This is a genomic window from Mammaliicoccus sp. A-M4 (genome assembly GCF_022386955.1).
Lineage (GTDB): Bacteria > Bacillota > Bacilli > Staphylococcales > Staphylococcaceae > Mammaliicoccus > Mammaliicoccus lentus.
This window is the reverse complement of the sequence record NZ_JAJNHH010000006.1, coordinates 1-57,671: the sequence shown is the minus strand read 5'-3', so window position 1 is coordinate 57,671 and position 57,671 is coordinate 1. Positions and strand designations below refer to the sequence as shown.

The 57,671-nt window shown below is 32.0% G+C and carries 52 protein-coding genes (1 of these 52 running past the window's edge); 33 read left to right on the top strand and 19 right to left on the bottom strand.

Translation table 11 applies throughout. The features are described 5' to 3' along the window. Window positions 1-262 carry the 5' portion of a thioredoxin family protein gene (locus LQ682_RS06755; RefSeq protein ID WP_016999490.1) on the bottom strand. Its footprint begins 50 nt before the window's first position, so the window shows 262 of its 312 coding nt (coding positions 1-262); it begins with the start codon at window positions 260-262; the stop codon falls past the left edge of the window. A 68-nt stretch (window positions 263-330) separates the two neighbouring features. On the opposite strand from LQ682_RS06755, the gene LQ682_RS06750 reads away from it, so the two are divergent. Together LQ682_RS06750 and LQ682_RS06745 are read left to right on the top strand one after the other, a co-directional pair. Continuing rightward, a complete protein-coding gene (locus tag LQ682_RS06750) occupies window positions 331-528 on the top strand; it encodes a DUF6440 family protein (protein ID WP_103268692.1) in 198 nt (65 codons plus the stop codon). Window positions 529-963: 435 nt separating this feature from the next. Next, the gene (locus tag LQ682_RS06745) at window positions 964-2,466 is read left to right on the top strand and encodes a carboxylesterase/lipase family protein (RefSeq protein ID WP_239706269.1); all 1,503 of its coding nucleotides are present in this window, start codon (window positions 964-966) and stop codon (window positions 2,464-2,466) included. 125 nt (window positions 2,467-2,591) lie between these two features. Here the strand turns inward: LQ682_RS06745 and LQ682_RS06740 are convergent, their stop codons facing one another. From LQ682_RS06740 to LQ682_RS06710, 7 genes are all read right to left on the bottom strand, one after another. Continuing rightward, the gene (locus tag LQ682_RS06740; RefSeq protein ID WP_103268694.1) at window positions 2,592-3,008 is read right to left on the bottom strand and encodes a DUF2188 domain-containing protein; all 417 of its coding nucleotides are present in this window, start codon (window positions 3,006-3,008) and stop codon (window positions 2,592-2,594) included. 87 nt (window positions 3,009-3,095) lie between these two features. Further along, window positions 3,096-3,683 (bottom strand): undecaprenyl-diphosphatase, encoded by a 588-nt coding sequence (locus tag LQ682_RS06735; protein ID WP_239706291.1) that lies wholly within the window; start codon window positions 3,681-3,683, stop codon window positions 3,096-3,098. A 223-nt stretch (window positions 3,684-3,906) separates the two neighbouring features. Further along, window positions 3,907-5,262, bottom strand: coding sequence for a magnesium transporter (gene mgtE / locus LQ682_RS06730; RefSeq protein WP_064211242.1), 1,356 nt, complete (start codon window positions 5,260-5,262; stop codon window positions 3,907-3,909). A 112-nt stretch (window positions 5,263-5,374) separates the two neighbouring features. Beyond that, window positions 5,375-6,220, bottom strand: coding sequence for an NmrA/HSCARG family protein (locus tag LQ682_RS06725; protein ID WP_103268697.1), 846 nt, complete (start codon window positions 6,218-6,220; stop codon window positions 5,375-5,377). Window positions 6,221-6,327: 107 nt separating this feature from the next. After that, complete coding sequence (locus LQ682_RS06720) at window positions 6,328-6,885, bottom strand: TetR/AcrR family transcriptional regulator (RefSeq protein WP_275591502.1); 558 nt, start codon at window positions 6,883-6,885, stop codon at window positions 6,328-6,330. Window positions 6,886-7,114: 229 nt separating this feature from the next. Next, window positions 7,115-7,903, bottom strand: coding sequence for a trypsin-like serine peptidase (locus tag LQ682_RS06715; protein ID WP_103268698.1), 789 nt, complete (start codon window positions 7,901-7,903; stop codon window positions 7,115-7,117). Window positions 7,904-7,995: 92 nt separating this feature from the next. Then, window positions 7,996-8,982: a YeiH family protein gene (locus LQ682_RS06710; RefSeq protein ID WP_239724054.1), complete on the bottom strand. Its 987-nt coding sequence runs from the start codon at window positions 8,980-8,982 to the stop codon at window positions 7,996-7,998. A gap of 97 nt (window positions 8,983-9,079) precedes the next feature. Here LQ682_RS06710 and LQ682_RS06705 point away from each other — a divergent pair, with 97 nt between their 5' ends. After that, window positions 9,080-9,922 (top strand): LysR family transcriptional regulator, encoded by an 843-nt coding sequence (locus LQ682_RS06705; protein WP_239724051.1) that lies wholly within the window; start codon window positions 9,080-9,082, stop codon window positions 9,920-9,922. Window positions 9,923-9,966: 44 nt separating this feature from the next. Here LQ682_RS06705 and LQ682_RS06700 read toward each other — a convergent pair whose 3' ends face one another. Next, window positions 9,967-10,719, bottom strand: a complete 753-nt coding sequence (locus LQ682_RS06700; RefSeq protein WP_016999501.1) for an IclR family transcriptional regulator — start codon at window positions 10,717-10,719, stop codon at window positions 9,967-9,969. 158 nt (window positions 10,720-10,877) lie between these two features. Here LQ682_RS06700 and LQ682_RS06695 point away from each other — a divergent pair, with 158 nt between their 5' ends. From LQ682_RS06695 to LQ682_RS06660, 8 genes are read left to right on the top strand one after another with little or no spacing between them, the layout of a single operon-like run. Further along, on the top strand, window positions 10,878-11,516 hold the full coding sequence (locus tag LQ682_RS06695; protein ID WP_103268701.1) for a bifunctional 2-keto-4-hydroxyglutarate aldolase/2-keto-3-deoxy-6-phosphogluconate aldolase: 639 nt from the start codon (window positions 10,878-10,880) through the stop codon (window positions 11,514-11,516). A gap of 9 nt (window positions 11,517-11,525) precedes the next feature. Further along, window positions 11,526-12,470 (top strand): sugar kinase, encoded by a 945-nt coding sequence (locus LQ682_RS06690; protein WP_037539266.1) that lies wholly within the window; start codon window positions 11,526-11,528, stop codon window positions 12,468-12,470. A 14-nt stretch (window positions 12,471-12,484) separates the two neighbouring features. Beyond that, complete coding sequence (locus LQ682_RS06685; RefSeq protein ID WP_231051415.1) at window positions 12,485-13,501, top strand: zinc-binding alcohol dehydrogenase family protein; 1,017 nt, start codon at window positions 12,485-12,487, stop codon at window positions 13,499-13,501. A gap of 18 nt (window positions 13,502-13,519) precedes the next feature. Then, window positions 13,520-14,602, top strand: coding sequence for a mannonate dehydratase (uxuA, locus tag LQ682_RS06680; protein WP_103268703.1), 1,083 nt, complete (start codon window positions 13,520-13,522; stop codon window positions 14,600-14,602). Then, window positions 14,595-15,428 carry an SDR family oxidoreductase gene (locus LQ682_RS06675; RefSeq protein ID WP_218729807.1) on the top strand — a complete coding sequence of 278 codons (834 nt, stop codon included), beginning with the start codon at window positions 14,595-14,597 and terminating at the stop codon, window positions 15,426-15,428. The genes uxuA and LQ682_RS06675 overlap by 8 nt, the downstream gene beginning before the upstream one ends. Window positions 15,429-15,444: 16 nt before the next feature. Continuing rightward, window positions 15,445-16,692: an MFS transporter gene (locus LQ682_RS06670; RefSeq protein ID WP_103268705.1), complete on the top strand. Its 1,248-nt coding sequence runs from the start codon at window positions 15,445-15,447 to the stop codon at window positions 16,690-16,692. A 26-nt stretch (window positions 16,693-16,718) separates the two neighbouring features. After that, window positions 16,719-18,218 carry a tagaturonate epimerase family protein gene (locus LQ682_RS06665; RefSeq protein WP_218729808.1) on the top strand — a complete coding sequence of 500 codons (1,500 nt, stop codon included), beginning with the start codon at window positions 16,719-16,721 and terminating at the stop codon, window positions 18,216-18,218. A 21-nt stretch (window positions 18,219-18,239) separates the two neighbouring features. Beyond that, on the top strand, window positions 18,240-19,244 hold the full coding sequence (locus LQ682_RS06660) for a zinc-binding alcohol dehydrogenase family protein (RefSeq protein ID WP_239724049.1): 1,005 nt from the start codon (window positions 18,240-18,242) through the stop codon (window positions 19,242-19,244). Window positions 19,245-19,379: 135 nt separating this feature from the next. Here LQ682_RS06660 and allD read toward each other — a convergent pair whose 3' ends face one another. Continuing rightward, window positions 19,380-20,396, bottom strand: a complete 1,017-nt coding sequence (gene allD / locus LQ682_RS06655) for an ureidoglycolate dehydrogenase (protein ID WP_016999326.1) — start codon at window positions 20,394-20,396, stop codon at window positions 19,380-19,382. Window positions 20,397-20,662: 266 nt separating this feature from the next. Then, entirely contained in the window at window positions 20,663-20,845 is a 183-nt protein-coding gene (locus LQ682_RS06650) for a VraH family peptide resistance protein (protein ID WP_103268709.1), read from the bottom strand. 186 nt (window positions 20,846-21,031) lie between these two features. On the opposite strand from LQ682_RS06650, the gene LQ682_RS06645 reads away from it, so the two are divergent. From LQ682_RS06645 to LQ682_RS06625, 5 genes are all read left to right on the top strand, one after another. Further along, on the top strand, window positions 21,032-22,120 hold the full coding sequence (locus tag LQ682_RS06645) for a GntR family transcriptional regulator (protein ID WP_064204208.1): 1,089 nt from the start codon (window positions 21,032-21,034) through the stop codon (window positions 22,118-22,120). A 127-nt stretch (window positions 22,121-22,247) separates the two neighbouring features. Beyond that, entirely contained in the window at window positions 22,248-23,849 is a 1,602-nt protein-coding gene (locus LQ682_RS06640; protein WP_218729809.1) for a xylulokinase, read from the top strand. 10 nt (window positions 23,850-23,859) lie between these two features. Further along, window positions 23,860-24,552 (top strand): L-ribulose-5-phosphate 4-epimerase, encoded by a 693-nt coding sequence (locus LQ682_RS06635; RefSeq protein WP_016999330.1) that lies wholly within the window; start codon window positions 23,860-23,862, stop codon window positions 24,550-24,552. 20 nt (window positions 24,553-24,572) lie between these two features. Further along, window positions 24,573-25,994, top strand: a complete 1,422-nt coding sequence (gene araA / locus LQ682_RS06630; RefSeq protein WP_256933713.1) for an L-arabinose isomerase — start codon at window positions 24,573-24,575, stop codon at window positions 25,992-25,994. A 48-nt stretch (window positions 25,995-26,042) separates the two neighbouring features. After that, window positions 26,043-27,413 carry a sugar porter family MFS transporter gene (locus tag LQ682_RS06625; protein ID WP_239724047.1) on the top strand — a complete coding sequence of 457 codons (1,371 nt, stop codon included), beginning with the start codon at window positions 26,043-26,045 and terminating at the stop codon, window positions 27,411-27,413. A 242-nt stretch (window positions 27,414-27,655) separates the two neighbouring features. Here the strand turns inward: LQ682_RS06625 and LQ682_RS06620 are convergent, their stop codons facing one another. Then, window positions 27,656-27,889 (bottom strand): DUF3923 family protein, encoded by a 234-nt coding sequence (locus LQ682_RS06620; protein WP_064211238.1) that lies wholly within the window; start codon window positions 27,887-27,889, stop codon window positions 27,656-27,658. Window positions 27,890-28,021: 132 nt separating this feature from the next. Between LQ682_RS06620 and LQ682_RS06615 the strand changes: the two genes are divergently transcribed. Further along, on the top strand, window positions 28,022-28,897 hold the full coding sequence (locus tag LQ682_RS06615; protein WP_103268712.1) for a helix-turn-helix transcriptional regulator: 876 nt from the start codon (window positions 28,022-28,024) through the stop codon (window positions 28,895-28,897). Window positions 28,898-29,059: 162 nt separating this feature from the next. Next, on the top strand, window positions 29,060-30,484 hold the full coding sequence (gene aldA / locus LQ682_RS06610) for an aldehyde dehydrogenase (protein ID WP_103268713.1): 1,425 nt from the start codon (window positions 29,060-29,062) through the stop codon (window positions 30,482-30,484). Window positions 30,485-30,572: 88 nt separating this feature from the next. Here aldA and LQ682_RS06605 read toward each other — a convergent pair whose 3' ends face one another. Further along, window positions 30,573-31,421, bottom strand: a complete 849-nt coding sequence (locus LQ682_RS06605) for a CPBP family intramembrane glutamic endopeptidase (RefSeq protein ID WP_239724045.1) — start codon at window positions 31,419-31,421, stop codon at window positions 30,573-30,575. A gap of 156 nt (window positions 31,422-31,577) precedes the next feature. On the opposite strand from LQ682_RS06605, the gene LQ682_RS06600 reads away from it, so the two are divergent. Next, window positions 31,578-32,588 (top strand): aldose epimerase family protein, encoded by a 1,011-nt coding sequence (locus LQ682_RS06600; protein WP_239724043.1) that lies wholly within the window; start codon window positions 31,578-31,580, stop codon window positions 32,586-32,588. A 74-nt stretch (window positions 32,589-32,662) separates the two neighbouring features. Here LQ682_RS06600 and LQ682_RS06595 read toward each other — a convergent pair whose 3' ends face one another. The 4 genes from LQ682_RS06595 to LQ682_RS06580 all read right to left on the bottom strand — a co-directional run bounded on the left by LQ682_RS06595 (window position 32,663) and on the right by LQ682_RS06580 (window position 39,408). After that, entirely contained in the window at window positions 32,663-33,883 is a 1,221-nt protein-coding gene (locus LQ682_RS06595) for a metal-dependent hydrolase family protein (protein WP_016999338.1), read from the bottom strand. Window positions 33,884-33,902: 19 nt separating this feature from the next. Beyond that, window positions 33,903-35,069, bottom strand: a complete 1,167-nt coding sequence (locus tag LQ682_RS06590; protein WP_239705302.1) for a hypothetical protein — start codon at window positions 35,067-35,069, stop codon at window positions 33,903-33,905. 314 nt (window positions 35,070-35,383) lie between these two features. Next, a complete protein-coding gene (locus tag LQ682_RS06585; RefSeq protein ID WP_103268717.1) occupies window positions 35,384-36,745 on the bottom strand; it encodes an amino acid permease in 1,362 nt (453 codons plus the stop codon). 668 nt (window positions 36,746-37,413) lie between these two features. Further along, window positions 37,414-39,408 carry a catalase gene (locus LQ682_RS06580; RefSeq protein WP_239724041.1) on the bottom strand — a complete coding sequence of 665 codons (1,995 nt, stop codon included), beginning with the start codon at window positions 39,406-39,408 and terminating at the stop codon, window positions 37,414-37,416. A gap of 189 nt (window positions 39,409-39,597) precedes the next feature. Between LQ682_RS06580 and LQ682_RS06575 the strand changes: the two genes are divergently transcribed. From LQ682_RS06575 to nagE, 12 genes are all read left to right on the top strand, one after another. Beyond that, the gene (locus LQ682_RS06575) at window positions 39,598-39,912 is read left to right on the top strand and encodes a PTS sugar transporter subunit IIB (RefSeq protein WP_016999342.1); all 315 of its coding nucleotides are present in this window, start codon (window positions 39,598-39,600) and stop codon (window positions 39,910-39,912) included. Window positions 39,913-39,921: 9 nt separating this feature from the next. Continuing rightward, complete coding sequence (celB, locus tag LQ682_RS06570) at window positions 39,922-41,202, top strand: PTS cellobiose transporter subunit IIC (protein WP_064211230.1); 1,281 nt, start codon at window positions 39,922-39,924, stop codon at window positions 41,200-41,202. Window positions 41,203-41,219: 17 nt separating this feature from the next. Next, entirely contained in the window at window positions 41,220-41,534 is a 315-nt protein-coding gene (locus tag LQ682_RS06565) for a PTS sugar transporter subunit IIA (RefSeq protein ID WP_103268718.1), read from the top strand. After that, on the top strand, window positions 41,531-42,913 hold the full coding sequence (locus tag LQ682_RS06560) for a glycoside hydrolase family 1 protein (protein WP_239705300.1): 1,383 nt from the start codon (window positions 41,531-41,533) through the stop codon (window positions 42,911-42,913). Before LQ682_RS06565 ends, LQ682_RS06560 begins: the two co-directional genes overlap by 4 nt. Window positions 42,914-42,950: 37 nt before the next feature. Then, window positions 42,951-44,828 (top strand): BglG family transcription antiterminator, encoded by a 1,878-nt coding sequence (locus LQ682_RS06555; RefSeq protein ID WP_218707830.1) that lies wholly within the window; start codon window positions 42,951-42,953, stop codon window positions 44,826-44,828. 173 nt (window positions 44,829-45,001) lie between these two features. Beyond that, window positions 45,002-45,637: a TetR/AcrR family transcriptional regulator gene (locus LQ682_RS06550; protein WP_016999347.1), complete on the top strand. Its 636-nt coding sequence runs from the start codon at window positions 45,002-45,004 to the stop codon at window positions 45,635-45,637. A gap of 6 nt (window positions 45,638-45,643) precedes the next feature. Then, complete coding sequence (locus LQ682_RS06545; protein WP_218729821.1) at window positions 45,644-46,540, top strand: ABC transporter ATP-binding protein; 897 nt, start codon at window positions 45,644-45,646, stop codon at window positions 46,538-46,540. 2 nt (window positions 46,541-46,542) lie between these two features. Continuing rightward, complete coding sequence (locus tag LQ682_RS06540; RefSeq protein WP_218729820.1) at window positions 46,543-48,135, top strand: ABC transporter permease; 1,593 nt, start codon at window positions 46,543-46,545, stop codon at window positions 48,133-48,135. A gap of 14 nt (window positions 48,136-48,149) precedes the next feature. After that, window positions 48,150-48,737 (top strand): hypothetical protein, encoded by a 588-nt coding sequence (locus LQ682_RS06535; protein WP_016999350.1) that lies wholly within the window; start codon window positions 48,150-48,152, stop codon window positions 48,735-48,737. A 69-nt stretch (window positions 48,738-48,806) separates the two neighbouring features. Further along, the gene (locus LQ682_RS06530) at window positions 48,807-49,160 is read left to right on the top strand and encodes a zinc ribbon domain-containing protein YjdM (RefSeq protein WP_016999351.1); all 354 of its coding nucleotides are present in this window, start codon (window positions 48,807-48,809) and stop codon (window positions 49,158-49,160) included. A 213-nt stretch (window positions 49,161-49,373) separates the two neighbouring features. Then, a complete protein-coding gene (locus LQ682_RS06525; protein ID WP_064211226.1) occupies window positions 49,374-50,756 on the top strand; it encodes an MDR family MFS transporter in 1,383 nt (460 codons plus the stop codon). A 298-nt stretch (window positions 50,757-51,054) separates the two neighbouring features. Next, entirely contained in the window at window positions 51,055-52,542 is a 1,488-nt protein-coding gene (gene nagE, locus LQ682_RS06520) for an N-acetylglucosamine-specific PTS transporter subunit IIBC (protein ID WP_016999353.1), read from the top strand. A gap of 52 nt (window positions 52,543-52,594) precedes the next feature. On the opposite strand, the gene LQ682_RS06515 is transcribed toward nagE, so the two are convergent. After that, window positions 52,595-53,548: a 2-hydroxyacid dehydrogenase family protein gene (locus tag LQ682_RS06515; protein WP_016999354.1), complete on the bottom strand. Its 954-nt coding sequence runs from the start codon at window positions 53,546-53,548 to the stop codon at window positions 52,595-52,597. A gap of 46 nt (window positions 53,549-53,594) precedes the next feature. Then, window positions 53,595-54,356: a MurR/RpiR family transcriptional regulator gene (locus tag LQ682_RS06510; protein WP_016999355.1), complete on the bottom strand. Its 762-nt coding sequence runs from the start codon at window positions 54,354-54,356 to the stop codon at window positions 53,595-53,597. A 151-nt stretch (window positions 54,357-54,507) separates the two neighbouring features. Here LQ682_RS06510 and LQ682_RS06505 point away from each other — a divergent pair, with 151 nt between their 5' ends. After that, window positions 54,508-56,082 carry an alpha-glucoside-specific PTS transporter subunit IIBC gene (locus LQ682_RS06505; protein ID WP_016999356.1) on the top strand — a complete coding sequence of 525 codons (1,575 nt, stop codon included), beginning with the start codon at window positions 54,508-54,510 and terminating at the stop codon, window positions 56,080-56,082. Between the two features lie 21 nt (window positions 56,083-56,103). Continuing rightward, window positions 56,104-57,429, top strand: coding sequence for a 6-phospho-alpha-glucosidase (locus LQ682_RS06500; protein ID WP_147640964.1), 1,326 nt, complete (start codon window positions 56,104-56,106; stop codon window positions 57,427-57,429). Window positions 57,430-57,671 lie beyond the last annotated feature (242 nt).

Below are 57,671 nucleotides of genomic sequence, written 5' to 3'. Positions count from 1 at the left end.
TACGTGCTTGTCTATGAACTTCTTTTTCGTTATAAAAAAGCATAACAACAGGAGACGTGAACAAATTCAATTGTCCTACTGCTTCTGGTACGTCATTTGCCACAATTTCATAAGCGGGTATATTATATTCATTTACTATATCTTGAACGATAGGGTGGTCTGCTTTACATACAGAGCAGTTTTCACTTGATACATAAATTAATACAAAATCATTCGAATGAATGATAGTGTTGAATTCATCGAAATTTTGAATGATTTCCATATTATCACCTTCTGATTTGATTATAATAACAAGTATTGTAACATGATATATGATAAGGAGTGGAAAATATGTTTGGTAAAACAAATAATCCCAAAAAGGATAAAAGATTTTACATAAAATCTAATGAAAATTTAGGTACGTTAGGTAAAGTAATTGTGTTAGTTGACAGTGAAACAGGCGTGAATTATTTACAGTTTGCTAACGCAGGAAACTCAATTACACCATTGTTAGATGAAAACAGAAAAGTGATCGTTGATAAAGTTTAAAATATATCATAAATTGGCACCTTTATATTGGCTATATTGAAACTATAACAGGTCTCATATATGAAGAAAGGAGATCAAATATGTTTATAGCATTTATAATATTAATTATTTTGACCTTCTTGATGCTTCTATATTCCTTAGCGATTCTTATGGGAAAAGATAGCGATGTGTACTCGATGTTATCTAAAGAAGAGAAAAATCTTTCTGAAAAAAAGAAGATGATTATTTATTTTGTTAGTGTCGCATTGTTATTTGGATGCTTGTTATATTTCTTTTATTTTTTCACTTAAATAATTGAGTGATGATTGTTTTAAAGGTTCCAAAAATTGAATGAATATAAAAAAAGAGCGACTTAATGGTAACTATTAAAAAGTGGGTAATCCTATAATAATAGGTAGATTAGGAATGTTATTATATGATTCGGAAGTGATATGTTTGAATAATAATCTTTTAATTAATACTAAATATGGCAAGGTACAAGGATTTCAAGAAAATAATATAAATAAATGGTATGGTATTCCTTTCGCTAAACCACCGATTCACGAATTGAGATTTAAAAGAGCTCAATCCCCTGAACCTTGGCAAGGAACTAAAGAGTGTACAAAGATGGGTAATCGTCCATATCAATTTACTGATGAAAAAATTTTGAAAAAGATGGGTCTAGCCAATGAAAATATACGTTCAAGTGAAGATTGTTTAAATTTAAATATATGGGCGCCTAAAAGTACTAAAAAAGCGCCAGTTTTTGTATGGATTTATGGTGGAGGTAATCATATTGGAGAAGCATCTTCACCAGCTTATTCATTAGAAAGTTTTGCTGAACAAGGTGTTATTGGTGTTTCATTTAACTATCGTCTTGGTCCTCTAGGATTTTACAATTTTTCGAAATTAGATAGTAGTTTTGATTCAAACTGTGCGGTGTCGGATATGATATTGGCGATGCAGTGGATTAAAAATAACATTGAAAACTTTGGTGGAGATTCTAATAATATAACTATTGCAGGTGAGTCTGCCGGAGGTACAGCTGTTTATTCATTACTAGCAGCACCTAAAGCTAAAGGAACTTTTCAGAAAGCTATAGCAATGAGCGGACTATCTGGTAATATTACAACTCAAAAAACGCATGATTTAAATAATGAAATATTCTTTGATAAATTAGGATTAGATTCGCAAGATATTTATAAATTAAAGGAAATGCCAGTTGAAAATATGATTAATCCATCCAAAGCTGTGTTTGAAGAAAGTTGCTCTGTAAATCCAGGTATTTTTGTGACAGGTCCAGTCATAGATGATTTAATACCTAAAAAACCATGGGATGCTTTGAATGAAGGTATAAATAAAGATGTTAAATGTATGTTTGGTACATGTCGTGATGAGGGGACACTTTTTTATTCTATGCACGCAATCCCTAAAAGTTGGAGCGAAGTAAGTACGATGTTATCTAGGAATAATCGATTAGATAAATATCCATATTTTAAAGAATTGTATGGGAATCAATCTGAGAAAAAAGCAATGTTTGAAATAGGGAGAGACCGTTTGTTTTGGGCGAACACAATTAAATGTGCTATAGCTCAAAGCAATTACAATGATGTTTATATGTATCGTTTTGATTATTCAAATCCTCTAAAAGAAATGATTGGTCTAGGTGCACATCACGGCGCAGATGTAAGTCCAGCTTTAAATACACAAATTAGTAATAAAAATCGTATTCTTAATACTGTTAAGAACAGAGGTTTAAAAAAAGTTAGAAATGTATTACATGGTTCATTTGTAAACTTTGCAATTAGTGGTAACCCTAATGGAGGATTACCTTTAAAATGGCCGAAATATACAAATGATACTCAATTGACGTATATTATTAACACAAAATGTTCAGTATTAAATAATCCTAATTCTAATTATTTTGCAATTTGGGATGATTTAAAACTATATGAGTAATTCTTGGCAGTAGATGACTAGGTATGAAAAAAGCTTATTATAAGGGCATATTCATACCAGTCAGCTACTGCCATTATAATAAAAGAGGCTGAGACATGTATTTATGTCCCAGCCTCTTTTTGTGTTTAATTTTCATTCTTTTTATGTTCTATAATCTGTGTTCCACGGTTAGATGTGATGTTTCTTGCTCTTTTCAGTGCATCTTCTTTTTTATCAAAGGAGTCACTGGCTTGCTTAGCGCCGTCTGTTTTAATCTTCCATTTATCATCTTCATAATAAACGTGGACATCTCGATCATTTAATTCAGGGTTTGATGACTCGTCTTCTTCGTGCTTAGTAATTTTTTTGTTTTTGAGTTCATCGAGTTCTTTTTTAGATGCATCTTTATACCATGATTCCGCTTGTTCGGTTGCGATAGGAATTGTATCTTCTTCTTTATAACCATCTTTAAGCATAGCGTTACCGATATCAATTGCTTTTTTTCGTTTTAATTTTTCGAAGTTTTTCCAACTTTGCGGATAATCGTCCATCGTCCAAGGCATATACAATTCATCCTTTCATAATATCTATACATATCAATACCACTTTATAGAAAAATGAAACAATGGTAACTCTCATATAGAATTTAACTACTTGGATACTTTGGAGAGGACGTAATCTTCGCCTTGTTCATAGATGTCTATTAGCTTTTTAATGACATTTAATTGAGGGATGATCCAATAACAAAGTGCAGCGCCTATTATACCTAATATTGCTCCGACTAATATATCTGCAGGATAATGAACGCCTACCCAGATGCGTGAAAAACTTACTAGAATAGCTATTGCTAACCATACGCATCTTAAATTCTTTTTGAAAAGTAAAAAGGTAATACATATCGAGAAAAATTCTATTGCATGGTCACTCGGAAATGAGTTATCAATCGCATGACCAATAAGTTGATTAACATTGTTTAACTCAACAAATGGCTGATTGTTGGAATGAATCGCTCCCGCTATAGCTCCAAATACTTCCGCGATCACAAAAGCAAACATACTGCTAATAATCATAATCCTATTTTCCCGTTTTCTAGTAAACCAATACATGATGATCCCGAAAAGTAAAAAGTATTTCATATACTTAGCAAAAAATATCATTATTGGATTTAAAAATATTATTTCTTTTCCTAAATCATTAAACATTCTAAATAGTTCAATGTTTATTTCCGATAAATTCATAAAACCATTCCTTCAATACTATAATTTTAATTTTAAAGTTTAATATAGTTAATCTCTGACTATACCAAAGTGAAGCAACAAGATAAACCTCAAAATAAAAAATAGTACTAGGTATCAATCTCCATTTTGAAAAAACTCCCAATTCGTTAGACTTTGAATGTCGGAAATGGGAGTTTTATTTATATAATTGATTTTAAAAGTGCATGCTTGCTCATCACAATATTTATGTTAAATAACTCATAAATGAAGTTGCTAGGCTAAAGTAGATTAACATGCTGACAATATCGTTTATTGTAGTAATAAATGGACCGCTTGCTACTGCTGGATCAATGCCTATTTTGTTCATAAACAATGGGATAAGTGATCCGATTGTTGTACCAACTGTCATAGCTGTCGTTAAGCTTATCCCAACGATAGTTGCTAATAATGGTTGGCCATATAGTATTACAATGATAGAAAACAGTATAAGACTACATACTAAACCAGAAATAAAACCACTCGCGGACTCGTGTAATGCGTGTCTGACTTTATTTTCTTTTTCCATATCACCAGTAGAAATACTTCGTACGGAAACGGCTAATGATTGTGTTCCTGTATTACCTGACATACCACTAATAATAGGGATAAATGCTGCAAGTAGGGCGACTTGTTCAAGTGTGTCTTCAAATGAACCTAATATTGTAGCAGTTATCATACCTAAGAATGTAAGTAAGATAAGCCACGGTAAACGTTTTTTTGCAGTTTGTAAAACAGATTCTTTTGTCTCTTTTACATCATTAATACCAGCTAATTTTGAGTAGTCTTCGCTAGCTTCTTCTTCCATTACGTCTAAGATATCATCAACGGTAATGATACCTAGTAAATGATGTTGATAATCTACAACTGGAATGGCGATGATGTCATAGTCTTGAATTGTTTGAGCAACAATTTCTTGGTCTTCTGCAACGTCTGTGCTCACAAAGTTTTCGTTCATTACGTTTTTAACATGGTCGTCCATATCGGCGTTAATTAAATCACGTAATGACATAACGGCTATTAATTTTTTTTGATCATTAACAACGTAAAGTGCATAAATTGTTTGAGCTGAAGATGATTTCTCTTTAACGTGCATAAGTGCTTCTCTTACACTCATTTCAGGCGTTAACGAAACATATTCAGTAGTCATGATACCGCCGGCAGTATCTTCCTCGTAATTAAGTAATGATTTTAATGATTCAGATTTATGTTTATCCATAATCGTTAACAAGCTAACGCGCTGCGTTTTACTTAATAGATTAAGTACGTCAACAGCATCGTCATCTGACATGTTTTGAAGAACTTCACTTGCATAGTTTGCATTCATTTCATCGAACATTGATTTTTCTTCTTTTTGACTTAATTCTAAGTAACTCCAGAAGTTTGCTACTTCATCAGGAGATAGAAGTTCGAAAACCTTTTTCTGTTCTTCTGTAGAAAGCGAATCGAAGTACTCACTTTGCTCATAGGCGTGCAAGTGTAAAAATCCTTCTCTAAAATCACTGACTTCGTTGCGCTCTAGTAATTGAGTTAGGCGCTCGTTAATATATTCGTCCAATGCCATTCCTCCTTAATCCATTAAAATAAGTACATAACCAATTCTAGATTATATTGTTAAATTAGCAATGGTAAAAATATTAATTAAAAATTTAAAAAATTATATTTAATCATTTAAATTATTTTAGGGGATTCCATCCAGAGTGTTTAACCCAAGCATCAAAATCAAGAAGCTGAGGGTTTATCTCACGTAATTTAGAGATGTTGGCTTCATAACCTCCGAATTCAAACCATTCAAACATCTTCATCATTTTTTGGAACTTTTCTCGTGAATCTACAATTTCGCAAGGAGCATCAAATGTTTTACTTATTTTTTCAGATATCTCAGTTAATGTTTTTTCTTCACCAGCTATTTCGATAGATTCTCCTATAAGCTGTTCTGGATTTTTAAAAGCGATATTAGCAAAAGCACCGATATCTTGTACAGCTATCATTTGTAATTTGATTTCAGGATCCATAAACCCTTGGATGACGATCTTTCCATCTTGTCGTTTTGCAAATCCTTCAAAATTATCCATGAAAAATGTTGGTCTTAAAATTGTAGAAGGTAAATCTAAAGAACGGATGTGCTCTTCTATTTGCCATTTTGTTGCAAAGTTTTGAGCTCCATCATATCTTTCTGCACCTGCTGCTGAACTATATACAAAATGAGAAACGCTAGCTTTTTTAGCTAAGTCTGCAACTCTTTTTCCTTGTCGTATTTCTTTTTCAGGATCATTATTATCGAATGATTGTACACTATACACACCGTAAACACCTTTCATTACATCTGAAAGTGATTGTTCATCATCCATATCCGCTTTAACCACAGTAGCGCCTTTTTCTTTAAGTGCTTGTATAGAGGGTTGTTCCGGATTACGTGTCATAGCACGTACTGCCCAACCATCAGACAGTAAATTTGTAGCTACTGCATTACCTTGGTTTCCTGATGCGCCGATTACTAAAATTGTTTTAATATTATTCATGATAAAACCTCCGATTTATTAATAGAATTTTGTATAAAAATTAAATATTATATAAATAAATATATTAAGTTTTATTGAGGCATCGCTTCAGTTTTCGAACACTTTTATTAAAAATCCTCAGTCATATTAAACAAGTTCTGTAAAAATTGTTTTAACTGTTCATTGTTTAATCCTCTCTTATCCACTTGATATTGATAAGATTTAGTGGACAAAGCATTCAATAACATATCAGTTTTAAATGTCTTCCATTCAGGACTTTCTTCATTATCGAAAGTGTTCCAAAATTTCTTGGATAATTTCTGAAATGTTGGCGTATCTCTAAAGTCGCCATGAAACTCTCTTTTCTCTACACAATTTAAAGTGTCTAAATGTTTCGATTTAAAATCAATAAAGAGTTCTAAGTAAATTCCAAATTTTTCATAATTCGTTATTTGGTTATTTTGTTCTGCATAATCCATCTCTTTGAAAAGTCTATCAAAATCATTTTCGATTAATTTATAACAAAGAGCACTTTTATCTTCAAAATGACGGTATAAGGTGCCCATTCCAATACCTAGCTCTTTAGATATACGATTCATGCTCGTATTTTCAACGCCATATATTTCAAATAATTCTTTAGCTGTATTTTCAATTCTTAATCGATTTTCTATTGCATCTTTCCTCAATTGTTTCACCTCTGAAGGGACTTTAAATTTAATAAACGGATACCTCTCCGTTTGTTGTAAGGGAACATATAATAAATTACAAATAAAGAGAAACGAGTACTTATATATCTAAATAAAAAACTCCGAGAATCAAGATTTCGCCTGATTCCCGAAGTTTTTATTATGAGTTAGAAATGCTATTTAGTTCTTATTTACAACGAATAAGTGTTCTGAAAATACTAATATAGTATTACTCTCGATGCTGATTGATAAAATCACGTGTTTTTCCTGTTATTAATGGACCGCCTGTATATATGTCTCGTGTGGATTGATGCTTTGTATTAATTTCAGGACTTATACCGTGAGCATGCAAACCAACCACGTGATTGTGTTCATTTAATACTGGAGATCCTGAAAACCCAGTTGTTCTGTGTAAATGTCCGATATATTCAATGTAATCTTTAGTTGATTTAAGGTAATATCCATTTGATTGATACATGAATTGTCCGTTATATGGTTTTTTATTTGGATAACCTAACATATAAAGCGGTTCTTTAGGTTTCAAATCCTTTATTTCTTGTTCTGATGCAATTTTTAATGGCTTAATCTTTGTCGACAAACGTTGTTGAGTGATGAGTACAGCCACATCTCTTTCAGATGACTTATGAAAATTTTTAACTTTGAATTTAATAGGTACACGTTGATCTGCTTTTGAAGGATAGAAATAAAATTGCTTTGTTTCTTTATTACCAACTTTATCACTTGCTACATGTGAAGCGGTAATAATTGTATAATCATCTATAACAAAGGCAGTTGCTCCGTTACCTGATTTACCAGTTTCATCTGATGATATTTTACCTACTGCTTCAATGTGGTTTTTACTATGTGTGTTGTATAGTTTAAGCGTTAATAAATCGTTCGGTATTTGTGAACCTATTTTAAAAGCATCATTATAGTCTGAATGTGTTGCTTTATTGAATGTATCTTTATAAGTTATAGGCTCATCATGAGGAATAAAGATATAATTAAACAATGACATGAGAAGCACTAAATATAATTTAAGATATAACATAGTTTAATCACAATCTTTCTCGAAATTAAATGATATCTTTGTTATACCCATTAATCATCTTATAAAATCGTAGCGACAAAAAATACAATAACTGAAAGTACTACTGAAGTTATTGCCATTGCAACCATTGGCTTAAATGCTTTTGTTTTTAAGTCATTAAATGAAACATTTAATCCTAATCCTACCATTGCCATAATAAGTATGACGTTAGTAATTGTACTGATTACACTTAATACACCTTCTGGAATAGCTACAAATGTGTTTACCGCACTCATAATTAAAAATCCAAGTAAAAAGTATGGAAAATCAATTTTTTGAGAAACTTTATTTGTTCTTTTTCTATTAACGATTATTAAGAAAATAATACTTAAAGGAATTAATAGAAATACTCGGCCTAATTTAGCTAATAAACCAATAGCTAGAGATTCACTACCACCTGCATCTGCCGCTAATACAACATGTGCTATTTCATGTAAACTAGCACCAGACCATATACCATAAAGTTCAGGATCCATAGGGAATAAAGCATATAGAAGTGTATATGTTAATGAGAATATCGTTCCCATTATTGCTACTAATCCAACACTTATGCCAACGTCACTTTCTTTAGATTTCAAAATAGGAGAAATAGCTGCTATCGCTGCAGCACCACATACCCCTGTACCAACGCCTAATAATAGAATTAAGTTTTTATCTCCTTTAATAATTTTATTTAAGAAAATAATAAAGAATATTGAAAAAGCAACTACACCGACATCTAGTAATAATAATGTCCCGCCTTCATTAATAATTGTAGACAAGTTCAATTTTAACCCGTACAAAATTATAGCTAAACGTAGTAGTTTTTTAGAAGAAAATTCGATACCTGTTACGTATCTTGTTGGATATCCTAGGAAATGTCTGTACAAAATCGCAGTGATGATAGCTATCGCAAGTGCGCCAACTTTATTTAAAATTGGTAAATTTGATAATAATATGCTGGCAATTGCAACAACTAGCGTAAAACCGACACCTAGGAAAAATGCTTTATTTAATTTAATACTCACTGTCTTCACCTCACATACATTCTATGATGAGAACAATTATTTGTGAAATGCCATTTTTAAATATATACTATAACAAAAATGTTATGGAGGTGCTTTTGTGGAAGATAAACTCAATATATTAAAAGCAATCGTAGAAGAAGACGGATTTACTAATGCAGCAAATAAATTATACAAATCACAACCATCCATAAGTCGAGATATTAAAAATTTAGAACAAAAATACCAAATTAAAATTTTTGAAAATACACGAAAAGAAATCATATTGACAGAAGAGGGGCAAGAACTGTATAACTATGCCTGTCAATTGGCGTTGTTAGATGAACAATTACACACTAGAATAAACGCACATAAAGAAGAAGTAAAAGGTAAATTTGTTATAGGTACAAGCCATACATTCGGACAATCTAAACTATTAGATCTTACGCTATACTTACAAACGAAATATCCAAATCTGAACATACATATTTATATTTACAACTCTGCAGATATTATTACGCATTTGAAAGATTATACGATTGACTTAGGAATAATAGAAAAACCTGTAATCGACGATAAAATTAACAGTGAAGTATTAACAGAAGATAGATTATTAATCATAAAAAATAAGCAAAATAAAAAACCTTTAAATGAATTAAGATGTTATGTAAGAGAAACAGGGTCAGGAATTAGATATTACCAAGACAAACTATTACAACAACTGAATTTGCCGTCACGCAAAGTCGTCATTAATGACAATCAACTTATACTAGAATTAGTAAAACAAAATATGGGCTATACAATACTCTCTAATTTCTCTATCAAATCAACCGATAGAAAATATATAGAAACAAGCGAAGTAGACTTATATAGAAACTTCTTTATAGTATCAAATAACTCAAGATATAAAACGAATAAATATAATACTATTGTCGATGAGATAAAAAAATATGGTTTTAAATAATAAAGCCCCAAATCTAGTTCTTACGAACATGATTTGGGGTCTTTTTAATGGTAACCAAGTAATCTAGAAATTTTTATTGCACATGTTTGTAATTCTTCTACAAAAAATTCTTTTCTGTGTAGTTCCGTTGTAGGGAAAGATAAACTAATCGCACCTTGCACTTCATTACGATAGTTAACGAAATATGTACTCACACAATATATACCTTTTTCATTTTCCTCATTATCTACAGAATAACCTTGTTCACGTATTGTGGCTATCTCATCTATAAACTGATTGTAGTCAGTTATAGTATTATCAGTCAGTTTAACGATATCAGATTGATTCCAGATTTCTTGTATCATTTCATTTTCATAAGTTGAAAGAATAGATTTACCTACCGCCGTACAATACATTGGCGCACGTTTCCCAATTTTAGACGCCATTGAACGGTTGTTATCACTTGGAATAAATTTATCAATATAGACAACCTCATTATTATCCTCTACAACTAAATGACAAGTTTCACCTACAGTCGTCATCAATTGACTAATCATGCTTTTAGCAACATTTAAGAAATCAATATTTTGTACACGTTTGTTTCCTAATTGGAACATTTTAAAAGTAATTTGATATTGGTTAGTTAAAGGATCTTGTTGTACATATCCGTTAGTAATTAATGAATTTACAAGACGGTGGACTGTTGCTTTTGATAATTCTGTCGCTTCTACTAAATCTTTCAAAGATATTTGTTCTTGCTCTGAAATAATTTCTAAAATATTTAAAGCACGATCAATAGATTGCACGTTTGAAGCCATATTAATCACCTCTTTATTAAAAATATATCACATATATTGTCATATATAGTAGTTTTTTATAATTACATAAACAATTGACAACGTTTACATAAGCGTTATAATAATACTAAATATCGCTATACAATACATTGTATCATAATATGGAACGGAGGTAAATTTTGAAAAAATATAAAATATTGAATCAGCTGCATGAACATTATTTAGTAGCAGTAGTAAGAGGCAGTAACGAAGACGAAACGAAAAAGATTATTGACGAAATAATTAGAGGTGGATTTAAAAATATAGAGATTACATTTACTGTGCCAAATGCAGAATCTGTTATTGAAAGAGTCAATAAAGAGTATGGAAGTGACATCGTTTTAGGTGCAGGAACAGTGTTAGATGCTACTACAGCTCGAATAGCAATAAGTAAAGGTGCTCAGTATATTGTAAGTCCTCATTTAGATACTGAAATATCTAAGGTTTGTAACATTTACTCAATACCTTATTTACCAGGGTGTAGTAGTGCATCCGAAATTATTGAAGCATTACGTTATGGATCAGATTTAGTAAAGCTATTCCCTGGTGGACATTTGGGTGCAAGTTTCATTAAAGATATTAAAGGACCTATTCCAAATGTTGAATTAATGCCTTCAGGGGGAGTTAATTTAGAAAATATTTCAGAATGGATTGAAAAAGGTTCATTTGCAGTAGGCATTGGAAGTGATTTAACAAAAAGATTCAATGGAAATAATTATGAAGTAATATCAGAAAAAGCAAAAGCTTATGTTGACGCTTATAGAAATAGACGAAAGTGAGTGGGATTGATGAAATTATTCACAATAGGGGATTCGATGATTGCTATGAACCCTAAAAACAAAGGTCCTTTAAGATTCAATCATACATTTGAAAGGACAATTGGTGGTGCAGAATTAAATGTAGCAATTGGTGCTAGTAGATTGGGACTTGATACTACATTTTATTCAAAAGTAGGAAAAGATGAATTTGGCCAACATATTATCAATGTATTAAGAGGCGAAGGAATTGATACTGAAATAATCGAACAAGTTAAAGAAAAATCGACTTCAGTATATTTTAAACAAATTAATGCAGATGGAAGCGGTGCTTCATTTTATTACCGAGACACTGCCCCGATTAAGGGAATTACTCAAAAAGATCTTGAAAGTGTAGACTTTGGAAATTTTGATTACTTTCATGTTAGTGGCGTATTTGTTGCATTGTTACATCATAAAATTGATTTAATTAAATCATTAATGAAAAAAGCACGTGCACATGATGTCAAAATCAGCTTAGATCCGAACATCCGGCTTAAAACATGGGATAAAGAAACGGCAAGTAGTTTCTTAGGAGAATTACTTCCTTATGCAGATATCTTACTCACTAGTGATGATGAACTTGAAGTATTAAAAATAGCTACGCCATTTAAAGACATAAAATCATTATTAGAAGAATGTCATTTGGATGAAATCATTGTAAAACGTGGCCATTTATCAACGCAGTATGTAAGTAAGGATAAACAATTTGATAAAGAAGTATTTAAGGTTAACCCGATTGATACAGTAGGAGCTGGAGATGGATTTGCTAGTGGGTATTTGTATGCAATGAGTAGAGGCTATGATGCTGAAAAAAGAGTGGTTTTTGCAAATGCTGTTGGTGGCATGGTGACTGAAGTATTAGGAGATAATGAAGGTCTACCATATCTAGAACAAGTTGAGAATTTTTTAAATGATGAAAAACTAATCTTGAGATAAAAGAAGGGTGAAAAATGAAAGCAGCTAGAGTGATAGATAAAAATGAAATTGTTATAGAAGAAATTGATAAGCCTGTACCAGATGAAAGCAAGAATATATTAGTTAGAACTAAAAAAGTTGGTATATGTGGTTCAGATAGACATATTTTACACGGAACTAATCCATTAGCTACGATACCACGAGTAGTAGGTCACGAAGTAGTGGGTGTAGTAGAAGAAGTTTATGGAAAGTCTGAACTAAATGTGGGAGACCATGTAGTTGTTGAACCTATAACACCATGTGGTGAATGTTATGCATGTAAAAAAGACAGACCAAATGTATGTCAAAACTTAGTAGTGTTTGGTGTTCATGAAGACGGAGGGATGAGAGAATTCTTTATTGCTAATGAGAAACAATTACATAAAGTTCATCAAGATGTTCCGTTTGAAAAAAGTGTTTTAATTGAGCCACTAACTATAGGTGCACAAGCCACGAGTAGAGGAGATTTACAAGATGGAGATACAGTACTAATTCAAGGTGCAGGCCCGATAGGATTGTGCATTCTAAAATACGCTAAGTTGAAAGATGTAACGGTATATATTTCTGATTTAGATCAATCAAGATTAGATTATGCTAAAAAACAAGGTGCTGATGTTGCGATAAACGTACAAAACTTAGATTTAATCGAAGAAATTAATAAATTAACAGACGGTGAAGGCGTTAATGTATCAATCGATGCAGTTTGTATGCCAAAAACTTTTGAGTTAAGTATTGATGTTGCTTCGGCTGCGGGTAGGGTTGTTGTTCTAGGGTTTGATGAAAAACCGGCCAATATTACACAAATGCCAATTACTAAAAATGAATTAACAATTGTGGGTTCAAGATTACAAACTTATAAATTTAAAGATGTAATTGAAAATATGGAACAACATAAATTTGATGATTTTGATTTAGTTACTCATCAGTATGATTTGAATCAAGTGAAAGAAGCATTCCAATTTATAGATGAACATCCGGATCAAGTTAAAAAAGCAATTATCAATTTCAATTAAACAGGGGAGATGATGACAATGGAAATGACTTTTCGTTGGTATGGAAGAAATAACGATACAATTTCGTTAGAAGATATTAAACAAATACCTAATACAACTGGGATAGTGTGGGCTTTGCATGAGAAACCAGTTGGTGCTGTATGGGAGAAAGAAGAAATTAAAGAAGAAGTTGAATTTATAGAATCACATGGATTTAACGCTAAAGTTGTAGAAAGCGTTAACGTTCATGAATCAATAAAATTAGGTAACAGTGAACGTGACGAACTTATTGAGAATTATAAAAAAACTATAGAGAATTTAGCTGAATATGGTGTAGAAGTAATCTGTTACAACTTTATGCCAATATTTGATTGGACAAGAACAGATATGTTCCATCCACTTGAAGATGGTTCTACAGCTTTATATTTTGATTATGAAAAAGTGAAAAGTTTAGACCCTAGAGAGTTGATTGAAACAGTTTCGAGTTCTAGTAATAATTTAACGATGCCGGGTTGGGAAAAAGAAAAGCTCGACCAAATTTCTGAATTATTTGAAGCTTATAAGAGTGTGGATGAAGAAAAACTTTGGGAAAACTTTAGTTACTTCATAAACGCTATCATACCAACTGCTGAACGTTGCGGTATAAAAATGGCGATACACCCAGATGATCCTCCATATTCTATATTTAATTTGCCACGTATTATCACAGGAGCAGAAAGTTATGAAAGAATGTTTGAAATCAATGATAGTCCTAATAATGCGATAACTTTATGTACTGGTTCGATGGGAGCTTCTAAGAAGAATGATATGGCTGAAATAGCAGAAAAATACCATAAGCATGCTCCATTTATGCATATTAGGAATGTTCACATTTCAGATGATGGTAGTTTTGTTGAGACTTCTCATTATACAGAAGATGGTGATATAGATATCAAACAAATTATGAAACATTTATCAAATTCTGATTATAAAGGTTATATTCGACCAGACCACGGAAGACACTTGTGGAAAGAAGAATGTCGTCCAGGATACGGTTTATATGACAGAGCATTAGGTATTATGTACCTTAATGGGCTTTGGGATGCATATCAACTTGAAAAAGAGGGTGAAAGAAATGTTTAGTAAACACGAAAACTTAAAAGGTAAAGTTATTGTAATTACCGGTGGAAGTGGAGTGCTTTGTCGCACAATAGCAAAGGCATTAGCAAAACAAGATATGAAAATTGCAATTTTGAACCGTACCTTTGAAAAAGGCGCGCAAATTGTTAAAGAAATCGAACAAGAAGGCGGAACAGCAAATAATTACTCAGCAGATGTTACAAGTGAAGAAGATTTAGTTAAAGCAAAAGAAGCAATCTTAACTGATTATGGACAAATTGACTATTTAATCAACGGAGCGGGCGGAAATCATCCAGATGCTATAACTGAAGATGAAGCATATGATTCAAAAGATAAGAAAAACTTTTTTAGTTTAGAAAAAAGTGGGTTTGAACAAGTGTTTAATAATAATTTTATTGGTTCATTTGTTGCAGCAAAAGTGTTTGGAGAAGAATTATTGAAGTCAGAACATGCAGGCATAATCAATTTTTCATCTATGAGTGCCTATTCACCAATGACTAAAGTACCAGCTTATAGTGCAGCTAAAGCAGCTATTAATAATTTCACTCAGTGGTTAGCAGTTTATTTTGCAGAAGAAGATATACGAGTCAACGCAATAGCACCAGGATTTTTCTTAACAGAACAAAATAAAGATTTACTTTTAAACGAAGATGGTAGTCTAACCGAGCGTTCAAATAAAATTATAAGCCAAACACCACTAGGCCAATTCGGAGAACCAGAAGCATTAATTGGTACAACTTTATGGTTATTAGATAAAGAATACTCTTCTTTTGTAAATGGTATAACTGTACCTGTTGATGGCGGATTTATGGCTTATTCTGGTGTTTAATTAAGGGGATGAAAATATGGGGAAAATAAACAAAGATGGAAAAATAATTTTAGTATTTCTTTTTCTAGCAGGTGTGATTAATTATCTAGATAGATCTGCTCTTTCAGTAGCAGCACCATTTATACAATCTGATTTACATTTGACTCCAGGTCAAATGGGAATAATTTTTAGTAGTTTTTCCATTGGGTATGCAGTGTTTAATTTCGTTGGGGGCATAGCTTCAGATAAATTCGGAGCCAAAATAACATTATTTGTTGCGATGATAGTTTGGTCATTATTTAGTGGAGCAATTGTCTTAGTAGTAGGTTTTGTGAGCTTATTTATAGTCAGAGTTCTTTTTGGTATGGGAGAAGGCCCATTAAGTGCCACTATCAACAAAATGGTGAATAATTGGTATCCACCTTCTAAAAGAGCTACTGCAGTTGGTTTAGCTAATAGTGGTACGCCATTAGGTGGCGCAATATCTGGACCAATAGTAGGATTTATAGCATTACATTTAGGATGGAGGGTATCTTTCGTAGCTATCATGATTATTGGTATTGTTTGGGCAATCTCTTGGTGGTTCTTTGCGAAAGAAAAACCTGATCGTATAGAAGAAACAACAATAGATAAAAAAGCAGAAATAGCTCCAGTTGTAACATTTAAATTAGGATTTTACTTAAAAAATCCGACTGTACTTTTCACGGCATTTGCATTTTTTGCTTATAACTATATTTTATTCTTCTTCTTAACTTGGTTTCCTAGTTATTTAGTAAACGCTAGAAATTTAAGTGTAGAAAATATGAGTTTAATTACAGTAATACCATGGTTACTTGGTTTCTTAGGTCTAGCTTTAAGTGGTATCGTATCAGATTTTGTTTATAAACACACAGTTCAAAAAGGTGTTTTATTCTCAAGAAAAGTTGTTCTTGTAGTTTGTTTATTTATCTCTGCAGTTTGTATAGGAATATCAGGTATTGTTACCACTACGGTTGGAGCAGTAACTTTAGTTGCGTTATCAGTACTATTCTTGTATTTAACTGGCGCAATATATTGGGCGATTGTACAGGATGTTGTAGATAGTAATAATGTAGGTTCAGTTGGTGGTTTCATGCATTTATTAGCTAACACAGCAGGTATTATTGGTCCTACTGTAACAGGTTATATTATTCAAACTACTGGAACTTATACAGCGGCATTTTTATTGGCAGGTGGGTTAGCAGTAGTAGCCTCAATTGCAGTTATTTTCTTTGTGAAACCAATAGCAAAGCCAGAAGAAGCATAAGCATATTTTAAAAAGGGGAATATTTAATGGATAATTTATTAGAAATAATTGAACCATTGAAAAATAAAAAAATACCAATTTCAAATGAAATAAAGATATACAAAAGTTCTTTGCACAACTATGAAGAAACAAATTTCATTATGGTTAAATATGATGGGATTAAATATATAATAGCTGTCGGAGAAGGCTCTCTATTTAATGATTTAACAGGTGAATTAATTAGAAATGACGCAAAATTATGTGACTTAAGTCATGAGAACAGATTAGTTTTAAATGATTATTTTGAGTTTACGAAACCTCAAGCTTTTGGTAGAAAACAAACAACGATAGGTCTGGGAGATAGATTAGGGGTAGCAACCCCAGGCCACGTCTTGGCAATGAATAAAACTGATGCAAAACCTATTTTTGCTCAACAAAGTATTAGAGAATTAGATTTAACAAACCGGTCAATGGAAGATGTTATAGATAAAGCAGCATTCGGAGCTATTCAAGAAGGATATGATGGCGGTTATGGAGCAGATGGAGATCATTTAAAGAAAGAAAAGGATATTGAACATGAATTAAAATTAGGAATTTCTATGCTTACTTTGGATTGTTCGGATTATATAAGAAACGATATAAACTTAGATGATGAATCCGATATTGAAAGTGCATATAATCGATTAGATGACGAGACTAGAAAATACTATGAAAATAAATATCTAGACAAAACTTTCAAAGTTAATAATGAGTCACTTGATTTTAGTAAACCAGACCTTATGAAAGTTGTTGTAGTTTATACTAAAGCACTAGAATATATGGTTCATGTTTATAAAACTTATATTAAAACTTTAGACAGAGATATCGATTTCGAAATCTCTATAGATGAAACGAAGACAATTACATCTCCATTTGATCATTTCTTTGTCGCACAAGAATTATATGACCAAGGTGTTGAGGTAACAAGTTTAGCTCCGAGATTTTGTGGAGAATTTCAAAAAGGTATTGATTATATGGGTGACATAAAACAATTTGAAAAAGATTTAAAAATTCATGCACTAATTGCTAATCACTTTCAATATAAATTAAGTATACATTCTGGTAGTGACAAATTTTCAGTATTTCCTTTAATAAATGAAAAAACTAAGGAGCTATTTCACCTTAAAACTGCAGGAACTAATTGGTTAGAAGCTATAAGATTAATATCAATATATAAACCAGAATTATATAAAGAACTACATGAATATTCTTTTGATTATTTCCCTGAAACTCAAAAGTATTATCACATTACCCCTGATATTGATAATATTACACCGATAAAAGATTTAGAAGAAGCAGAATATCGAACATACTTAGAAGATGATAATGCTCGACAAGTTTTACATGTTTCTTATGGATTATTATTAACTGCTAAAAATGAAAAACATGAATATTTATTCAAAAAAGATATATATAATGTTTTAGAAAAATATGAAGACGAATATTATCAATTATTAAATAAACATATCGGTCATCATCTAGAATTATTAAATATAATTTCTAAATAATAGAGAAAGAAAGTGAATATTATGAAGTCAATAATTTGTGAAGAACCAGGGAAAATGGTTATTAAAAATGAACAATTAAATGAAGACATTCCCGATGATCATGTTCTGATTAAAATAAAATATATAGGAATATGTGGTACTGATATTCATGCATACGGAGGGAATCAGCCATTCTTCGAATACCCTAGAATTTTAGGACATGAATTATCAGGAGAAGTGGTAAAAATAGGCGAATTAGTGAAAGATTTTCAACATGGAGATAAAGTCACAATTATTCCCTATGTATCTTGTGGATATTGTCTGTCATGTGTAAATGACAAACCTAATTGTTGTGAAAACATCGAAGTAATAGGGGTCCATAGAGATGGGGGGATGACTGGATATTTAGCTGTACCTCAGCAAAATGTTATAAAAATAAATGATTTACCTTTGAAAATGGGGGCTATGATTGAGCCATTGAGCATTGGTGCACATGGTGTCAGAAGAGCGAATATTCAGCAAGAAGAAACTGTATTAGTAGTTGGTGCTGGACCAATAGGTTTAGGTGTTGCAAGGTTTTCTAAGCTACAAGGCGCAAAAGTAATAGTTGTGGATTTGAGTGAAGAAAGGTTGGAATTTTGTCAGGAATGGTCTGAATGTGATGAAGTCATAAAATCAAATGAAAATATCATAGAGGATATTAAGACAATAAATGACGATGAATTACCAACAGTCGTATTTGATGCAACTGGTAACAAAAATTCAATGGAACAAGCATTCAATTATGTAAACCATGGCGGTAGAATTGTGTATGTAGGATTAGTTAAAGATAATATACAATTTGTAGATCCTGATTTCCATGCAAAAGAGATTACTTTAATGGCTAGTAGAAACGCTACTTTGGCAGATTTTGATTTTGTTATAAATCAAATAAGAGATGGAAAAATACAGGAAAGTTATTTCACAAAAGAACTAGGATTTGAAAATACTCTAGACTTCTTTGAACAAGGTGTTTTTAAAACAAACAAGACTGTTATAGAAATATAAAGTTGCTAGAAAGGTCACTACTTAATAAGTGAATATCAAACGATTTTAAATAGAAAACCTCACCTGTTGAAAAATCAATAGAGTGAGGTTTTGAATATGAATAGGCGGTTTATATTTTAGATATTCTTAGCTTTATTAAATATTTATTTCATTTTTAATAAATTCATAAACATTTTCAGAAAGTTGAATCCCATGTATTTTATTATTTTTTTCATTTATTTTTTCAATATCGCCTGGGACTAAAACTTCTTTAATACCATTAGATGGTTGTACTTGTTTTATTTCTTGAGTCATTTGTATCAATCTATTTGTAAAATCATCTATAGATACAAATTTTGAAGGGTCAATTAATATAAAGAAATGACCTAATTCTCTGTTTTTATTATAATCTCCATACATTTTTGTTATGTGTGGACCAAATGCAGATCCACTTAATAAAGAAGAAAAGATTTCGACAACCATAGCTAAACCGTAACCTTTAGGTCCACCAAATGGAGTTAAATATGCTACTTTATCAGGGTCATTTGTTGTATTTCCTTCAGAATCTACACCCCAACCATCCGGAATAGTTTTATTGTTATTCTGTGAGTTTAAAATTTTACCTAGAGCGACAGTACTAGTTGCGAAATCTAAAATGACATTATCATCTTTAGACATAGGAAAACCAAATGCTATAGGATTTGTACCAAAATAAGGCTCTTTTCCACCAAATGGTATTACACTACTATCAGTATGAGTCATAGCAATACCAATAAGTTTCTTGTTTGCAATTTTATCGACAAAATAAGATAAAGCACCACAGTGACTGCTGTTTTTAACAGCTACTGCAGAAATACCATTGTCTAAGCATAATTCGACACCTTTTTCTACTGCTTGATTAGATATATAATGACCAAATCCATTATCCCCGTCCATAATTCCAGTAGACTTTGATGTAGTTTCAAATTGGACTTTTGGATTAGTATTTATCCCTCCAGATGAAATTCTTTTAATATAATGTTCTAACCTAAGTACACCATGAGAATCTACTCCTCTTAAATTTGCATGTACTAAAACATCAGCAATAACTTTAGCATGTTCTTCTGGAACATCGTACTTTTGGAAAACTTTCATAGTATAATCAAATAAATCTTGATAATTGACTGTATACAAATGCTCATCCCCTTAAATTTACAGTTTATATCATAATATGGAACATTATATTATATTATGGTATGTTTAAATGTTAAAAGTTATTGTAAGCGTTGTCAATAGAAGGGATATGTTTTTATTTTGGTATATAACACACAAAGTATAATGATTTATTAAATACTATTATGTAAAAGGAATAGAATATAAATAAACCTTCTATAAGAAGATTAAATCAACTAATTAGAAGGTTTATTTTGTGAAAAACTTGTTTTAGAAGTTTTTTCAATCTATTTTTTATAATTTTTCAAGTAATATGCGCCTGCTAGGAGACCTACTGGTATACCTAAAAGTGGTGTGAAAATTGCGCTTAATACGAGTACACATACTATTAGCACTGCAGCATTGTACCAGTTAAGCTCAAGGTCTAGTAAATCATTGAAACTTTTCTTTAAAACATCTTTAATTTTCATGAAATCACTCCTATAAAACTCAATGTTTTAATATTTATAATCTATGTATATAATAACATAAAATGTAAAAGTTAAAGAGTAATTGTATATTTAAAATGTGTATAATAGCTATTTATAATTATAATATTTGTTATGTTATAATTTATATAATTGAAATAACTTAGTTACAAGGAATGGAGATAGTTTATGGCTGAACCTAAATATAAATTAATTGCTTTCCAATTAAAAGATAAAATTATAAATAATGAATATGAGTATGGTAAAACGATCCCTTCTGAGAAAAAGCTTCAAGAACAATACAATGTTAGTCGCTATACAATAAGACAAGCTATAGATTTATTAGTACAAGATGGTTATATCATAAAGAAAAAAGGTCTAGGCTCAATTGTTAGTGATAACTATTTGAAAAAAACAAATCATGATACTTCTACCAAAAAAATCGGTGTAATCGTTACATATCTTTCTGATTATATTTTCCCAAGTATAATTAGAGGAATCGAAAAAATATTAGGTGCTAATGGTTATTCTCTTATATTAGCGAGTACGAATAATACACATGCTGGTGAGCGACGTTGTCTTGAGATGATGATAGAACAAGGTGTTCAAGGTTTGATTGTTGAACCGACGAAGAGTAATGTGTTTAACCCTAATTTATCTTTTTATTCGTTATTAAAAAGTAAAGAAATACCTGTGCTAATGATTAATGCTTGCTATGAAGAGTTAAACATTCCTTATATAAGTATTGATGACACAAAATCTGGATTTCTTGCGACTTCTTATTTATTAGATGAAGGTCATGATGACATTGTTCTAATAACTAAAATAGATGATATGCAAGGTAAGTTTCGTATGAAAGGGTATATAGAAGCTTTTGAGGATAAAGGTGCGATATTTAAAGGTGAAAATATCTTTACTTATACAACTGAGACAAAAGATAAAGTTCTAGATTTAATCATAAAAGAGTTATTAAATCATGAAATCAATCCGAGTGCCTTTGTTTGTTATAACGATGATATTGCTTATTCATTTATAAAGCGTTTAAAAGAAAATGGAAAATGTGTACCTGATGATTACTCCGTAGTTGGGGAAGACAACTCTATTTTAAGTCAACTCGAAGATATATCACTTACAACTACTTCTCACCCTCAAGAAAACCTTGGAGTAGAAGCAGCACGATGGATGATAAAGGCTATAAATTCTGGTCAAATTGGAGAAACGACTATTATGGATACAGAAATTATAATAAGAAATAGTGTTAAAAAGAGAAATGCTTAAGTTTTGTACTTAAGTATTTTTTTTTGCGTTTATTACATATATGGACAAATAAAAATTATATTTGACATGTACGGTCAAGTGGTGGTATATTTCTTTTTGAAAACGATTGCAAGAGGGAGGCGGTATTTTGAATCAAGGTAAAATTCATACAGAAATATCGAACGGTGAGATATCTATCGGTATCGAATTGGGTTCAACTAGGATTAAGACAGTGGCCATCGATACTAACTTTGAAACGATAGGATCTGGATATTTTGAATGGGAAAATGAATTCAAAGATGGGTATTGGACTTATTCAATTAATGATGTCTGGATAGGTTTACAAAAAAGTTATAAATCAATGACAGATGACATTGAATCAAAATATAATGTGACGATTAAAAAAGTGAAATCTCTAGGGATAAGCGGAATGATGCATGGATATTTAGCGTTTGATAAAAACGATGACTTGCTTGTGCCGTTTAGAACTTGGAGAAATTCATATACTGAAGAAGCAGCAAATAAATTAAGAGATTATTTTCAGTTTAATATACCTGAACGTTGGAGTATAGCGCATTTATACCAAGCTATTTTAAATGAGGAACAACACGTCAAAGACATTCAATTTATAACAACTTTAGCTGGATACATTCACTGGTATTTAACAGAACAGAAAGTATTAGGTGTAGGCGATGCTTCAGGTATGTTTCCAATTGATCAAAATACTAAAAAATATGACCAAGAAAAATTGAATCAGTTTGATGAACTTATCAAAGATAAACAATTTGAATGGGATATTGAATCAGTCTTACCAAAAGTTCTAACAGCAGGTACAAATGCAGGTTGTTTAACAGAACAAGGCGCTAAGTTATTAGACCCTACAAATAATTTAGAACCAGGTGTGCCACTTTGCCCTCCTGAAGGTGACGCAGGTACTGGTATGGTCGCTACTAATAGTGTTGAAAAGAAAAAAGGCAATATATCGGCTGGTACGAGTGCATTTGCAATGCTTGTATTAGACCAACCTTTAAGCAAAGTACATCCAGAAATAGATATTGTGACAACACCATCTGGGGATTTAGTCGCAATGGTTCATACAAACAATTGTACTTCAGACATTAATGCTTGGGTGAATTTGTTTGAAGAGACTTTTGAAGTAATGGGTGTGGAAGTCGATAAAAACCAACTTTATGAACGACTATTTAATCATACGCAACATGCAGATGAGCAAAATGGGAACTTATTATCTTATGGATATATATCAGGTGAAAACATTACAAAAATAAACAAAGGCATACCTATTTTCTTGAGACCAACAGATAGCCAATTCAATTTAGCAAACTTTATGAAGACGCATATTATGTCAGCGTTTAGCACATTGAAAATCGGCGTAGATATTCTTAAAGAAGAAGAGAAAGTACTTATCGATTCATTTGTTGTTCATGGAGGCATTTTTAAGACAGAAGAAATTGCACAACGTATATTAGGCGCAGCTTTAAATAGTTCAGTTGAAGTGTTAAAGACGGCTAATGACGGTGGCGCATGGGGGATGGCTATACTTGCAAGATATATGGTCAACAACGATAGCCTATTACCATTAAATCAATATTTAGAAGAGAACATATTCGGACAACAAGAAGGTAGTGTTATTCAACCATCTGAAAAAGATGTAGAAGAATATGAACAATTTATAACTGAATATAAAAAAGGTTTAGAAATAGAAAGAAAAGCATCTCAATTTATTCGTTAGGAGTGTAAACATGTTAGAAAAATTAAAAAAAGAAGTGTTTGAAGCAAACCTCGAATTACCAAGAAGAGAACTCATTAAATATACATGGGGTAATGTCAGTGCAATCGACAGAGAAAGTAATTTATTCGTCATTAAACCAAGTGGCGTCGATTACGATGTAATGACTGCAGATGACATGGTCGTTTGTAATTTAGATGGCGAAGTAATCGAAGGTGAATTAAATCCCTCTTCAGACATGCCTACACACGCGGTGTTATATAAATCATTCAAAGATATTGGCAGCATAGTTCATACACATTCTACTTGGGCAACGATTTGGTCACAAGCCGGATTAGATGTACCTGTTTATGGAACGACACATGCTGATACATTCTTTGGACCAGTTCCATGTGCAAGGCATTTAACAGAAGAAGAGATTAATAAAAATTATGAACATGAAACAGGAAACGTCATTGTTGAAACTTTTGAAGAAAGAAATATAAATCCAAATGAAGTTCCAGGAGTACTCTTACATGGTCACGCACCATTTGTTTGGGCAGAAAATGCAGAGAAAGCTGTAATGAATGCGGTAGTACTAGAAGAAGTATGTAAGATGAATTTATTTACACTTCAATTAAATCAAGAAAGCGAACACTTACCAAATAGAATCTTGAATAAACATTATGAAAGAAAACATGGAGAAAATTCATATTACGGACAATAATCTAAAGGAGGAAAATAAAAATGAGTAATCAAAAAGAATTTTGGTTTTTTGTAGGATCACAAGAGTTATATGGGGACGAAGCATTAAATCAAGTGAAAGCCAATGCTCAAACAATTGTAGACACTTTAAATAAAGAAGGAAGCTTACCTTATCCAATTAAATTAAAAGAAGAGTTAGCAATATCACAAGATGTAATTACATCAGTTATGAAAGAAGCTAACTACAAAGATGAAGTACAAGGTGTTATCACATGGATGCATACATTCTCTCCAGCAAAAATGTGGATTAGAGGTACACGAATTTTACAAAAACCGCTTCTACACTTTGTTACTCAATTTAATAATCATATTCCATGGGACACAATTGATATGGATTACATGAACTTACACCAATCAGCACATGGTGATAGAGAATATGGTTACATAAATGAAAGATTAAAGAAAAATAATGAAGTAATCGTTGGTCATTGGCAAGAAGCTGAAGTACAAGAACAAATTAGTCGTTGGATGAATGTAGCATATGCATACAACGAAAGCTTCAATATCAAAGTTGCGAGATTCGGAGACAATATGAGAAATGTTGCTGTGACAGAAGGCGATAAGATAGAAGCTCAAATTCAATTAGGTTGGACAGTAGATTATTTCGGAATTGGTGACTTAACATCAATTGTTAATGAAGTTTCTGAACAAGAAGTAAATAACTTATTCGATGAATATAAAACGTTATACGACTTTGATTATGGTGACTATGAAGTGAGCGACTGGGAAAGTTCAGTTAAAGAACAAATCAAATATGAAATTGCCATTAAACGATTTTTAGATACAGGTGGTTATACAGCATTTACTACTAACTTTGAAGATTTATATGGCATGGAACAATTACCAGGCTTAGCAGTTCAAAGATTGAATGAACAGGGATATGGCTTTGCTGGAGAAGGAGATTGGAAAACTGCAGCTTTAGATAGGTTATTAAAAGTGATGTCTCACAATACGCAAACAGGTTTCATGGAAGATTACACATATGAAATGAGATCAGGGCGTGAAGCAATACTTGGTTCACATATGTTAGAAGTAGATCCTACTTTAGCAAAAACAAAACCAAAAATTGTCGTAAACCCACTTGGTATTGGAGGCAAAAATGACCCAGCTAGATTAGTATTTGACGGAGAAGCTGGAGAGGGCGTAATTGTATCTATTTCAGATATGGGAACTCATTTTAGAATGTTAATCAATGAAGTAGAAGCTTTTGTTCCAGAAGAAGCGGCTCCTCATTTACCAGTTGCACGTGTGATTTGGAAAGTAAAACCAGGTTTTCATGAAGGTATAAAAGAATGGATCACTCAAGGTGGCGGTCACCATACAGTCATATCTTTAAGCTTAACAAAAGAACAAATCGTAACTTTAGCAACATTGTTTAACCTGGAATATAAGTTAATTAACTAGGCAAATTCGATAATTTAATTCAAATCTCAATAACAAAGGGGAATGAAAATGGGAGATAAAAAGCCAAAGACAGGTTTAATATATGCATTTGGTGCTTTCGGAGGATTTTTATTTGGATATGATATCGGTATTATAAACGGAGCTTTACCAGGAATTAAAGAAACATGGGAAATCAGTCCATTACTAGAAGGAACAATTACTTCAATACTATTTTTAGGTGCAATGATTGGTGCAGTTTCAATGGCGCCATTAGCTGATAAATGGGGCAGAAAAATGATGATTCTAATTACAGCAATTATCTTCGCTGTTGGATCATTAGCTTGTGGTTTTTCAGGGAATCCAGAAATATTAATTGTTTCTAGATTTATACTAGGTATTTCAGTTGGTTCGGCTTCGGCTCTCGTACCAATGTACATGGGAGAAATATCTCCACCAGTCATTAGAGGTAAAATATCTGGTTTGAACCAATTGATGATAACAATCGGTATGCTTATATCTTATGGTGTGAACTATGCATTTATAGGTGTCTTTGAAGGTTGGAGATGGATGCTAGGAGGCGCAGTTGTACCAGCAATTGTACTCTTCATAGGCGCATTTATTTTACCAGAATCACCTAGATACCTAATTAAAAAAGGACTTACAGATTTAGCATTAAGTAATTTGAAGAAAATTAGAACAGAACGTGAAGCAGAAAGAGAATATAGAGAAATATTACAAATTAATGAAACAATCAGTAAAGAACAGAAGAAATTCAAACTTACAAAAGCTGTTACATTTTCAGTGTTTGTCGGTTGTTGTGTAACATTTTTACAACAAATACAAGGTGCAAATACAATTTTCTACTACTCATCACAAATACTTGGGGATGTGTTTGGATCAACAATCAGTGGTGTAATTTCAACAGTGGGTGTCGGTGTTGTCTTCGTGCTAGCAACAATTGTGACATTGATATTTGTAGATAAGTTTAATAGAAAAACATTATTTATGTCCGGATCAATAGGAATGGGACTATGCTTATTATTAGTAGGTATTATTTATCCATATACAAATGACGGACATATGTGGGCAATATCACTCGTATTTATTTTTATATGCGTATATGTCATATTTTATGCATATTCTTGGGCAGCAGTTACTTGGATTGTAGTAGGAGAACTGTTCCCAAGTGAAGCAAGAGGGATGGCGACAGGAATAGCGTCAATGGTTAACTGGTTAGGAAATATCGTAGTCGCATTATTCTTCCCTGTACTTATGCAAAGCATTGGATTAAGTAATATATTCTTTATGTTTGCGGGTATATGTGTGATAGGTTTCTTATTCTCTAAATATGTATTATATGAAACAAAAGGAAAAACACTAGAAGAAATCGAATTATACTTAGATGACCGTATGAATGAACCAGCGGAATCAAATGCATAAAATAGATAATGAATAAAATGAGAGCTCTCTTCAACGTAGACACTGAAAAGTGGAAACAATGAAGAGAGTTTTTTGATGGTGGAAGATTTGGGAGCGGATGTTGCAAGACGAGTGCCACGTGCAATATAAAGGGTTAGGATGTTGCAAGACAAGTACCACGTGCAATATAGAGTGTTAGAATGTTGCAAGACGGGCTCCACGTGCAACATTGTGATATCGTAAATCATTTCAAAGCCCTTTTATTATGTGCTTTGTCTTTTAGAAACAACAATATTAAAAATTAGCCATATTAATTGTAGTAAAAATGGGAAAATGAATGCTAGAAATAATATACCAATATTAACCCATTTTAATTCTATAGTTTGAGTGACACCTCCAGCATCTTGATCTCTAAACCATAAAAATAATGAAATAGCAGTGAAAGAAGCCAGTTCAAAAATACTAACAATCCACCATAAAACCCAAGATAGTTTCATAACTGTCACCTCAATATACTCTATTTATAAAATAAGGATACATATCGAATGATACTATTTTAAAAATAGCAAATAAAGTCAAGATTTAATGAATTTAAATAGCTAATATAATATCTAGAGGAGGTGATTACTTTGAAATATGATACTATCATTCAAAAAACAATTAATTGGATTGAAAATAACTTACACGAAGATATTTCTTCTACTGATATATCAAGCGTTGCAGGATTTTCAAAATATCATTTTCATAGAGTGTTTTTGTCATTTACCGGTATGTCTTTTGCTAATTATATCAGAATACGAAGACTCACAAATGCTGCTAATTTATTAATTAATACTGAAGAGAAGATAATAGACATAGCATTTTATTATCAATTTGAATCACAAGAATCTTTTACGAGAGCTTTTAGAAAATATTATGGTTTACCACCTGGACGATACAGAAAGTTGATGACTAATGTAAATAGAAAAAAGGAGGATTTTATAATGAATAATGAAATTAAAGGTTGGTTTATTAGTGGCAGTGATCCTTTTGATTATGAAATGGGAATAGATCATACAAATGTATATCAAGGTAAAGCATCAGGTTTTTTAAAATCAAAAAATGGTAGAAAGCCAAATGGTTTTGCCACAATGATGCAACAGTTTAGTGCCAAATCATATAAAAATAACCGAATGAAATTATCAGCTTTTATTAAAACTGATAATGTTCAAGAAACTGTTGGGTTGTGGATGAGAATAGATAATAAGTCAGAAGACATATTACAATTTGACAATATGAGTGATCGCCCAATTGTTGGTACAAATAATTGGAATATATATTCGATTGTTCTTGATGTACCAGATAGTAGTGAAATAATATCTTTTGGATTATTATTACAAGGATCAGGTAAGGCTTGGATTGATGGTATACGTTTTACGAGTGTAGATAAAAATACTCCTTCAACTAACATGAATTTGGACCGTGTACTTTTAGATAAACCAATTAATTTAACATTTGAAGATTGAAAATACTTTAATTTACGGTGCTGTTTTATTTGTAGTTTTAGGAATTATTATTCAATCATTTAACATATTCTTTGATTAGAATGTACATTCACATTCTATCCTCTATATTTGTTTACTTAATTCTTTTCAAGGGAATTATTTAATAAAAAGGGAGGTCATTTTGTGAATAAGTTATTTATTAATGGTCAGTTTGTTGAAAGTAAATCTACTGAAGATTTAGATGTTATTAACCCTGCGACTGAAGAGGTTATCGATACAGTGACTTTAGCGAATGAAGATGATGCTGAGAAGGCTATTAAAGGTTCTAATGCTGCTCAGTTGGAATGGGAAAAGGTTAATATTATTAAACGTGCAAAAATAGTTGAGGCATTGGCTGAAAAACTTGAGAAAAACAAAGATGAACTTGCTAAAATTTATGTAGAAGAGCAAGGTAAAATATATAGTTCTGCTATTGGAGAAATTGATAAGTCTATTGAATATATTAAATATATGTGTAGCTTAGCTAGAAAGAATAACGGTGAGGTTCTTCAAAGTGAGGTTGAAAATGAAACTGTTATTCTTACTAAAAAACCTGTAGGGACAACTGTCGGTATTATTCCATGGAACGCACCAATATTTGTATTAATGAGAAAGCTTATTCCGGCTCTTGTTACAGGTTGTTCTATTGTTGTAAAACCAAGTGAAGAAACACCTTTCGGAACTTTCAAAATAGCTGAATATATCCAAGAAACAGATATACCAGATGGCCTTGTTCAAATTTTAACGGGTACTGGCTCAGATGTCGGCAATTATCTATCTCAAAGTAAAAATGTAGATTTTATTTCTATTACGGGCAGTATCGGTGCTGGAAAATCTGTTATGGAGAATGCAGCTAGTAATGTTAAAGGTGTAAACTTAGAACTTGGTGGTAAAGCACCAGCGATTGTAACGAAAAATGCAGATTTAGAAAAAGCTGCTGAATACATTGTACAAGCAAGAATTAATAATAGTGGTCAAGTATGTACATGTCCTGAGCGTATATATGTTGAAAAAGACGTATTCAATGACTTTTTAGAAATCGTTAAGCGTAAAATGAAAGACGTTCGCCCTGGAGATCCTAATGATAAAGAAACAACGATGGGATCGATGATTAACCAAAAACAATTATCAGCAGTAGATGACAAGGTACAAACTGCCATTAAGGAAGGTGCGAAAGTAGAATTAGGTGGTAATATAATAGATCGTAAAGGATTCTTCTATGAACCAACAGTGTTAACGAATTTATCTAAAGATTCTGTAGCGATGAAAGAAGAAATCTTTGGACCAGTATTACCGATTGTTAGTTATGACGCTTTCGACGAAGCCATAGATGAAGCGAACAATACTGAATATGGTCTTTCTTCTTATATATTTACTGAAAACCTAAAAGAAGCAATGTTAGCAAGTGAAAGATTAAAATTCGGAGAAGTATATGTTAATTGTGAAGCAGAAGAAGCAATTGTAGGTTATCATGCAGGATGGCGTCAATCAGGATTAGGTGGCGCAGATGGTATTAACGGATTTGAAGAATATTTAAATACGACAGTAACTTATATACGTTATGAATAAAATGAGTTAGGTATGAGAACTTTTTTAAAAAATTCAGGCTGAGACATTTATTAATGTCTCAGCCTAATTTATTTGTAACGCTAAATAATTAGATTTTGGAACTCTTTCTCTTAACTAAAGCGAGGATTGATAATATTAATATACTACCAATAATAACCCAGCCAAAGGATAAATAGATAACCATAATTCCAGGAATATCTTCTTTAAAAGAGATGAGGTTAGGGTATTTTGGGTTCGTTCCATTTGAAGCTATATACCTTGTAACGCCTAAGTAAACAAGGTGAAATAGTATGTTAACCCAAAGTGAGCCACTACAGTATTTGTATAACTGTAATGCAATACCAAATGTAAATATAAGAATAACGTAAGATATATTTATATCTAGAGATTTATTTAGGACGAAGCTCGTCACTGTTGTTGAGAACGTTGCTATACAAACAAATAATATTGGTTGAAGAAATATTGTAACGATAAAACGGAATTTTTTACTTAACTCGTTTAATACTAAACCACGTATAAAAACCTCTTCAGGAAATGCTTCATATAAAAAAGCAGTAACAATATTTAATAATATAGCTGAGATAACTCCAGAAGATAAATTGAACTGAATGTCTCTAATTAATCCAAGCTGATAAGCAGATAATAACCCTAAAACAACTAATATAAAAGGCGTTAAAATAGCTACTAATGTATATTTAGTAACTTTAAATTGAGTTAATGATAAAGATTTTAATATAACTTTATTTTTTCTTGAAATAATGAATAATGTTATTAATGTTGCTAATGAAAAGACAACACCTTGTACTATTACAGTCATATTCCAAGATAATAAATTTTGTTCATGAAAGAAATTACCGATAATACTTGAAAGAGAAAGTAATAATGAAGCTAATAACGCATACCATATAAGGCTAAGAAGACTAAAGTTTTTAGACATGAAAATTTTCTCCCTTATGAATATATTGATTTTGCATTGAGTAATTAAATTATTTTTTCTTTATTAAGAAGTATAACTTAAACCAGATTTGTTTTATATGTTGTGTTAAAATTTATAGTAAGTAAACGTTATCATATAAAGAATAGGGGTAAGGTAATGGCTTTTAATATTGAAACTTTAGATAAAGATAAAAATATTGATTTAATAACAATTTATGATGATTATTCAGAAATAAAATTCACGAACTTTGGTATGAGAATAGTCGATTGGAAAGTTAATGGTAGATTTATTGTTTTAGGGCCGGATGCACAAGATGACTTAATTCAATATTATGAAGAAAATCCATATTTTTTTGGTGCTACTATAGGTAGATACGGTGGCAGAATTGATGGTGGAAAGTTTGAGTTAAACGATCAAATGTATGAATTAGAACAAAATGACTCTGAGCATAATTTACACGGTGGTTCTAACGGATTACATACTCAAATTTGTGATTATGAAATTATAAATGATGATGAAGCGGTCACTATCATATATAATGCTGAACTGTTATCAAAAAATGATCATTTCCCAGGTGATATTCAAATTAAAGTCTTCCATCGTTACGATTTATCAAAAATGGAGTGGACGATTAATTACGAAGCTACTAGTACAGAGGATACATTATTTAATCCAATGAATCATGTATACTTTAATTTAAATAAAATTGAACAAAGAATTGATAATCACGAAATTAAAAATGAAAATCTTCAAATGTACACATTGAATGACAAACAAATTGTTAAAAATGAAGAAACAGTAAATCTTAATGAAACGATTGATAAAAAATATTTATCTTTTAAAGATATATTCGAAAGTGGTTTGAATCAAATAGAGAAATATAATGGAATAGACCATCCAATCAAAATAAATGAGGATACATTCACAGTAACAAATGGAGAAATGGAAGTTAGTATGACGACAGATAATGACGTCGTTGTTCTATTTACATTAAACGAAGTAGACTGGAATGACAGTAAAAATAGTATAGTCGAACACGGAGGCTTTACATTAGAAGCCCAATCCATTCCTGATGACATCCATTTATATGGTGAAAAAGCACCATCTATATTAAGAAAAGGAAAAACGTATAAAAGCGAGACAAGTTATAAGGTGAATGTAATCTAGTAAATTTAAATAACATACCAACATAAAAAAACTGACCTCATACTCAAATTGAGGTCAGTTTTTTTATGTTCTAATTATGCTCTAACATCTTTTACAATTTTACCGTCTATAGCTACGACTTTAATCTTGTTTGGATCTCTCAATACTGCGATATCCTCTAATGGGTTTTGTTCTAGTAAAATAAAGTCGGCTTTTTTACCTTCTTCGATTGTACCGAGTTCATCATCGTATCCTAAACATTCTGCAGCAACTTTAGTGGATGATACGATTGCTTCCATTTCAGTCATACCGTGCTCAACCATAAGCTCTAACTCTCTAAGGTTTGTACCGTGTTTGAATACACCTGCATCTGTGCCCATCGCGATTTTAACACCTGCTTGATGTGCTTTTTTGAAACTGTCGATATGATCTTGCATAACTTGTTTTGATTTATTGATTGAGTTTTCACTCATACCTAATTCAGTTGCGAATTCAATAACTGAAAGTGGAGCGAGTAGTGTTGGAACAAGATACATATCTTTTTCTTTCATGAGTTTAACAGCTTCATCGTCTAAATAAATACCATGTTCAATTGAATGGATACCCGCTTCAATACATTGTTTAACGCCTTCTAAACCTTGAGCGTGCGCCATTACTTTACGATTATTTCTAAATTGTGCTTCTTCTACAATAACTTTTAATTCTTCTAATGAAAATTGTGTGTAGTCTGGATGATCGGTAGCACTTGTTACGCCACCTGTTGCATGTACTTTAAGCACATCTGCTCCAGCTCTTAACATTTCACGAGCTTTTTTACGTACTTCCTGTACACCGTCACAAATTCCATTTGGCATACCTGGATATCCATCTTGTAAAATTGGTAGTTGGATGCCAGATTTAGTATAGCTATCACCATGACCTCCTGTAATAGTTAATGCGTTCACACTAATTTGTAAGCGAGGTCCTAACACTAACCCGTCATTGACAGCTTCTTTTACGCCTAAATCCGCACCTAATGCATCTCGAACTGTTGTTACACCAGCATCAACTGTGCGTTTTAAATGATCCATTGCTTTATAGAAATTATATGAAAATGGAGTAGATAAACGGTTTTCAAGTGGTTCCATTTCTAGCATCACATGTACGTGGCTATCTATCATACCAGGCAATAAATATTGTCCTTTACCATCTAACGTATCTTCACCACTTAAATTTTGACCAATTTTAGTGATTACACCATTTTCGACTTTGATATCAACATTTTGTTGAACTTCATTCCCTGTACCATCAATTAAATTTATATTTTTTACAATCATGTTTTTTCCTCCTATGTTGTTAAATAAAGTTCATAAGAATAGATGTCAGAATAACAGAAGCTACTGTTACCGTCGTGAATCCGCCGATAATCATTGGACTCAGTAACTCGTTAAATACATCTTCACGTTCATCCTTATCGTCTGTAACTGAGCGACTTACTTCTTCACATAAAATAAAATCTCCCGGGAAACCATAAAGTGCTGTTAAAGCAACAGGTAACGCTTTAGTCGGTCTCCAACCGATTAATTTCGCTCCAACATAACCCCCGATTAAAATTCCGATTGTACCGATGATAAGAATAGAAAGGATAGCAGGTAGGTACGCCCAAAGATCTTGAGGTTTGATACCACCCATTGAACCGATAACAATTAAAATAATTGTAACCATCATAATAGTGAACGATTGGTTATGTTGCATTTCTTTTTCTTCGAACAAGCCAATTTTTAAACCTATTACCCCGAATAGTAGGCTAAGAAGTGTATAGTGGATACCTGTAACACTACCAATAATGAAAGCAAGACTTGCTAAGAAGAACATAATAAATAATCTAATGACGTTATTTTGTAACAAAGGATTTTTGTTAAAAATATTTTCTTTTTTAGTTTTATCTTTATCAGAAATTGTTGCGACATTTTTATCATGTTCACGATTCTTAAGATAATAACGTGAATAACGTTTCATTAATATAGCACTTAGAGGCATACCAATTACGCCTTGTAATGCCTGAACAATTGCAGGTAATACAATTAAATTAGCTAAACCTAAGTCTTGTAACTTTTCAACTGTAATAAGTAGAGCTACAATACCGCCTGCAATAGGTCCTACACCAGAAGCTGCAGTACGAAAATCGAACATTAACGATACAAAAACAAGAATTAATGTTGTAGAACCGATAATACCGAATACAGAAATAACAACAGCTTTCCATTGTGATTTTAGAATGTGTAACGGCATCATTGTCCCCATATGCATAATAACTGGTCCAATAACAAGCGCACCAAGCGAAGGTAATATGGCGTTATCTAAAATTTTCTCAGGTAATACTCCGGCCCATGTTAATAACAAATAACTGACCATTGCTGTTAATAACATTGGAACACGCGCTTTAGTTAAATAAGAGATGATTTCTCCTAAAACAATTAGTGCAAATAAAATAGTTGCTGAAATTAGTGGTTCGCTCACCATAACCTTCACTTCCTTTTCTTTATAATGAAATCGATTTTAGCACATAAGAATACATTAGTTAATAGTATATTCTAAATATTTAGAATATATAGATAAATATTACACTTATAATTTGATTTCATATTTATAAAGAATAGAAATAGTAATATTATGAATGAGAATAGAGCGAGTGAGGATGCTTAGTTAGAAAAATTTGTAGATGAAGATGCCCTTATTGTCAATTCTTCGCAAACGTGTCAACCAAACCTTTTATACATACAAAAACAGGCGAACCCATATAACATGAAGGGCTCACCTGTTTATTCTATAAACTATTAATGTTTAGCAGTTTTTCTGTTTTTATTAATGTAATATACGCTTACTAATAAGATAATCCATAATGGTGAATACATCAAAGCTGTTCTTGTATCTTCTGCTAAGAATAAAACGACGAGTACAAATGCGAAGAAGATTAATGACAAGTATGATCCGATAACACCAAATGGGTTCTTGAATTTTGATTTTTTGTGTAATGCTGCATCTTCTCTTCTATATTTTATATAACAAATTAAAATTACTGACCAAATAAAGATGAAGAATATTGTTGCAAGTGTTGTGACGAGTGTAAATACATCGTCTGGAATAAAGTAATTTAATATTGCAGCGAAGAATAATACTACGCCTGAGAAAATCAGAGCAGGATATGGTACACCGCGTTTGTTTGTTTTGCTTAAGCCTTCTGGTGCATGTCCTGTTTGACCAAGTCCATAAACCATGCGGCTATTACTAAATAATCCGCTGTTTGCAGCACTTGCTGCTGATGTTAATACAACAAAGTTTACAATACCTGCAGCTGCTGGTATACCTGCTAATACGAATAAATTAACGAACGGGCTTTCTGTTGCAGAAACTTTATTCCAAGGTGTAATACTCATAATAATGAGCAAACTTAATACGTAGAAAATTAATATACGGATACCTATTGAATTCACAGCTTTAGGTAAATTCTTTTCAGGATCTTTCGTTTCTCTAGCTGTTACACCTACAAGTTCAATACCTACAAAGCTGAACACCGCCATTTGAAAGGCGAGTAAGAATCCCATCGGACCATTCGGGAAGAAACCACCGTGTGTGTATAAGTTATGGAACCCAGATTGAATACCAGTAGTTGATTTGAAACCAGTAAATATTAACCAGAATCCAATCACTATTAATAACACAATAGCGATTACTTTAATTAATGCGAACCAAAATTCGATTTCGCCAAATAATTTAACTGTTAATAAGTTTAAACCTAATAAGATGACTACAGTTGCGATAGCAGAAACGTAAGAGGGTATACTTGGATACCAAAATTGTATGTATTTTGCTACTGCGGTAATATCTGCAATACCTGTTGCTACCCAACAGAACCAATAAGTCCAACCAGTTAAAAATCCAAATAAATGTCCTATATAATGTTCGGCTATATCTGTGAACGAATTATATTCACTGTTAGATAATAGTAACTCTCCTAATGCTCTCATCATTACAAATAGGAAAAATCCTATAATAATATATACTAATAAAATTGATGGACCGGCTAATGAAATACTTTTACCAGCTCCAAGAAACAGGCCAGTACCAATTGCGCCACCAATTGCAATCAACTGAATATGTCGACTGGACATACTCCGTTGTAACTCATGATTATCCATTTATTTCAGCTCTCCTTAATCTTAAAAAACACATGTGAAAATTTGTATAACAAATTTCAATATAAAAAGCATTATACTACGAAATTTAGAAAAAAACAGAAGAAATTATATTTATACATTGTTTACAATATTTTTAAGGATTAGAACCATGTCAATGTAAGCGTTTAATATAGTAATTTTTAATCAATTGTGATAGACAACGTATAAATAACATTAAATGTACATAAATATTACTAGGATAATCATGAAAATATCTATTTTAATATTGAAAAATCAGAGACATAAACCCAATATTTAAAATAGCTTACTTCTACATAGATACTATACAAAAATGAAATACAGTCCGATAAAATAAAAATATCGAACCGCAAACGCGAAATACAGTCCGATAAAATAAAAATATCGAACCGCAAACGCGAAATACGGTCGATAAAATAAAAATATCGAACCGCAAACGCAAAATACAGTCCGATAAAATAAAAATATCGAACCGCAAACGCGAAATACAGGTCGATAAAATAAAAATATCGAACCGCAAACGCAAAATACAGTCCGATAAAATAAATTATCGAACCGCAAACGCAAAATACGGTCCGATAAAATAAAAATATCGAACCGCAAATAAAAAAGCTGAGGCATAAAATGTATGCCTCAGCTTAACCAGTATATTATTTTCTGTCCCAATATCTTGCGCGATCAAATGCTTTTACGATTGTTTCTGGTTCGTCAGATACAAATACACCAGGAGCATCAATTTTTAATTTTGCATTTCCTAATCCTTGGGATGCTGCTTTGTTTACAATCAATGGTTTATTGTGTTTGTAAGTGAGCTCAACGAATTCTTCTACTTGAGGCTTAATGTCACTGCCGTCTGATAATACGATTGTACTATCGAATAATGTTGAATGTGCAGTGTCAAATGTCTCAGTAATACCAAAGTTTTCGCTTAAGTTCTCAGGATATTGACCTACAAATGCATAGTTTAAGTCGTTTTCAGCAAATGTTTTCGCGTAAGATTTTAATGTGTCTACATCGATATTTCCATTTACTAATACTGCAACTGAATGTGCTGCAATTGGAATATCATATTTTTCCATTGTTAATTGGCTATCTTTCGCATCAGATTGAACTTCTTCATTTTCTTCAGGAACTTCAACGCCAACGTTTTTCGCAACTCGTTCTGCTAATGTGCGATCGACTTTATTTAATTGGTTTACAGCGTTTTGTTTAACCATTATAGAATTACACATACCAATTTCGAATGAGAAACCATCAACAGTATGGTCATATTCTGCTTGGCTTAAACTGTTTAAATAAAGTTTTGCTTGGCTATAATAATCTTTAAAGCTTTCGCTTCGTTTTCGTATTTTATGACCTTCAACTTTTTCTTGATAGTGTTCATAACCGCCTTCTTCTTTCGGAGTAGGATGTGGGTCGTTATTGTTTAATGCATTTTTATGATAAGCAACTTGTCCAGAGTTGATATTCATTTGATGCATTGCATCTCTTTGGTTGTTATGAACTTCATTTACAGGTCTATTAATTGGTATTTGATTAAAGTTTGGTCCACCTAATCTTGAAATTTGCGTATCTGTGTATGAGAATAAACGACCTTGTAATAATGGGTCATTTGAAAAGTCGATACCTGGAATAATATGACCTGGATGGAATGCTGCTTGTTCTGTTTCATCGAATACGTTTGAAACGTTACTATTAAGCGTCATTTTACCTACAACTTCAATTGGTACTTGGTCTTCTGGCCAAATTTTTGTAGGGTCTAAAATATCAAAGTCAAAGTCGAATTCTTGCTCTGGTTTAATAACTTGTAGCGCTAATTCCCATTCAGGATAGTCACCTTTTTCAATAGATTCATAAAGATCTTTACGGTGGAAGTCTACGTCTTTACCGTGAAGGATTTGTGCTTCGTCCCAAACTAATGATTCTAATCCGTGTAATGGTTTCCAATGGAATTTCACGAAGTAAGATTGTCCTTCACTGTTAACAAGGCGGAACGTGTGTATACCAAAACCTTCGATTTGTCTAAAGTTTTTAGGAATACCACGGTCACTCATAGCCCAAACTGTAGTATGCGTACTTTCTGGATTTTGCGCAAAGAAGTCCCAAAATGTGTCATGTGCAGTACCACCTTGTGGCATCTCATTATGAGGTTCAGGTTTAACTGCATGAATTAAGTCAGGGAATTTTATAGCATCTTGAATAAAGAATACAGGAATATCGTTACCTACTAAATCGAAAATACCTTCATCAGTATAGAATTTTGTCGCAAATCCGCGCACGTCTCTTACAGTGTCTGGTGAACCTTTAGAACCTTGAACTGTTGAAAATCTTACAAATACGGGTGTCGTTTTCTCAGGATGAGTTAGAAAGTCGGCTGAAGTATATTGTGACAAGTCTTTATAAACTTGGAATTCACCGTGGGCACCGAAACCCCTAGCATGTACAATACGTTCTGGAATACGTTCATGGTCAAAGTGCATGATTTTTTCTCTAAAATGAAAGTCCTCTAGTAAACTAGGACCACGTTCACCAACTGTTAACGTGTTTTCATCTTCACTCACTTTAACGCCATTATTTGTCGTCATTGCCTTACCGTCATTGCTTTTAGTTACTTCATCAATTTGTTCTTTCTTTTTGTTACTCAACTCTAAGCCCCCCCCTAAATATATGATATTAATGTTATTCCCGTTAAAAATTTTAAGAAACATTTATATAGGAAGAATAAGGAATTTTCAAAATATAACGACGCTTCCTCTATTAGTGGAAAATAGTTGTATCGATATGAAAGCGTATACAATATACAATTGAATTACAAATCAAAGGGGGAAGAAAAAATGAAAAATATTTTATTAGCATGTTCAGCAGGAATGTCTACAAGTCTTTTAGTAACTAAGATGGAAGAAGCGGCTGAAAAGCAAGATATAAATGTAAATATAAAAGCGATGTCTAGTGACAATGCTTTCCACTCACTTGAAGATTATGATGTGTTATTAATAGGTCCACAAATGAGATTTATGAGAAAGAAATTTTTAAAAGCAGCTGAAGACAAAGGTCTTAATTTACCAATTGAAGCAATTGATTCCGTTAGTTATGGAAGAATAGATGGTGAAGGCGTATTAAAACAAGCTTTATCATTACTGGAAGAGTAGGTGATAAATATGCAAAATACATTTATGGAGAAATTGGAAGATGTCTTATTGCCAATAGCAGACAAATTAAACAACAATAAATACTTAGCATCATTAAGAGATGGCTTTATGGTAGCACTGCCATTGATTATATTCGGGTCTATATTTATTGTAATAGCAAACTTTCCATTTTTAGATAAAATACTTTCAGAAAGCCAGTTTACAGCTTGGCAAAATGCTATAAGTCCAGCTTCGGACGCGACGCTCTCGATTATGGGATTATTCGTGATTATAGGAATAGGTTATAAATTAACCCAGCGGAATGAGTTAGAAGGTATTTATGGAGCAGTAACAGCTTTAAGTGCTGTTTTAATACTAACACCACAAGTTGTAGGTAAAACAGAAGGAGTTATACCTACAGAAATACTAGGAGCTAAAGGTATGTTCCTAGGTATAATTGTTTCGATTATTAGTGCCGAACTGTATAGTTACTTCACTAAAAAAGATATAACAATAAAAATGCCGAACGGTGTGCCGGATCAAGTAGCGAAATCGTTTAGTGCATTATTACCTGTTGCCTTTACTTTAACGATATTCGTAGTACTTAAAATTGTAGTAGCTTTAACACCGTTCGAAACGTTACAAAATTTAATTTATACAATAGTGCAAGAACCATTAACTGCTTTAGGAAGAGGGTTACCAGCAACAATTGTAGCAGTACTATTCATTCAAGTATTCTGGTTCTTCGGTTTACATGGACAAATTATTGTAAATACAGTTTTCGATCCAATTTGGTATTCATTAAATAATGAGAACCTTGCAGCATTTAAACAAGGTGTAGAACTACCGAACATCATTACTAAACAGTTTATTGATACATTTTTAGTAGGCATGGGAGGTACTGGTGGAACTTTAGCAGTCGTACTTGGTATTTATCTACTTTGTAGAAGTAAACAAAATAAAGAAATAGCTAAATTAGGTACGCCAGCTTCTATATTTAACGTAAATGAACCGATTTTATTTGGTTTACCTATCATTATGAACCCTTTAGTTATTTTACCTTGGATTTTATCACCAGTTATCATAACGATTGTAAGTTATACATCAATGTACTTAGGACTAGTACCGAAACCATCCGGTGTAATCGTACCATGGACTACACCAATATTTATTAGTGGTTATTTAGCTACAGGTAACTCGTGGCAAGGTGCGATGTTACAGCTAGTGAATTTAGTCATAACATTTGTTATCTGGTGGCCATTCTTAAAATTATTAGATAAAAACTATTTAAGACAAGAAAAAGAAAATTAAAATATGGAGGAAAATTTATGACAGTTTCAATTAACGAAAAGGCATTTCAAATAATATTATATGGTGGGAATGGTCGCTCAAGTGCAATGGAAGCTATCCAATGTGCTAAAGAAAGAAACTTTAAAGAAGCAGAAATGCGTATTTCAGAGGCTGAAAAAGAAATAAATAAAGCTCATAAATTTCAAACAGAATTATTACAAGATGAAGCTAATGGTGAAAGTAGTGAGTTGAATTTATTGCTTATCCATTCTCAAGATCACTTAATGAACGCTATAACAGTAAAAGATTTAGCAAATGAAATGGTAGATTTATATAAGGAGATGAAATCATGACAAAATATATATTTCCAAATGATTTTTGGTGGGGTAGTGCAGCAAGCGCAACGCAAACAGAAGGAACAGATTCAATTAAGGATAAAACAATTTGGGATAAGTGGTATGAAGAAGAACCAAATCGCTTTTTTAACAATGTAGGTCCTAATACAACTTCAGACTTTTATAACAGATATAAAGAAGATATTAAGTTAATGAAAGAAACGGGACATAATTCATTTAGACTTTCAATTTCATGGACTAGATTAATCAACCAAGATACGAACGAAGTAAATGATGATGCTGTTCAATTTTATAATGATGTGATTAATGAATTGAAAGCTAATAATATCGAACCATTTGTTAACTTATATCATTTTGATATGCCTTATAAAAAGCAAGAACAAGGTGGATTTGAATCATTAAGTGTCGTTAATGATTACGTGAATTACGCTGTGAAATGTTTTGAATTGTTTGGTGATCGCGTTAAATATTGGTTCACATTCAATGAACCAATCGTTCCAGTAGAAGGGGGATATTTATACGATTTCCATTATCCTAATATTGTAGATGCCAAACGAGGTTTCCAAGTAGCATTTAATACGGTTCTAGCTAATGCTAAAGTAATAAAAGCTTTCAAAGAAAATGATTTTCAAGGTAAAATCGGCATTATTTTAAACTTAACGCCTTCTTATCCAAGAAGTCAAAATGAAGCGGATATAAAAGCAGCTAAAATTGCTGACTTATTCTTTAATAAGAGTTTCTTAGATCCTGTAACAAAAGGGAAATACCCAGCAGAATTAGTCGATATATTAAAGGAACATGATTTAGTTCCTCATTATCAACAAGAAGACTTAGCATTAATAGAGCAGTATACAATCGACTTGTTAGGTGTTAACTATTATCAACCTAGAAGAGTAAAAGCTAGAGATACAATGCCTAATCCTGAAGCACCATTTCTACCAGAATATTATTTCGATAATTATGAAATGCCTGGCCGAAAAATGAACCCTTACAGAGGATGGGAGATTTACCCTAAAGGTATATACGATATTATGGTTAACCTTAAAGAAAACTATAACAATATTGAAAGCTTTATATCTGAAAATGGCATGGGTGTTGAGAATGAAAAACGCTTCATCGAAAATGGTGAAATCAATGATGTATATAGAATCGACTTTGTAAAATCACATTTGATATGGTTAAATAAAGCAATACAAGAGGGTGCAAATTGTACGGGATATCACATGTGGACATTCATGGATAATTGGTCTTGGATGAATGCCTATAAAAATAGATATGGCTTTGTATCAGTAAATATAGAAAATGGCGAAAGAACAATCAAACAAAGTGGGAAATGGTTTAAGGAATTAGCTTCAAGTAATGAAATAATTGACTAATATGAGGTAAAAATAGAGTATATTAGGAGAGAATATGATGCAAATCAGACATCTCAACATCGTGAAAATATTGTATCAGCATCAAAAGGAATATATTACGAGCAATGCAATCGCTAAATTATTAGGTTTGTCATCAAAAACAATTAGAACCCAAATAAAAGAAATAAATGAAGAAAGTGAAGCTTTTGGATTTCTTATTCAAACTAAGAAGTCCAAAGGCTATAATCTTTTTATTATAGATGAGGGTTTATTTAATTATTTCTTAAATGAAAGATATTTAAAAGATGAAAACTTAAATTTTAACAATCAAGATAGTAGAATACGATTTATTATGAGAAAACTATTGCTCTCTAATGATTATACAAAAATAGAATCTTTAAGTGAAAATATGTTTGTAAGTACGGGAACACTTAAAAATGATATGAATGAAATTAGGCAAATATTAAACAAATATGAAATTGAAATTGTCAGCCGTCCAAACTATGGTATGAAAATTATAGGCAAAGAATTTCAAATAAGGTATGCAATAGCAGAATTTCTATTAAATAATCAGCAAAGTGATATTGGTTTTTCAGAACAAGATACATCTAGTGTCAAAAACCAGCTTGTTAAACTATTAAAAATTTATAACATAGAAATTCCTGAAGTGAAATTAGATAATTTAGTGACACATATTAATATTGCAGTCGTGAGAATGAGAAATAATTCAATGATCGAACAGAAATTTCAAATAGAAGAACAACCTTTATCTACTGAATTAAAACATTTCTTTGATGATATGGTTCATTTTATTGAAGAACGTTTTAATTTAATACTACCCAAAAAAGAAATAGAGTATTTATATATTCATTTTGTTTCTACTGGAATAATGAATGAAGTTTCGAATATTCCAAGAAATGAAGAAGTAGATAAAATGATTCAACACATGCTTGATAATGTACAACGTGTTTTCTATTTAGATTTGCAATCAGATGAAGCTTTAAAAGAAAATATATACCTCCACCTATTAACATCTATAAACAGATATAAATATAAGATGAATATAAGAAATCCTATGTTAGAAGAAATTAAACAAAATTATCCTTTTGCATTTGATATTGGAGTTGTAGCAAGTAAAATGATTGAAAAAGATTTGAAAGTCCAAGTTTCTGAAAGTGAGATAGGTTACTTAGCATTACATTTTGAAATGGCTTTAAATAGAAATAACATAGACGAGAAGAAATTAAATATCATACTTGTATGTAATTCTGGGTTAACGAGTTCACAACTCATTAAATATAAATTGATACAGAATTTTGGTAATCAGATTCAAATCACTGAAATCATTGAATTATATAATATCGAAAAGGCTAACATTAATAAAGCTGATATCATTATTTCAACTGTGCCTATCAACCATGATATTAATATACCGATTTTGTATGTTAGCCCCATTCTTTCACAAAATAATATCAATATGATTCAACGTTACATTGATTTAAAACCTTTAGATAATAAAGAACAATTAATAAAAATGCTAGAATTAAATAAAGATTTCAATAACAAAGATGACGTTTTGAATTATTTGAATGAATATTTAACAGATCAAAAATTAATAGAAGAAGGATTTTTACAAAGTATTATTGAAAGAGAAAAATATGCTTCTACGGCTTATGGAAATTTAGTAGCAATTCCTCACCCAGTAATGCCGTTAGCCAAACAATCATTTGTTTTTATAATGACAATGAAAAAGCCAATAGCCTGGGATGATAAAGAAGTTCAAATTGTATTTTGTTTAGGGTTAAAAAAGAATACGACTATTAATTTGGAGAAGGTCTACCAAAACTTAACAGATATTATCAATGATTATAGTAGTGTGCTTAAATTGCTTGAATCCAATAATGACAAAGAATTTTGGAAGTACTTTTCTTTTTAATGTATTAATTAAAGGATTATAAGAATTATTTTTGGAGTGGGACAGAAATCTTGTTTTGTTAAAAGGTTTCATAGTCTCGCTCTCTTTTTTTTACTTAAAATTTGACCACTCTGGTCGAAAGTTGTATGATGTAGTCGACCGAAGTGGTCTAATGAAATTGAGAAGGTGTTTATATGAGTGATACTTTTTATAATTTAGATAAAGCAAAAAGGCAGAAAATCATAAATGCTAGCCTTTTAGAGTTTGCTAGTCATGGTTTTAGTCGTAGTTCAACAAATCGTATTGTTCAAGAAGCGGGCATTGGTAAAGGTATGCTCTTTTATTATTTTGAGAATAAGGCTGGATTATTTAAGTTTTTAGTCGATTATTGTTTAGAGTTTATTGAGCGTTATTATTTTGAACAAATAGATATGGATGAGAAGGATATATTTAAACGCTTAGTACACCAAACGAGGATAAAGTCGGATTTATTTACAATGCACCCTAGCATGTCTCAATTTTTATCAAAAGTAGTTATTGATAAAGATAATTTTCAACACATCACGGAAGGACAAAAAGAGTATATCGTAAATTTACAGAACAAGGTTCAGTCTCAATTATTTGATGATATAGATACATCATTATTTAGAGATGACTTGGATGTTAATCAATCTGTTAAAATAATTCAATTTTCAATTGCAGGTTTATCTGAATCTATTATGGCTAGGGTAACGGATGAAATGATTAATTCGAATGACTACAGTATTTTTTACGAAGAATTTGATGCGTATATAAATGAAATGAGAAAAATATTCTATAAAGGATCGTGAATAGTTATGACTTTGTTAAAGATAAATAATATTACAAAATCATTTGGTAAGTTTCAAGCATTAAAAGGCGTTGATTTTACAGTTGAAGAAGGAGAAATATTTGGTTTTATCGGTCCAAATGGTTCAGGGAAATCTACGACGATTAAAGCCATTTTAGGTATGCTAAAGACAAACTCCGGTTCTATAGAGGTATTTGGTAAGGACGCTTGGAAAGATGCCGTAACGATTCATAGTGATATCGCTTATGTACCTGGTGACGTGAACTTATGGCCTAATTTAACAGGTGGTGAAGTCATAGATTTATTTTTAAAATTGAGTGGCACATATGATGTGAAGAAAAGGGATGAATTGATTAAAAAATTTGATTTAGACCCTACGAAAAAATGCGGTTCTTATTCTAAAGGTAATCGCCAAAAAGTCGCGCTTATTTCAGCTTTTACTACAGATGCTAAATTACTTATTTTAGATGAACCAACTTCAGGGCTAGATCCACTTATGGAACAAATCTTTCAAGAATGTGTATTAGAAAAGAAAAAAGAAGGTAAAAGTGTTTTACTTTCCAGTCATATATTGAGTGAAGTAGAACAATTATGTGATCGCGTAGGTATCATTAGAAAAGGCGAAATTGTAGAAATGGGCACATTAGACGATTTAAGACATTTAACAAGAATGCACTTTGTTGTTCAATCTAAAGAGCGATTGGATGGATTGAAAGAACAAAGAGGTATTCACGATGTAGTGATTGAAGATGGTGTATACCATTTTCAAGTTGACTCAGAATGTGTTTCTGAAGTAATTAAATATTTAAGCCAATTTGAATTGTTGAAATTAGAAAGCATGCCTCCAACATTAGAAGATTTATTTATGAGACATTATGGCGAAGATATTGAAAGAGGTGAGTAATCATGCATAATCTCTTTAATGGTTTAGGGAAATTAACAGCATTTTATTTAAAGGCAAATAAGTGGAAAATGTTATTTTGGGTGATTGGTATAGTTGCATTAACGCTTATTATACCTCCGACTTTTGAAAGTATGTATCCTAATAAATCTGATATGCAACCAATTGTAGAAACTTCTCAAAACCCTGCGATGGAAGCTATGTTAGGTCCAGGTAAGTTTGAACATGTATCAGTAGGTGTGTTGTTTACGCATGAAATGCTTTTATTTACAGGCATACTTGTAGCGATTATGAGTATATTACTTGTCGCAAAAGATACAAGAGGAGATGAATCTACTGGTAGAATTGAAATGATTAGAGCACTTCCAATAGGTAAGATGTCACCTTTAATTAGCTCAATGATGAACATGATTATTGTGAACTTAGCGATAGGCATTTTAATAACGATAACACTACCGCTATTAAATATTGAAAGTATCGATGTGAAAAGTTCATTGTTGTACGGTTTATCGCTAAGTATGATTGGTATACTTTTTGGTTTGATAGCAACATTATTTGCTCAACTTGTTGAAACAACTAGCAATGTAACAGGACTAAGCATCTCAGTATTACTATTAAGTTATTTAATACGTGCAATAGGAGATGTATTAAACGATAGTATTTCGATGATCTCGCCTTTAGGATGGCTAACGCGTACATTTGCCTTTTCAGAAAACAATTGGTGGCCGTTAGTGCTCATGTTTATTGTCGGTATAATATTTATTATGATTACAATGTATCTATACCTTAATAGAGATTTAGAATCTGGATTGTTGCCATCTAAACCAGGTAATAAATATGCTAAAAAATATTGGTTATCGCCAATTGGCATGCAAATCAAATTATATAAAGTCGGAATTATTTCCTGGGCAATTGGTATGTTTATATTTGGTGCCTCATACGGCTCAGTCTTTGGTGAAATGGACGACTTTATTAGTGATAATGAAATGCTTAAGAAAATGCTAGCGGGTAGTGGAGATAACTATATTGAGTCATTTTTACCTACATTAATGGTTATTATGGCAATTGTTGCTACAATACCGGCTATTATGAGCCTTTATAAAATTAAAAACGAGATCAATACGCAAAGAATTGAAAATATATTTGCAAAACCTGTTTCAAGAACGTATTATTTTTCGGGTTTTATAGTTATAAGCTTAATAAATGCTGTTATGATGATTTTCTTGGCATCATTAGGTATGTATATTGCTCAAGCATCTGTCTTAGATAATCCATTTACTTTTTGGACAATGATTAAGTCAGGCATTGTTTATATACCTGCAATTATCACATTTGTAGGTATAGGTGTACTTCTAATAGGATGGTTAAATAAAGGGCATTTCATTGTTTATTTATATTTAGGTTATACATTCTTTGTAGTATATCTTGGACAATTATTAGATGTTAAAGAATGGTTGAAAAATTTAACACCATTTCAACATATACCAGAAATTCCTGTAGATAAAATGGATTATACGGGTATAAGTATATTAATAGTTATTTCTATCATTATGATTATTGTCGGTTTGATTGGCTTTAGAAGAAAAGATATTTCTTAAAGGGGATGTTAACTATGACAACTTTACCTCAAATAGGTAAGCCTGCCTCAAGAGCATTGAATGAGATTAATATTTCAACGTTGGAACAAGTTTCAAAATTAGATGAACTAAATTTATCAAAACTTCATGGTGTTGGACCTAAGGCAATTAATATTTTAAAAGATGCATTGAAAGATAAAGGCATGTCTTTTAGCAATATAGATGAAGATTTAAGAAAATTAAAATTTACCGTAATTGGTGATTTGAAATGTGATAATGCTCCTAAAAGGAAAATTATGAGAGATTTATTGATTGCTACTACTGTAGGGGATGAAAGTACAATTAACGAGTTACTAACTGATGATTTTATCTGGCATGTTCCTGGTGAATTCGATTTATACGGAAAAGACAATTTTATACAAGAAATAAAAAAGCATTTACAAAAAGTTTCGAGTTTAGAAGTTAAGACGATGCTTTCACATGGGAAAGAAGGTTCTACGCACGGGACGATAATTAACACAACTGGAGAGAAAGTATACTTTGCGGATATGTACACTTTCGAAAATCATAAAAAAGATGCACGGATAAACACTATTACTTCATATATTGTGATGAAACCGTAAAATTAAGAGCTTTATTATTAGGAATGTGGTAAATTATAGATGAATTATCAAATTTTCGGAGGTTTATAGATGGAAGCAATTTTACCTAATTGTCCTGAGTGTGAATCAGAATATACTTATGAAGATAGAGGGCTTTACATTTGCCCGATGTGTAACTTTGAGTGGACAGCTAATGATGAGAACACAAATGAAGAAGAAAATGTAATTAAAGATGTTAATGGTGTTGTACTGAATGATGGAGACACTGTTACAGTAGTAAAAGATTTAAAAGTCAAAGGTTCTTCAACTGCAATTAAACAAGGTACAAAAGTCAAAGGTATTAAGTTAGTTGATCCTGAAGATGGCCACGATATTGATTGTAAAATACCAGGCTTTGGCCAAATTGGACTGAAGTCTTCAGTTGTTAAAAAAGTAAATAAATAATAAATAAATTATAAAACATGTACTCCCTTAAAGCAGACACTAAAATGTGAAAGCTTTAAAGGGAGTATTTTTTATAGAAAAGTATAATAGGCATCCGTCTTATTAAATTTGCTTATAAATGTTAAGATTATATTATTCGATAAATCGTTACTTATATGATCAAAATCTTTTAGATGAAATAAAGAAATGATTTTAAAAGAAGGAGAAAATTATATGGCTAAAGGCGAAAATTCAATATTTATTAAGAATCTCCCTTTATTTATTGTGCTTTTATCGGGAGCTTTTATTACGATTTTAAATCAAACTTTGTTGGGAACCGCGTTGCCTTCCATTATGAAGGATTTACAAATCAATGAAAGTACTGTGCAGTGGTTGCAATCAATTTTTATGTTAGTTAACGGGATAATGATTCCTATCACTGCTTTTTTAATTGAACGTTATACTTCTAGACAACTATTTCTAACAGCAATGAGTTTGTTCACATTAGGGACGCTTATATGTGCGGTAGGACCTAACTTTGCCGTGTTATTAATAGGACGTGTATTACAGGCATCTGGTGCGGGGATTATGATGCCATTGATGCAGACAATTTTATTCCTATTATTCCCTACTGAAAAAAGAGGTACAGCAATGGGGCTGTTTGGCTTAGTAATTGCATTTGCACCTGCTATAGGACCTACTTTATCAGGTGTATTAATAGAACACTTCCCTTGGAGAAGCGTGTTTTATGTAATCTTACCAATCGCAGTATTTAATATTATTTTTGCTTACTTTTTATTAGTTAACGTAACCGAATTAACTAAACCTAAGTTAGATAAACTATCAGTCATTTTATCTACATTAGGATTCGGTGGTTTATTATATGCGTTTAGTATTGTAAGTGAAATAGGATGGGCGAACGCTACTTTCATTATTATACTTATCTTAAGTGCAATAACGATGTTTATTTTTGTAAGAAGACAATTAAAACTGGAAAGACCTTTATTAGAATTTAGAGTCTTTTCTTATCCTGTTTTTACACTTGGAACAGTTTTAAGTATGTTTGTTTTTGCGGCAATGATAGCTACAAATATCATATTACCGTTATATATGCAGAATATGTTGCACTTTTCAGCGTTACAATCAGGACTCGTTTTATTACCTGGCGCTATATTAATGGGGGCGATGAACCCAGTTACTGGATATTTATTTGATAAGTTTGGAGGGAAATGGCTTGCTCGTATTGGACTATTCTTATTAATTTTAACGACATTGCCATTTACACAATTAACTTCAGACACTAGCTTTACATTCTTGTCAGTTGTTAACATGTTCCGTATGTTAACAATCGCAATGGTTATGATGCCTATGACAACTTTATCAATCAACCAGTTACCTAAGCACCTTATCCCTCATGGAACTGCAATGAACAATACATTCAGACAAATGGCAGGCTCAATAGGAACGGCTTTATTTATAACAATAATGACATTATTTGCAATACCTAGCGAAGGCATATCAGGGTTGATACACGGCGTTAATATATCCTTTGTAGTTGCTGTTATTATTACAGGCTTAGCATTTGTACTATCTCTCAAATTGAAAGATGAAAAGTAAATGTTAGCTAATTAAAATTTAAAAATCTACTATCTATATGAAGAACCAGTCCAGGGACATTTATATATGTTCCAGACTGGTTTTTTATTTATAAAATTGTTAGATGTGCTAAATACAGATTATTCAAATGAACTATAAATTTAAAATAATAATAACCTTTAATGTTTCGAATTAATAATAAAAAATTATTTTTTAAAAGTATTTATACAACAATTTTTTTATGTACATATAATTAAAATTGTGGTACATATGGTATAGTAGTACGAGAAAAAAATAGCTTTATTAAGGGGAGAAAAATATGAAGGCTTATATGCAAAAATTTGCACAGTCCCTCATGTTACCAATTTCAATATTACCTGTAGCAGGTCTGTTACTAGGTATAGCATCATTTATTGATTCTGGTGCAATTAATGGGGAAGGAAACAGCGTTGCTAACTTCTTAGCAAGTGGAGGATTAGCAGTTATTGATAGTTTACCGATTCTATTTGCAGTCGGTTTAGCTTTCGGGATGTCAAAAGATAAAAACGGGGCAGCTGCATTAAGTGGGCTTGTATCATTTTTAGTCGTGACAAATGTTTTAAGTACGGAATCGATGGCTAAGACGTTACATATAGCCGAAGGAAAAGTAGATTTAGCTTTCGGAGATATAAGTAATGTGTTTGTCGGTATTATTTGTGGTTTAGTTACAGCAGCTATATACAATAGATTTAAAGATACTAAATTACCAACAGCATTCGCGTTCTTTAGTGGTAAACGTTTAGTACCAATTTTATCTGCAGCAACGATGTTGGTTATCTCAGTAGCGTTAATGTTTATATGGCCACCAGTATATAATTCACTTATTATGTTCGGTGAATTTATTTCTAAATTAGGACCAACAGGAGCAGGGTTATATGGGTTCTTTAACCGCTTATTATTACCGTTTGGTTTACACCATGCTTTAAACCAAGTGTTCTGGTTTGATATAGCAGGTATTAATGATATTGCCAACTTCTGGTCAAGTAATGGAGAACAAGGTATTACTGGGCGTTATCAAGCAGGCCTATTCCCAATTATGATGTTCGGTTTACCGGCAGCAGCATTAGCAATTTGGAAAAATGCTGAAAAAAGAAATAAAAAAGTAGTAGGTTCATTAATGTTAGCAGCAGGGCTTGCTTCATTTATAACGGGTATTACAGAACCACTTGAATTTTCATTCTTAGTTGCAGCGCCGTTATTATTCGGTATTCATGCAGTACTAACAGGTATTTCACTATTTATCGCAGCAACATTCCAATGGACAGCAGGATTTACATTTAGTGCAGGATTGATTGATTACTTGTTAAGTTTAAGTATTCCAATAGCAAATAAACCAATCATGTTGTTAGTATTAGGACTTGTTATGGGAGTTATATACTTCTTAGTATTTGATTTTGCGATAAGAATATTCAACTTAAAAACGCCAGGTAGAGACGGTCTGATGGAAGAAGCGGTTAAACAAGATCCAAGCTTAGCAGAAAACGGGGAAGGTTCACTAGGCAAAGATGGCGACTTGAATGTATCTAATAAAACAAAATTAATTTATGAAGCAATTGGTGGTAAAGATAACATTGAAGCTATTGACCACTGTGCAACAAGATTAAGATTGACGTTAAATGATACAGGAATCGTAGATCAAGAAAAAATTAAAAAATCTGGTGCATTAGGCAATAAAATAATCAGTGATAAGAATATACAAATCATTATAGGTACAGATGTACAATTTACAGCAGATGAACTGATGCAAATGGAACAAGAGGATAGATAAATATAAAAACAGCCATTCGTTTAATCAACGAATGGCTGTTTTTTATTGGTTTTTAGTTCACAATATAATCAGGCTCTTCGCCATTTAATTTTTTGATTGTATTGTTTGCGACGATTTCTGCCATCATATCTCTGGCTTCGAAAGTTGCGTTACCAATGTGTGGTGTTAACACAACATTGTCCATAGATTTAAGTTCGTCTGTGATTTCAGGCTCGAATTCATATACGTCTAATGCAGCACCTTCAATTTCTTTATTATTTAATGCATCTACTAAAGCTTTTTCATCTACTATTGGGCCACGTGATGCGTTGATAAGATACGCTTTTTCTTTCATTTTTTTGAACGTTTCTTTATTAAATAAATGATGTAAATCATCAGAATATGCTGCGTTCAATGTGATGAAATCGGATTGTTCTAATAGTTCATCTAGACTAACATAAGACGCCCCTAGAGCTTCCTCTTGTTCTGGTTTTCTGTTTGGTCCAGTATATATAATGTTCATGTCAAATCCCTTGGCACGTCTAGCTACAGCTGAACCTATTTCTCCTAGGCCAACTATACCGATAGTCTTACCGGAGACTTCTCGACCTCTAAAGAATAAAGGCGCCCAACCATTAAAGCCTGTTGTGCGACAAAGTTTATCTCCTTCTACAATTCTTCTCGAAGCTGCAAGTAAAATACCAATCGTTAAATCAGCAGTTGCATTTGTTGAAGCTTTTGGAGTATTTGTAACATCAATACCTTTTTCTCTTGCATATTTCACATCGATATTGTTAAAGCCAGCTCCGTAATTAGCAATGAATTTTAAGTTTTCAGCTTGATCAATTACTTCTTTATCTATATTAGTAGAAAGTGGACTGATAATTGCATCAGCATCTTTTACATTTTCAAGTAATTCTTCTTTAGTAATTAATTTTTCACCTTTGAAAACAGACACTTCGAAATGTTCTTTTAATAAATTTAAACCTTCAGTAGGTATTTCCCCTGTTATAAAAACTTTTGCCATAATATTTTACCTCCTAAAAATCTATCCATATCTAATATATCATATATTAGTCTATACCCTGATGTAGCTGTTTCCATTCACTATACTTTCGAACAATTATTTCAAAAGCTATATGGTAAGGAAGAAAGCTTGAATATGATATTTGGTTAAACAATTGTATTGGAGAACTATTAACATAAATATTGTATTTAGCATTTTGCGCTAAGAAGTTATCTTTTAATGTTGTAATAGAAATATACTGTATGTTTCGTGTATGCATAATCTCAATGTTTTGTTTAAGGTGCGCTGTATCACCAGATAAAGAAATGATAAACAGTAGGTCGTTCTCATCCATTTGATCCATCGCTATTTTTAATTCATTTTCATCATTGATGACCATTACTCGTTTATTAATAGATAGAAAATGACGTTGAGCTTCTCTTGCAGCATTTAATTGTGCAATACCAGTACCATATATATAGATGAAAGGCGCCTTATCAATTTGCTCACTTATAAAATCATAATCAATCATCTTCAAGTGTTTAAATGTTTGTTGTAAATCTTGTTCTAAACTATCTATTATATCAGTTGAAACTGTTGTGAATTCTCTGTTCAGTTTAATATATGCCTTGAAATCACTGTAACCATCAAAACCGAGTTTACGTGACAGTCTATGAATAGAGGAAATAGAAGTATGTGAAATATCAGCTAATTCCTGGATTTTCAAACGATGTATAAGATTAATGTTTTGATTCATCGTTTGTATGATGTGTATGTCATTATCATTTAATTGTTGATAGTATTTATTGACGAGTTTATCCAAAATCATAATGCAACCTCCAGTTAGTGTGAAAAAATTTTCAATACATGAAAATATAATCTAAGTTTACTATGTGATTTCTATTTACGTCAAACCTATTGGAAATTGTAAGCGCTTCCTATAGTCTAAAGGTAATCAATGATACAAAAGGGGTGTTGGTATGAACGCAATCAAACGATTTGGTAGTGCGATGATAGTACCTGTATTACTATTTGCGTTTTTCGGGATAGTTGTAGGGTTAGCAACTTTATTTAAAAATCCAGATATAATGGGCTCTATAGCAGACGAAAGTACGATGTGGTTTAAAATATGGAGTTTAATTGAAGCAGGCGGTTGGACTATATTTGATCATATGGAACTTGCATTTGTAATTGGGCTACCGATTTCACTAGCGAAAAAGGCGCAAGGTAGAGCGACGCTAGCAGCTTTAATGATTTACTTAGTATTCAATAATTACATTAATGCGATTTTAACGTTATGGCCAAAGACATTCGGTGTCGATTTATCTAAAGGCGTTGAGAATTTAACAGGTGTTAAAGAAATAGCTGGAATACCAACTTTAGATACAAGTATTATCGGAGCAATTTTTATTTCAGCAATTGTTATTTGGATACATAACCGTTTTTACGATAAAAAATTACCGGAAATGGTCGGTATATTCCAAGGGTTACCTTTTGTTGTAATGATAGGATTCTTCGTTATGATTCCACTAGCATTTATTGTTTGTACTGTTTGGCCAACTGTTCAAGACGGTATTGCTTCATTACAAGGCGTCATGGTGAAATCAGGATTTGTAGGTGTATGGTTGTTCCATTTCTTAGAAAGAATTTTAATACCTACAGGCCTGCATCATTTTATTTATACACCATTTGAATACGGCCCAGCTGTAGTAGATGGGGGATTAAAACCTTATTGGATAAAGCATTTATCTGACTTCTCTAGCTCAGCAAAATCGTTAAAAGAAGCTTATCCATACGGCTTCTTATTACAAGGAAACATTAAAATGTTCGGTTGTTTAGGTATTGCATTAGCGATGTATGCTTCGACACCAAAAGAAAACAAGAAAAAAGTTTTAGCATTAGTATTACCAGCAGGATTAACAGCTGTATTTGCAGGTATAACTGAACCACTAGAGTTCACATTCTTATTTATTGCACCGTACTTATTCTTAATTCATGCATTGTTAGGTGCAACAATGGTAACAATCATGTATTTATTTGGAGTAGTTGGTATTCAAGGCGGAGGTGCTATTGAAATCGCGGCCATAAACTGGATACCGTTATTCTCAAGTCACGGCAATACGTATATTGCCCAATTTATAATTGGTATTATTTTTGTAGTCATTTACTTCTTCGTATTTAAGTTTATTATTGAAAAATTCAACGTACCATTACCTGGACGTGTTCCGGAAGATGGAGATGCTAAATTATATACGAAAGAAGATTATAAAGCGAAACAAGGAAATGGTGATAATGTTCCTAGTGACGCATCAGAATATGATACAAAAGCAATTTATTATTTAGAAGGTTTAGGTGGAAAAGATAACATTAAAGATGTTACGAATTGTGCCACAAGGTTAAGGGTGACTGTTAATGATCCAAGTCTTGTGAAAGATAATGATTATTTCACACATAACCAAATGGCTCACGGCGTAGCTAAGAGCGGTACTAACGTACAAGTAATTGTCGGTTTAAGCGTTCCTCAAATCAGAGATTCATTTGAAACAATGATATAAAAATAAATGGAGGTTGTTATGATGAAAAAGTTTAATATATCAATAGCAGGTGGCGGTAGTACATTTACGCCTGGAATCATACTTATGTTGTTAGATCATTTAGAGGATTTTCCAATTGATACAATCAAATTATATGATAATGATGGGGAAAGACAACAAACGATAGCAGATGCCTGTGAAATACTACTTAAAGAACGCGCTCCAGAAGTAAAATTATTAGCGAGCACAGATCCAAAAGTAGCTTTTGAAAACGTTGATTTTGTAATGGCACATATACGTGTAGGTAAGTATGCGATGAGAGAGCAAGATGAAAAGATTCCATTAAGACATGGCGTAGTAGGACAAGAAACTTGTGGGCCGGGGGGAATAGCTTATGGTATGCGCTCAATAACAGGCGTCTTAGAAATTATCGACTATATGGAAAAATATTCACCAGATGCATGGATGCTTAACTATTCAAATCCCGCTGCAATTGTTGCTGAAGCAACACGTAAATTACGACCTAACTCTAAAATATTAAATATATGTGATATGCCTATCGGAATTGAAGAGTTAATGGCTAGTAATATAGGATTATCTTCAAGAAAAGAAATGGTCGTAAAATATTATGGTTTAAATCATTTTGGTTGGTGGACAGATATAAGAGATAAATCAGGTAAAGACTTGATGCCTAAAATTATTAAACATGTAGAACAACATGGTTATGCAACTGATACAGGTAGCGATATGGAAAAAGAAGCAAGTTGGAGCGATACATTTAAAAAAGCACGAGACGTACAAGCAATAGATAAAGATACATTGCCAAATACTTACTTAAAATATTATTTATACCCAGATTACGAAGTAGCACATTCAAATAAAGAATATACAAGAGCAAATGAAGTGATGGCAGGAAGAGAAAAATTTGTATTTACAGAATGTGAAAATATCATCAATAAAGGTACAGCAGAAGGAACAGAATTAACGATAGATGAACATGCATCTTACATCGTTGATTTAGCTAGAGCAATCGCATTCAATACGAAAGAAAGAATGTTAATGATTGTTGAGAATAAAGGCGCAATATCAAACTTTGAACCTACAGCAATGGTTGAAATACCATGTTTAGTGGGTAGCGAAGGACCAGAACCATTATCAGTAGGTGAGATTCCTAGATTCCAGAAAAGTTTAATGGAACAACAAGTAGGCGTAGAAAAACTTACAGTAGAAGCATACGAAGAACAATCTTATCAAAAATTATGGCAAGCACTTACTTTATCGCGAACAATACCAAGCGCTAAAGTTGCTAAAGATATATTAGATGATCTGATAGAAGCAAACAAAGGATATTGGCCAGATTTGAAATAGAATAGAGTAGGTACAAATTTGATTTAAAATAAACCCTCCAACCGCTGGAAATAGAAGCGGGTTGGAGGGTTTTTGGTTATTACAATATAAATCAAGATGAATACAAGTCAAGTCCATATTTATGTGTAATATCTTTAGAAGTAATCAATCATTGGTTTTTTAGAATGTATTAACAAAATAAATCTGTTTGATTTTTAGCAGATTCATTTTGTTAATCTCTACTTATTTTTCAAAAATAAGTA

What these genes read in the sequence shown, in the direction of transcription:
- LQ682_RS06750 (WP_103268692.1), top strand. Translation starts at nt 331, where the DNA reads ATGTTTGGTAAAACAAATAATCCCAAAAAGGATAAAAGATTTTACATA.
- LQ682_RS06740 (WP_103268694.1), bottom strand. Translation starts at nt 3,008, where the DNA reads ATGCCTTGGACGATGGACGATTATCCGCAAAGTTGGAAAAACTTCGAA.
- LQ682_RS06735 (WP_239706291.1), bottom strand. Translation starts at nt 3,683, where the DNA reads ATGAATTTATCGGAAATAAACATTGAACTATTTAGAATGTTTAATGAT.
- mgtE (WP_064211242.1), bottom strand. Translation starts at nt 5,262, where the DNA reads ATGGCATTGGACGAATATATTAACGAGCGCCTAACTCAATTACTAGAG.
- LQ682_RS06725 (WP_103268697.1), bottom strand. Translation starts at nt 6,220, where the DNA reads ATGAATAATATTAAAACAATTTTAGTAATCGGCGCATCAGGAAACCAA.
- LQ682_RS06715 (WP_103268698.1), bottom strand. Translation starts at nt 7,903, where the DNA reads ATGTCATTGTTTAATTATATCTTTATTCCTCATGATGAGCCTATAACT.
- LQ682_RS06700 (WP_016999501.1), bottom strand. Translation starts at nt 10,719, where the DNA reads ATGGCTTCAAACGTGCAATCTATTGATCGTGCTTTAAATATTTTAGAA.
- LQ682_RS06690 (WP_037539266.1), top strand. Translation starts at nt 11,526, where the DNA reads ATGAAATTATTCACAATAGGGGATTCGATGATTGCTATGAACCCTAAA.
- LQ682_RS06685 (WP_231051415.1), top strand. Translation starts at nt 12,485, where the DNA reads ATGAAAGCAGCTAGAGTGATAGATAAAAATGAAATTGTTATAGAAGAA.
- uxuA (WP_103268703.1), top strand. Translation starts at nt 13,520, where the DNA reads ATGGAAATGACTTTTCGTTGGTATGGAAGAAATAACGATACAATTTCG.
- LQ682_RS06675 (WP_218729807.1), top strand. Translation starts at nt 14,595, where the DNA reads ATGTTTAGTAAACACGAAAACTTAAAAGGTAAAGTTATTGTAATTACC.
- LQ682_RS06670 (WP_103268705.1), top strand. Translation starts at nt 15,445, where the DNA reads ATGGGGAAAATAAACAAAGATGGAAAAATAATTTTAGTATTTCTTTTT.
- LQ682_RS06665 (WP_218729808.1), top strand. Translation starts at nt 16,719, where the DNA reads ATGGATAATTTATTAGAAATAATTGAACCATTGAAAAATAAAAAAATA.
- LQ682_RS06660 (WP_239724049.1), top strand. Translation starts at nt 18,240, where the DNA reads ATGAAGTCAATAATTTGTGAAGAACCAGGGAAAATGGTTATTAAAAAT.
- LQ682_RS06650 (WP_103268709.1), bottom strand. Translation starts at nt 20,845, where the DNA reads ATGAAAATTAAAGATGTTTTAAAGAAAAGTTTCAATGATTTACTAGAC.
- LQ682_RS06645 (WP_064204208.1), top strand. Translation starts at nt 21,032, where the DNA reads ATGGCTGAACCTAAATATAAATTAATTGCTTTCCAATTAAAAGATAAA.
- LQ682_RS06635 (WP_016999330.1), top strand. Translation starts at nt 23,860, where the DNA reads ATGTTAGAAAAATTAAAAAAAGAAGTGTTTGAAGCAAACCTCGAATTA.
- araA (WP_256933713.1), top strand. Translation starts at nt 24,573, where the DNA reads ATGAGTAATCAAAAAGAATTTTGGTTTTTTGTAGGATCACAAGAGTTA.
- LQ682_RS06625 (WP_239724047.1), top strand. Translation starts at nt 26,043, where the DNA reads ATGGGAGATAAAAAGCCAAAGACAGGTTTAATATATGCATTTGGTGCT.
- LQ682_RS06620 (WP_064211238.1), bottom strand. Translation starts at nt 27,889, where the DNA reads ATGAAACTATCTTGGGTTTTATGGTGGATTGTTAGTATTTTTGAACTG.
- LQ682_RS06605 (WP_239724045.1), bottom strand. Translation starts at nt 31,421, where the DNA reads ATGTCTAAAAACTTTAGTCTTCTTAGCCTTATATGGTATGCGTTATTA.
- LQ682_RS06600 (WP_239724043.1), top strand. Translation starts at nt 31,578, where the DNA reads ATGGCTTTTAATATTGAAACTTTAGATAAAGATAAAAATATTGATTTA.
- LQ682_RS06595 (WP_016999338.1), bottom strand. Translation starts at nt 33,883, where the DNA reads ATGATTGTAAAAAATATAAATTTAATTGATGGTACAGGGAATGAAGTT.
- LQ682_RS06590 (WP_239705302.1), bottom strand. Translation starts at nt 35,069, where the DNA reads ATGGTGAGCGAACCACTAATTTCAGCAACTATTTTATTTGCACTAATT.
- LQ682_RS06585 (WP_103268717.1), bottom strand. Translation starts at nt 36,745, where the DNA reads ATGGATAATCATGAGTTACAACGGAGTATGTCCAGTCGACATATTCAG.
- LQ682_RS06575 (WP_016999342.1), top strand. Translation starts at nt 39,598, where the DNA reads ATGAAAAATATTTTATTAGCATGTTCAGCAGGAATGTCTACAAGTCTT.
- celB (WP_064211230.1), top strand. Translation starts at nt 39,922, where the DNA reads ATGCAAAATACATTTATGGAGAAATTGGAAGATGTCTTATTGCCAATA.
- LQ682_RS06565 (WP_103268718.1), top strand. Translation starts at nt 41,220, where the DNA reads ATGACAGTTTCAATTAACGAAAAGGCATTTCAAATAATATTATATGGT.
- LQ682_RS06560 (WP_239705300.1), top strand. Translation starts at nt 41,531, where the DNA reads ATGACAAAATATATATTTCCAAATGATTTTTGGTGGGGTAGTGCAGCA.
- LQ682_RS06555 (WP_218707830.1), top strand. Translation starts at nt 42,951, where the DNA reads ATGCAAATCAGACATCTCAACATCGTGAAAATATTGTATCAGCATCAA.
- LQ682_RS06550 (WP_016999347.1), top strand. Translation starts at nt 45,002, where the DNA reads ATGAGTGATACTTTTTATAATTTAGATAAAGCAAAAAGGCAGAAAATC.
- LQ682_RS06545 (WP_218729821.1), top strand. Translation starts at nt 45,644, where the DNA reads ATGACTTTGTTAAAGATAAATAATATTACAAAATCATTTGGTAAGTTT.
- LQ682_RS06540 (WP_218729820.1), top strand. Translation starts at nt 46,543, where the DNA reads ATGCATAATCTCTTTAATGGTTTAGGGAAATTAACAGCATTTTATTTA.
- LQ682_RS06535 (WP_016999350.1), top strand. Translation starts at nt 48,150, where the DNA reads ATGACAACTTTACCTCAAATAGGTAAGCCTGCCTCAAGAGCATTGAAT.
- LQ682_RS06530 (WP_016999351.1), top strand. Translation starts at nt 48,807, where the DNA reads ATGGAAGCAATTTTACCTAATTGTCCTGAGTGTGAATCAGAATATACT.
- LQ682_RS06525 (WP_064211226.1), top strand. Translation starts at nt 49,374, where the DNA reads ATGGCTAAAGGCGAAAATTCAATATTTATTAAGAATCTCCCTTTATTT.
- nagE (WP_016999353.1), top strand. Translation starts at nt 51,055, where the DNA reads ATGAAGGCTTATATGCAAAAATTTGCACAGTCCCTCATGTTACCAATT.
- LQ682_RS06515 (WP_016999354.1), bottom strand. Translation starts at nt 53,548, where the DNA reads ATGGCAAAAGTTTTTATAACAGGGGAAATACCTACTGAAGGTTTAAAT.
- LQ682_RS06510 (WP_016999355.1), bottom strand. Translation starts at nt 54,356, where the DNA reads ATGATTTTGGATAAACTCGTCAATAAATACTATCAACAATTAAATGAT.
- LQ682_RS06505 (WP_016999356.1), top strand. Translation starts at nt 54,508, where the DNA reads ATGAACGCAATCAAACGATTTGGTAGTGCGATGATAGTACCTGTATTA.
- LQ682_RS06500 (WP_147640964.1), top strand. Translation starts at nt 56,104, where the DNA reads ATGAAAAAGTTTAATATATCAATAGCAGGTGGCGGTAGTACATTTACG.